The organism is Salinivibrio sp. ML323, from assembly GCF_001995745.1.
In the GTDB taxonomy this organism is placed as follows: domain Bacteria; phylum Pseudomonadota; class Gammaproteobacteria; order Enterobacterales; family Vibrionaceae; genus Salinivibrio; species Salinivibrio kushneri.
Genome location: NZ_MUES01000001.1, coordinates 230,686 through 288,356, shown reverse-complemented (window position 1 = coordinate 288,356; position 57,671 = coordinate 230,686). Strand labels below are relative to the sequence as shown.

At 51.6% G+C, this 57,671-nt stretch carries 51 protein-coding genes and 6 tRNA genes (1 of these 57 running past the window's edge); 8 read left to right on the top strand and 49 right to left on the bottom strand.

Translation table 11 applies throughout. The features are described 5' to 3' along the window. A protein-coding gene (locus BZG13_RS01345) for an HlyC/CorC family transporter (RefSeq protein WP_077484424.1) crosses the window boundary here: on the top strand, window positions 1-149 show its end. 1,138 nt of this gene lie to the left of the window's left edge; the window shows 149 of its 1,287 coding nt (coding positions 1,139-1,287); its start codon lies beyond the left edge, outside the window; its stop codon occupies window positions 147-149. A 144-nt stretch (window positions 150-293) separates the two neighbouring features. On the opposite strand, the gene BZG13_RS01340 is transcribed toward BZG13_RS01345, so the two are convergent. The 22 genes from BZG13_RS01340 to BZG13_RS01235 all read right to left on the bottom strand — a co-directional run bounded on the left by BZG13_RS01340 (window position 294) and on the right by BZG13_RS01235 (window position 21,578). Beyond that, a complete protein-coding gene (locus BZG13_RS01340; RefSeq protein WP_077484422.1) occupies window positions 294-2,849 on the bottom strand; it encodes a LuxQ periplasmic sensor domain-containing protein in 2,556 nt (851 codons plus the stop codon). 3 nt (window positions 2,850-2,852) lie between these two features. Then, entirely contained in the window at window positions 2,853-3,899 is a 1,047-nt protein-coding gene (locus BZG13_RS01335; protein WP_077484513.1) for a substrate-binding domain-containing protein, read from the bottom strand. Between the two features lie 302 nt (window positions 3,900-4,201). Then, window positions 4,202-4,720 carry an S-ribosylhomocysteine lyase gene (gene luxS / locus BZG13_RS01330; RefSeq protein ID WP_077484420.1) on the bottom strand — a complete coding sequence of 173 codons (519 nt, stop codon included), beginning with the start codon at window positions 4,718-4,720 and terminating at the stop codon, window positions 4,202-4,204. 29 nt (window positions 4,721-4,749) lie between these two features. After that, a complete protein-coding gene (locus tag BZG13_RS01325; RefSeq protein ID WP_077484418.1) occupies window positions 4,750-5,367 on the bottom strand; it encodes a transglycosylase SLT domain-containing protein in 618 nt (205 codons plus the stop codon). 14 nt (window positions 5,368-5,381) lie between these two features. Further along, window positions 5,382-6,959: a glutamate--cysteine ligase gene (gene gshA / locus BZG13_RS01320; protein WP_077484416.1), complete on the bottom strand. Its 1,578-nt coding sequence runs from the start codon at window positions 6,957-6,959 to the stop codon at window positions 5,382-5,384. Between the two features lie 97 nt (window positions 6,960-7,056). After that, entirely contained in the window at window positions 7,057-9,906 is a 2,850-nt protein-coding gene (locus BZG13_RS01315; protein WP_077484414.1) for a M16 family metallopeptidase, read from the bottom strand. A 10-nt stretch (window positions 9,907-9,916) separates the two neighbouring features. Further along, complete coding sequence (locus tag BZG13_RS01310; protein WP_069363477.1) at window positions 9,917-10,339, bottom strand: YqaA family protein; 423 nt, start codon at window positions 10,337-10,339, stop codon at window positions 9,917-9,919. 62 nt (window positions 10,340-10,401) lie between these two features. Beyond that, complete coding sequence (locus BZG13_RS01305) at window positions 10,402-11,358, bottom strand: NADP-dependent oxidoreductase (protein WP_077484412.1); 957 nt, start codon at window positions 11,356-11,358, stop codon at window positions 10,402-10,404. Between the two features lie 183 nt (window positions 11,359-11,541). Next, window positions 11,542-12,672 carry a sodium ion-translocating decarboxylase subunit beta gene (locus tag BZG13_RS01300; RefSeq protein WP_069363475.1) on the bottom strand — a complete coding sequence of 377 codons (1,131 nt, stop codon included), beginning with the start codon at window positions 12,670-12,672 and terminating at the stop codon, window positions 11,542-11,544. A 9-nt stretch (window positions 12,673-12,681) separates the two neighbouring features. Further along, window positions 12,682-14,472, bottom strand: coding sequence for a sodium-extruding oxaloacetate decarboxylase subunit alpha (oadA, locus tag BZG13_RS01295; RefSeq protein WP_077484410.1), 1,791 nt, complete (start codon window positions 14,470-14,472; stop codon window positions 12,682-12,684). 32 nt (window positions 14,473-14,504) lie between these two features. Then, the gene (locus BZG13_RS01290; RefSeq protein WP_069363473.1) at window positions 14,505-14,759 is read right to left on the bottom strand and encodes an OadG family transporter subunit; all 255 of its coding nucleotides are present in this window, start codon (window positions 14,757-14,759) and stop codon (window positions 14,505-14,507) included. A gap of 504 nt (window positions 14,760-15,263) precedes the next feature. Further along, window positions 15,264-15,340: transfer RNA gene (locus BZG13_RS01285), tRNA-Arg, on the bottom strand. A gap of 27 nt (window positions 15,341-15,367) precedes the next feature. Next, window positions 15,368-15,444: transfer RNA gene (locus tag BZG13_RS01280), tRNA-Arg, on the bottom strand. A gap of 55 nt (window positions 15,445-15,499) precedes the next feature. Continuing rightward, window positions 15,500-15,576 (bottom strand) — tRNA-Arg (locus BZG13_RS01275). Window positions 15,577-15,607: 31 nt separating this feature from the next. Then, window positions 15,608-15,700, bottom strand: a tRNA-Ser gene (locus BZG13_RS01270). Window positions 15,701-15,708: 8 nt separating this feature from the next. After that, window positions 15,709-15,785: transfer RNA gene (locus BZG13_RS01265), tRNA-Arg, on the bottom strand. Between the two features lie 23 nt (window positions 15,786-15,808). After that, window positions 15,809-15,901: transfer RNA gene (locus tag BZG13_RS01260), tRNA-Ser, on the bottom strand. 199 nt (window positions 15,902-16,100) lie between these two features. Beyond that, complete coding sequence (csrA, locus tag BZG13_RS01255) at window positions 16,101-16,298, bottom strand: carbon storage regulator CsrA (protein ID WP_077484408.1); 198 nt, start codon at window positions 16,296-16,298, stop codon at window positions 16,101-16,103. Between the two features lie 436 nt (window positions 16,299-16,734). Further along, complete coding sequence (alaS, locus tag BZG13_RS01250; RefSeq protein ID WP_077484406.1) at window positions 16,735-19,317, bottom strand: alanine--tRNA ligase; 2,583 nt, start codon at window positions 19,315-19,317, stop codon at window positions 16,735-16,737. Window positions 19,318-19,445: 128 nt separating this feature from the next. Next, a complete protein-coding gene (locus BZG13_RS01245; RefSeq protein WP_235614283.1) occupies window positions 19,446-19,913 on the bottom strand; it encodes a regulatory protein RecX in 468 nt (155 codons plus the stop codon). Further along, entirely contained in the window at window positions 19,913-20,962 is a 1,050-nt protein-coding gene (recA, locus tag BZG13_RS01240) for a recombinase RecA (protein WP_069363470.1), read from the bottom strand. Before recA ends, BZG13_RS01245 begins: the two co-directional genes overlap by 1 nt. 130 nt (window positions 20,963-21,092) lie before the next feature. Beyond that, a complete protein-coding gene (locus tag BZG13_RS01235; RefSeq protein ID WP_077484509.1) occupies window positions 21,093-21,578 on the bottom strand; it encodes a CinA family protein in 486 nt (161 codons plus the stop codon). A gap of 88 nt (window positions 21,579-21,666) precedes the next feature. Here BZG13_RS01235 and mutS point away from each other — a divergent pair, with 88 nt between their 5' ends. Then, complete coding sequence (gene mutS / locus BZG13_RS01230) at window positions 21,667-24,270, top strand: DNA mismatch repair protein MutS (protein ID WP_443216347.1); 2,604 nt, start codon at window positions 21,667-21,669, stop codon at window positions 24,268-24,270. Window positions 24,271-24,396: 126 nt separating this feature from the next. Here the strand turns inward: mutS and rpoS are convergent, their stop codons facing one another. The 13 genes from rpoS to rlmD all read right to left on the bottom strand — a co-directional run bounded on the left by rpoS (window position 24,397) and on the right by rlmD (window position 38,175). Further along, window positions 24,397-25,371, bottom strand: coding sequence for an RNA polymerase sigma factor RpoS (gene rpoS / locus BZG13_RS01225; protein WP_046074104.1), 975 nt, complete (start codon window positions 25,369-25,371; stop codon window positions 24,397-24,399). 101 nt (window positions 25,372-25,472) lie between these two features. Then, a complete protein-coding gene (locus BZG13_RS01220; RefSeq protein WP_077484404.1) occupies window positions 25,473-26,375 on the bottom strand; it encodes a peptidoglycan DD-metalloendopeptidase family protein in 903 nt (300 codons plus the stop codon). A gap of 34 nt (window positions 26,376-26,409) precedes the next feature. Next, complete coding sequence (locus BZG13_RS01215; RefSeq protein WP_069363468.1) at window positions 26,410-27,030, bottom strand: protein-L-isoaspartate(D-aspartate) O-methyltransferase; 621 nt, start codon at window positions 27,028-27,030, stop codon at window positions 26,410-26,412. Window positions 27,031-27,115: 85 nt separating this feature from the next. Next, complete coding sequence (gene surE, locus BZG13_RS01210) at window positions 27,116-27,853, bottom strand: 5'/3'-nucleotidase SurE (RefSeq protein WP_069363467.1); 738 nt, start codon at window positions 27,851-27,853, stop codon at window positions 27,116-27,118. After that, on the bottom strand, window positions 27,837-28,871 hold the full coding sequence (truD, locus tag BZG13_RS01205; protein ID WP_077458817.1) for a tRNA pseudouridine(13) synthase TruD: 1,035 nt from the start codon (window positions 28,869-28,871) through the stop codon (window positions 27,837-27,839). Before truD ends, surE begins: the two co-directional genes overlap by 17 nt. Next, window positions 28,868-29,350: a 2-C-methyl-D-erythritol 2,4-cyclodiphosphate synthase gene (gene ispF, locus BZG13_RS01200; RefSeq protein ID WP_069363465.1), complete on the bottom strand. Its 483-nt coding sequence runs from the start codon at window positions 29,348-29,350 to the stop codon at window positions 28,868-28,870. Before ispF ends, truD begins: the two co-directional genes overlap by 4 nt. After that, the gene (gene ispD / locus BZG13_RS01195; RefSeq protein WP_077484503.1) at window positions 29,347-30,015 is read right to left on the bottom strand and encodes a 2-C-methyl-D-erythritol 4-phosphate cytidylyltransferase; all 669 of its coding nucleotides are present in this window, start codon (window positions 30,013-30,015) and stop codon (window positions 29,347-29,349) included. Before ispD ends, ispF begins: the two co-directional genes overlap by 4 nt. Window positions 30,016-30,104: 89 nt before the next feature. Next, window positions 30,105-30,383: a cell division protein FtsB gene (gene ftsB / locus BZG13_RS01190; RefSeq protein ID WP_046074097.1), complete on the bottom strand. Its 279-nt coding sequence runs from the start codon at window positions 30,381-30,383 to the stop codon at window positions 30,105-30,107. A 158-nt stretch (window positions 30,384-30,541) separates the two neighbouring features. After that, the gene (eno, locus tag BZG13_RS01185) at window positions 30,542-31,840 is read right to left on the bottom strand and encodes a phosphopyruvate hydratase (RefSeq protein ID WP_069363463.1); all 1,299 of its coding nucleotides are present in this window, start codon (window positions 31,838-31,840) and stop codon (window positions 30,542-30,544) included. A gap of 76 nt (window positions 31,841-31,916) precedes the next feature. After that, window positions 31,917-33,551 carry a CTP synthase gene (locus BZG13_RS01180; RefSeq protein WP_077458818.1) on the bottom strand — a complete coding sequence of 545 codons (1,635 nt, stop codon included), beginning with the start codon at window positions 33,549-33,551 and terminating at the stop codon, window positions 31,917-31,919. 151 nt (window positions 33,552-33,702) lie between these two features. Further along, window positions 33,703-34,500, bottom strand: a complete 798-nt coding sequence (gene mazG, locus BZG13_RS01175) for a nucleoside triphosphate pyrophosphohydrolase (protein ID WP_077458819.1) — start codon at window positions 34,498-34,500, stop codon at window positions 33,703-33,705. 50 nt (window positions 34,501-34,550) lie between these two features. After that, window positions 34,551-36,767, bottom strand: a complete 2,217-nt coding sequence (gene relA, locus BZG13_RS01170; protein ID WP_077484402.1) for a GTP diphosphokinase — start codon at window positions 36,765-36,767, stop codon at window positions 34,551-34,553. 82 nt (window positions 36,768-36,849) lie between these two features. Next, window positions 36,850-38,175, bottom strand: coding sequence for a 23S rRNA (uracil(1939)-C(5))-methyltransferase RlmD (gene rlmD / locus BZG13_RS01165; protein ID WP_077484400.1), 1,326 nt, complete (start codon window positions 38,173-38,175; stop codon window positions 36,850-36,852). A 146-nt stretch (window positions 38,176-38,321) separates the two neighbouring features. Between rlmD and barA the strand changes: the two genes are divergently transcribed. Beyond that, window positions 38,322-41,087: a two-component sensor histidine kinase BarA gene (barA, locus tag BZG13_RS01160; protein WP_077484398.1), complete on the top strand. Its 2,766-nt coding sequence runs from the start codon at window positions 38,322-38,324 to the stop codon at window positions 41,085-41,087. Window positions 41,088-41,172: 85 nt separating this feature from the next. Here barA and acpS read toward each other — a convergent pair whose 3' ends face one another. The 11 genes from acpS to rpoE all read right to left on the bottom strand — a co-directional run bounded on the left by acpS (window position 41,173) and on the right by rpoE (window position 50,119). Beyond that, on the bottom strand, window positions 41,173-41,553 hold the full coding sequence (acpS, locus tag BZG13_RS01155) for a holo-ACP synthase (RefSeq protein ID WP_077484396.1): 381 nt from the start codon (window positions 41,551-41,553) through the stop codon (window positions 41,173-41,175). Next, on the bottom strand, window positions 41,554-42,285 hold the full coding sequence (pdxJ, locus tag BZG13_RS01150; RefSeq protein ID WP_069363456.1) for a pyridoxine 5'-phosphate synthase: 732 nt from the start codon (window positions 42,283-42,285) through the stop codon (window positions 41,554-41,556). A gap of 2 nt (window positions 42,286-42,287) precedes the next feature. Continuing rightward, window positions 42,288-42,983 carry a DNA repair protein RecO gene (gene recO / locus BZG13_RS01145; protein ID WP_077484394.1) on the bottom strand — a complete coding sequence of 232 codons (696 nt, stop codon included), beginning with the start codon at window positions 42,981-42,983 and terminating at the stop codon, window positions 42,288-42,290. Between the two features lie 40 nt (window positions 42,984-43,023). Further along, complete coding sequence (era, locus tag BZG13_RS01140) at window positions 43,024-43,929, bottom strand: GTPase Era (protein ID WP_069363454.1); 906 nt, start codon at window positions 43,927-43,929, stop codon at window positions 43,024-43,026. Continuing rightward, the gene (rnc, locus tag BZG13_RS01135; protein WP_077484501.1) at window positions 43,929-44,600 is read right to left on the bottom strand and encodes a ribonuclease III; all 672 of its coding nucleotides are present in this window, start codon (window positions 44,598-44,600) and stop codon (window positions 43,929-43,931) included. Before rnc ends, era begins: the two co-directional genes overlap by 1 nt. 12 nt (window positions 44,601-44,612) lie before the next feature. Continuing rightward, entirely contained in the window at window positions 44,613-45,509 is an 897-nt protein-coding gene (gene lepB / locus BZG13_RS01130; RefSeq protein WP_077484392.1) for a signal peptidase I, read from the bottom strand. Between the two features lie 14 nt (window positions 45,510-45,523). Further along, a complete protein-coding gene (gene lepA / locus BZG13_RS01125; protein ID WP_077484390.1) occupies window positions 45,524-47,320 on the bottom strand; it encodes a translation elongation factor 4 in 1,797 nt (598 codons plus the stop codon). Between the two features lie 78 nt (window positions 47,321-47,398). After that, complete coding sequence (locus BZG13_RS01120; RefSeq protein WP_077484388.1) at window positions 47,399-47,896, bottom strand: SoxR reducing system RseC family protein; 498 nt, start codon at window positions 47,894-47,896, stop codon at window positions 47,399-47,401. Continuing rightward, on the bottom strand, window positions 47,893-48,876 hold the full coding sequence (gene rseB / locus BZG13_RS01115) for a sigma-E factor regulatory protein RseB (RefSeq protein ID WP_077484386.1): 984 nt from the start codon (window positions 48,874-48,876) through the stop codon (window positions 47,893-47,895). The genes BZG13_RS01120 and rseB overlap by 4 nt, the downstream gene beginning before the upstream one ends. Continuing rightward, the gene (locus BZG13_RS01110) at window positions 48,873-49,505 is read right to left on the bottom strand and encodes an RseA family anti-sigma factor (RefSeq protein ID WP_077484384.1); all 633 of its coding nucleotides are present in this window, start codon (window positions 49,503-49,505) and stop codon (window positions 48,873-48,875) included. Before BZG13_RS01110 ends, rseB begins: the two co-directional genes overlap by 4 nt. A gap of 32 nt (window positions 49,506-49,537) precedes the next feature. Beyond that, window positions 49,538-50,119 carry an RNA polymerase sigma factor RpoE gene (gene rpoE / locus BZG13_RS01105; RefSeq protein WP_077484382.1) on the bottom strand — a complete coding sequence of 194 codons (582 nt, stop codon included), beginning with the start codon at window positions 50,117-50,119 and terminating at the stop codon, window positions 49,538-49,540. Window positions 50,120-50,451: 332 nt separating this feature from the next. Between rpoE and nadB the strand changes: the two genes are divergently transcribed. Then, window positions 50,452-52,068, top strand: a complete 1,617-nt coding sequence (nadB, locus tag BZG13_RS01100; RefSeq protein ID WP_069363448.1) for an L-aspartate oxidase — start codon at window positions 50,452-50,454, stop codon at window positions 52,066-52,068. 78 nt (window positions 52,069-52,146) lie between these two features. Here nadB and BZG13_RS01095 read toward each other — a convergent pair whose 3' ends face one another. The 3 genes from BZG13_RS01095 to BZG13_RS01085 form a co-directional block, all read right to left on the bottom strand. Then, entirely contained in the window at window positions 52,147-53,979 is a 1,833-nt protein-coding gene (locus BZG13_RS01095; RefSeq protein ID WP_077484380.1) for a methyl-accepting chemotaxis protein, read from the bottom strand. 107 nt (window positions 53,980-54,086) lie between these two features. Further along, window positions 54,087-54,413, bottom strand: coding sequence for a hypothetical protein (locus tag BZG13_RS01090; protein WP_077484378.1), 327 nt, complete (start codon window positions 54,411-54,413; stop codon window positions 54,087-54,089). 52 nt (window positions 54,414-54,465) lie between these two features. Continuing rightward, the gene (locus BZG13_RS01085; protein WP_069363445.1) at window positions 54,466-54,729 is read right to left on the bottom strand and encodes an FAD assembly factor SdhE; all 264 of its coding nucleotides are present in this window, start codon (window positions 54,727-54,729) and stop codon (window positions 54,466-54,468) included. Window positions 54,730-54,945: 216 nt separating this feature from the next. Here BZG13_RS01085 and ygfZ point away from each other — a divergent pair, with 216 nt between their 5' ends. The 4 genes from ygfZ to BZG13_RS01065 are packed head-to-tail and all read left to right on the top strand — an operon-like array spanning window position 54,946 to window position 57,610. Then, entirely contained in the window at window positions 54,946-55,923 is a 978-nt protein-coding gene (ygfZ, locus tag BZG13_RS01080) for a tRNA-modifying protein YgfZ (protein WP_077484376.1), read from the top strand. Window positions 55,924-55,926: 3 nt separating this feature from the next. Continuing rightward, window positions 55,927-56,418 (top strand): aminoacyl-tRNA deacylase, encoded by a 492-nt coding sequence (locus tag BZG13_RS01075; RefSeq protein WP_077484373.1) that lies wholly within the window; start codon window positions 55,927-55,929, stop codon window positions 56,416-56,418. A 20-nt stretch (window positions 56,419-56,438) separates the two neighbouring features. Next, a complete protein-coding gene (locus BZG13_RS01070; protein WP_077484371.1) occupies window positions 56,439-57,410 on the top strand; it encodes a LysR family transcriptional regulator in 972 nt (323 codons plus the stop codon). Further along, window positions 57,410-57,610: a hypothetical protein gene (locus tag BZG13_RS01065; RefSeq protein WP_077484368.1), complete on the top strand. Its 201-nt coding sequence runs from the start codon at window positions 57,410-57,412 to the stop codon at window positions 57,608-57,610. The genes BZG13_RS01070 and BZG13_RS01065 overlap by 1 nt, the downstream gene beginning before the upstream one ends. The last annotated feature ends 61 nt before the right edge of the window (window positions 57,611-57,671 follow it).

The following is a 57,671-nucleotide window of genomic DNA, read 5'->3' as shown; positions in this document are numbered from 1 at the left end:
TCCTCGAGCACCTAGAAGATATTCCTAACAACCGCTTAAGTGTAGAGATTGATGGCCATCATATTGAAATTGTTGACGTTGCAGACAATATGATTAAGCAAGTTAAGGTATTACCGGCCAAGCAACCACAAGCGAGTGTAAACAGCTAGTTGAGCACCTTCGCATCAGCTATATCACGGCACTAGCACCCTGAAAAAGCCATGAGATGAACGCACAAAAAAGTGGGGCCTTCCCCACCTTTTTTGTGCTTGCCTCTTTTTAGGTCATCACCTAATCGCCCGTTACCACTGCCATCATGAAGAGCTGTTTTCCGTAGAGGTGTAATGCCGTAATGCTTCAATAAAGCTAGCCTCTTTGATGGGTTTCACAATCACATAATCGGCACCCGCTTGATAAAAGGCCTCATGAACATGACCGTACGCATCTGCCGTGCACGCATAGATGGGGACGCGGAGCCCTAACGTATGACGAATCGCTTTGGTCGCATCAATGCCGCCAAGATTCGGCATATGGTTATCCATTAATACCAGATCATAGGGCGCTTGTTGGAGACGTTCGAGAGCCTGCTCCCCATCTTTCACCCAATCAACATCAATCTGGTATTTGTTGCAAAACGCTTGAGCCACCATGGCATTGATTTTATTGTCCTCGACCAGCAACACCCGCTCAATGCCCAAAGACGCCGGATCAAAGGGATCAGCCTCGACGGCTTGTGCAGGTTTAGCGTGTGTCACGGTCACAGGCACAGTGACCATAAAGCGACTCCCTTTTTCCGGCTCACTGGTCACATCAATCTCCCCCCCGAGCAAGTCGAGTAAGCTTTTCACGATAGATAAGCCCAAGCCACTGCCTCCGTATGTCCGCGTGACGCTGGAGTCAGCTTGTACAAAAGGGTCAAACAAGGATGCTAGCGCTTGCTGATTCATTCCCACGCCCGTGTCAATGACCTCTATATGTAAGCTTGTTTGCTCACCCGACTCGACTAATTTGATGGTCATCCCCACCTTGCCGACATGGGTAAACTTCACCGCATTACTCATCAAGTTGAATAGGATTTGAGTCAGGCGTGATTGATCAGAGTACACCATGGTGTCACCCGCGACGGGGGCATCAATGGTCAATGCAATCTGTTTACTCTCACAAATCGGGGTATAGATATTCTCAACGGTACGAACCATATCTTGCAGATAAAAGTCGTCGTGCTCGATGGTCATCTTTCCTTGTTCAATTTTGGAAAGGTCAAGTACATCATTTAGCACAGTTAGTAAGTGCTCACCACTTTGATAGAGACTCCCTAAAAGATCTTTTTGCTCTTTTTCTTTTGCCTTATCACTCAATATTTGGGTAATCCCTAAGATACCATTAAGCGGCGTTCGAATTTCATGACTCATCTTAGCCAAGAACTCCGACTTAGCACGGGCAGAGGCTTCAGCCGCCTCTTTGGCACGTTGACTTTGCTGCTCCGCTTCGATCAATGACGTGATCTCTTGACCCTGCCCAATCACCGCTTTCACTTGGTTGTCGACCATTAACGGCGCCAGATTCCAACGATACACCCGACGATCAATCTCTATATTCACCCCTTTTAAAATCGTCCCGTCTAATGCGCGTTGTAGGTGAGGGGTAATCGCACACATAAACTGGTCGTAGAGCCAACTCGAGGCATGGATTTGCTCGTCATAGTTAAGCTTTAGTTTGGCCGCGGGGTTAATCCGTGTAATATCAAAGTGGGTGTCCCAAACGATGATGGGTGACAAGGCATAATCAAACAGGTCTTGGAGTGAGCGCTCTTTTTCATACAAGGCATCAAACGTGGACTCCAAGGTTTTACCGATATGGTTAAACTCTTCAATATCCGATCCTGCAAAGGGCAAGGTGCGCTGTCGAGAGCGCGCGCCTTGGGTATAACGCATCAACTTTTCCAGTGAATCTGCGATGCGCGTTTGCACAAATCGATTAACCCAGATCGCTGCCACGATAATCACCATCGTGGTTAGCAGCAGGTTAATCCCCATTTGCCGCTGCAATGCCACCACATTGTCGTTTTGCTGTGCCGACAGCAGCGTAATTTTTGAAGGCTCACCAGCAATGCGTAACTTGGCTTGGCTCACTAAATAGTGGCGAAATGCTTGACTCTCGCCTGGCGCGGGAAGCGTGAGATCGCGGCCAATATCATCGTTGCTGCTCAGCGTCGAGGCGAGAGTGACGTTATCGGCAGACAACCACACCGCTTGCGTACCACTGGCGCGCTGCAAACTTTTGACAAACGAGAAGTTGCCATTAAGCATCACCACCACATATAAGTAGCCCCCCAACTTGCCGCTCGATTGAAACACAATCGGTGTGCGTCGCATTAACAGGTAGCTCTGCTCCATCTCTGTGGTGATGGTGGTTAACGCCCACCGATTAATCCCCCTTAACTGGAGGCGTAGCTGCTCTAACTGCTCACGATCAATACCATGAAAGAGGCTGCTACCGTCATGCCACAGCACACGGTCGTCTTTGGCGATAAAACGAAAATCGGGGGTGTTGGCCACGTCTTGCTGTTCTTGCTCGATAAAGTAATCATCTAAGGCAGCACTGTCCTCATTCGCCACCATTGATTGCAATGTCATACTCGCGGCATTGGTATTTTGATGAATTTGCAACGAGGTCAAGCGACTATCAAACACATTTTGCAGCAGACGAGACGTCTGCGTCAGGGTACGGGTGATTTCTTGATTAATCCCCGCCAACGTCAGCTGATAACTCTGTATATACACCCCGGCCGTCACAAAGAGGAAGAAGACCACGATCAAACGGGTCAGTAATTGAGACAGTGACAGCTTCGGCGATCCCGATATGGCCATTTTTTAGTCCGAGTATCTAAATGCTTGTTTTTTAAGCGCTTTTATTCGCTCAGGATCATCGTAGCGAGTAACCACTTCAAACCGCCCAGAATAGACCACAGGCACAGGTTGATGCTCAATATCACGCTTGATCGCCTCGGCCATGGCGACACCTGTGTCATCATTCATTCTCATCACAGTCACATCGAGTTGACCGGCGGCAATCGCGTCGAGTTCTGCCGAGCCACCGCCCCAGCCGTTGAGCCCAACCGTATCACGACCTAATTCATCTAAGGCCTGGACGGCACCAAACGCGACATCGGTTGCACACGCATAAATAAAGTCGAGCTTTGGATTATTATTTAGCATCGCTTTCGCCGCTTGGTAACCCGATTCTTGATCACCCTTGGTGTAATAAGCAGACAGCAAACTGCTATCACCGTGCGAGCTCATGGCCTCAATAAAGGTATCTCCCCGTGCATCACTGACATAACCTTGCGAAAAATAAAGCACCGAATAGTTCACGCCTTCAGGATATCGCTCTTGGTAATAGCTTGCCAATGCACGGCTACCACGTTGGTGATCAAACCCCACATATAAGAACGGCTGATTGTCTTGCCACGCTTTTACGGGCGTGGTGATATTTTGCAAAATAAGCTTGGTTTTGGTTTGTGATAACACATGGTTAATAAATTTACGGTGGCGCACACTGTTCAAGGTAAAAATGAGATAATCGGCACCATCACGTAACGCCGCATACAACGAGGCACTTTGCTCACGAATATCAGTATTAGGGCGCGTCGTCACTTCCTGAAGCTCATAGGGGATATTGAGCGCATTCAGCCGCCGCTCGAAGGCACGCACATTACGCTGCCAGTAATCGGATATTTGCTCGCCTGGCACCACCACTGAGATTTTTATCGGCTCCATGGCACCTAAAAAAGGCACGGGATCACGCTGTACGAGCGCATCCAATTCGGTGGTTAGCCTTTTTTGCTCCGGGTGCAGCGCAAGATACTCATCATAGGACCAAAAACCATTGAGTGATCCGTGGGCATTCGGCATCACCATCAGCAAGGTGAGCCCAGTTAACCAACGGCAAAAACGGATCGCGTCATTTAGATGTCTAGTGCGTAAACTCACTTTTATCCCACAGCCCTTTTGTTTCCGAATCAGTGCCAGCTTAGCGAAACCCGTGCACCGACGCAGCGAGAAAAGCGAGAAGCGTGCTTGATGAGGCAAAAAAGATGCAACAACGCCTACACTTCCCAAGCATTTATCTAGCAATCAAGACAAAAAGGGAGAAGCCATCAATACCAACAAAAACGGCAGCCCAATAGGGGCTGCCGTTAGCGTTCAAAAACAGAGACGCGCTAGTCGACACGCAACGTTTGTAACATGGACTCAGGTAAGGAAAGATCATCGTTTTTGTTCACGGTCACCCCGGCATCGATGATGGCACGCGCGATATCTTTCGCCTCGTTAAGTGAGTGCATCTCATACGTCCCGCATTGATACTCGTTAAGCTCAGGGATCTTGTCTTGCGACGGTACAACCAGCACATCTTCCATCGCCAATTCCCATGCTTTCGCCACCTCAGACTCTTGGGGCTCACCAATCAGGCTCATGTAGAAGCCTGTACGACACCCCATCGGCGAGATATCAATGATCTCCACCTTGTCGCTGTTGAGGTGGTTACGCATAAACCCAGCAAATAGGTGCTCGAGCGTGTGGATCCCTTTTTCCGTCAAGTGCTCTTCGTTAGGACGACAAAAACGAAGGTCAAACACGGTAATCGTATCACCGCTGGGGGTCTGCATCGTTTTTGCAACACGCACAGCCGGTGCATGCATGCGCGTATGGTCAACCGTAAAACTATCTAATAGTGGCATCTTACCTCCTTTGTTCCTCGCGGCGACCCTTAAAATGGCCACCAGCTCAGATTATCCTCGAGTCGTTGTCGGCAACCTTTTAGCTGCCAACCGTAGTCCTTTGCTTGTTGTTCGACTTTGCGCGCCACGCGTTTTAACCCAGGTTTCCCCTCAAACGAGCCGCGCTGAAATCCACCTCTACCTTCATGGTAAGCCAAATATTGGCGATACACATCCCACTTTGACACCCCAAGTTGGCGGTAGGTTGCATCGGTATACCAGCCAATAAACTGTAACGCATCGGCAAAGTCAGCACGGGCGCCACCATTATCTGTGGCTTTTTGATAATCGGACCAAGCCGGGTCTTGCGCCTGCGCATAGCCATAGGCACTGCTCACTCGCCCCCACGGCAAGATGCCTAACACATAATCACGCGGGGGCAAGGCATCATGCACAAATGCACTCTCTTGCTTTACGAACGCCATGGCCACTTGGATGGGCGTCCCCCATTCCTCTTCCATATCCACCGCCGCTTCAAACCAATCGGGGTGCTGGTCGAAGATCGCACAGAGGTTGTTGGGATTATCCGGCGGTGGTGCGGCACATCCTGATACCATCACCACGGTGAAAAGTGCACCAATATGACGGGAAAAGTGCTTCCTGCTCATCGTCGTCCGTCCAATTACCAGCTTTCRGCCATGGGCACRTCTTTAAAGTAAGCATTCAAAAACGCTTCAAAGCTTTGTGTATCACTGTCTTCTACCGCTTTTTGACGCGCAACGCTTTGTTTGGCTTCTTGTAAAAAGTCGGCATCACTGTGGATATTGTAAGGCACATCCGCTAGCGCCGCTTTGTGGTCACGCGCAAGGCTTAGCCCTAGGCCGCCAATTCCACCTTGCGCTATCACGTCAGCGAGAACACGGCCAGATAACGTGAGCTCTGGGTTATCAAAGCAGGTGATCATCTTGTCACAGACGGTCTCATAACGATGATCCCCAACGGCTTGATCCATCACTTTCGCCAACTGCTTAAGCTCACCCATTACTTGTAATCCCCACTCTGCTTGCGTGAGGGTCTCGCCTTCGCATCCTGTGGTCAGGGTTAACCCTGGTTTGCGGCCTTCGAGTACAATTTTGTTCCAATTGTCACGCCAGCAATTGAGTTCAGGATCAGTCATCGGCTCAGAGGGGGACAAGGCACACCAGGCGACGAACAGATCAAGGAAATGAATCTGATCCTCTTCAATCCCCACCGCGCTGTATGGGTTCACATCCAAAGAGCGGACCTCGATGTACTCGACACCGCCTCGCTCAAGCGCTTCGGTCGGCTTTTCACCGCTTTCGGCATTCCGCTTAGGGCGTATGGGGGCATATAGCTCGTTTTCAATTTGCAGCACATTGGTGTTGAGCTGACGATACGTCTCGCCATCACGAATACCTAGCTTGGCAAACGCGTGTGAGGGGGTACGAATCGCGTTTCTTAAACCTTCAAGATATTGCTCTAGGGTGTTAAAGCCAATTTTTAGTTCCGCTTGCGCATTGTTGGTATACCCCAAGTCACTCAAGCGCAGCGACGTTGCATAAGGTAAGTAACACGTCCCTGACGGCATATGCTCAAAGGGCAATTGGCTTTCCGCATGCTTGATAAACGAGCCACATAAAGCAGGTGACGCACCAAATAGATAAGGGATCATCCAACCATGGCGGTAATAATTACGAATAAGATCAAAGTACCCTTGGGTGACTGACGCTTGGCTTACCGTGTCTGAGTGGTACAAATGCTGCCAAAATGTCTCAGGCAAAGAGATGTTAAAGTGCACTCCTGAGATCACTTGCATGACACTGCCATAGCGATGCTTGAGCCCTTGGCGATACAAGGTCTTCATGCGGCCGATATTTGAGCTGCCGTATTGCGCCAAGGTGATATCGTCTTCCGATGCCACCACGCATGGCATTGACATGGGCCACAATTGTTCGTCGCCCATTTGCTGATAGGTAAAGCGATGGATGTCCTGCAACTCATCCAGCATCCCTTTCACCGAGGTGTTAACAGGGGTAATAAACTCCAACAGCGATTCCGCAAAATCCGTCGTGATCCAACGGTGTGTCAGCGCCGATCCAAGTGTCTCTGGATGCGCCGTCTGCGCTAAGTGGCCTGTTGGCGTAATGCGTAATGCCTCGCGCTCCAATCCGCGGCCAATCCCCTTTAAGGCATCTGGGTTCTGCGCTAAACGCGCTAACCGTTGGGTAAAGTCAGTCAAAATGTATCTCTTATTTTTTTAAGCTGCGTGGCGGTCAATATAAACAAGCTATTGCTCAAAAGCCATCACGCAGCGGAGTAAGTTTATCCAAATAGGCTTATCGATAATCAAGCGCTAACCTGCGCACTGGCAAGCCAAGTTGACGTAAGCTATCGCTAAGGCGAGACGCATCCCCGACCACAATAATTTGATAGTCGTTAGGATCAAACCAACGTGTCGCTTGGGCATTCAGCTGTTGCAATGTGATTGATTGCAATGAGGCTTTTTGTGCCTCACGGTAGTTGTCGTCTAAATCAAAGGCCTCAATATGCGCGATCAAGCCTGCTTTTTCCCATGGCGTTTCATAACGCAGCGCATCACGCTGACCACTCGATTGACGCAAATAGGCAAGCTCTTGCTCAGTAAACCCATTTTCTTGTGCATGAGCCATTTCTCTCCAAAGCTCTTTAATGGCATCGGCACTGGCATCCGCACGCACATCGGCACTCACTTCAATGGTCCCGGTTTGACGACCACCATACACTCCACTGTGGGCGCCGTAGGTATAGCCTTTGTCTTGACGCAAGTTTTGATTCAGGCGCGCATTAAAATTGCCCCCTAAATTAAAGTTGGCTAAGCGGGTTTTAAACATCGGGCCGGTGGCATCGTAGGGCATACCATGGCGCACCATACGAATACTGGTTTGGGAGGCTTGCGGTTTATCCACCAGCCAAATTTGTGCCTGGTCGTAGTCTTTCGGAACGGCACGCGCCATCTGAGCCGTCGGTGGCGTTTGCGCTTGCCACGGCGTGATCCGGTTGGCGAGATTGATCGCATGTTCACGCGAAAGATCACCCACCACAATCAATTGGCTGCCTTGCAATACGTAGTGCTGGCGATAGAAGTGTTTCACATCATCAAGTGTCATGGCTGCAATATCTTCCGCGACACCTCCCTCTGGGGCGCGGAAGGTGGCATCTTGATATAACAGCTGGTTTGTCGCTTGACTAGCTAACCAACCGGCATCATCAGCGCGAGAGGCCATGCCCTCCAATAACTGGGTTTTAACACGATCAAAATCTTTTTCTGCAAAGGTCGGCGCGCGCAAGGTTTTATTGACCAGTTTCAGGGTCTCACCCAGATGCTTTTTCAGTGATGTTACCGTGATTTGTGTATGGTAACTGTCTGCGTCGACATTGACTTGACTGCCCAGCTTGTCTAGCGCTCGAGTCAGCTCAGCGGCTGACATACCTGCCGCGCCCTCGGTCACCATGGTGGCCGTTAAGTGAGCGATGCCTCGCTGATCGTTAGGCTCCATCAAGGTGCCGGCGGGTAAACGAAGCTGCAAGGTGACCGTGGGTGTCTCGCGGCTCACTGTGCCTGCCAGGTGAATACCATTGTCTAAGTCCGCCCGATAAATGCGTGGCACATTCACCGTAACACTCCCATTCGGAGCCGGGATCTGGGTGCGATCGAAGTCTTCTGGCGTATCACGTCGCGCTAACGTGTCGTGCGGGTTTTGCGTCTGTACCTGACCATAATCTGGACGCTGATAGATAAAATTCGCTGGCGCCGCCACCAAATCCGTCCGTCCAACGGGGACCACACTGGTGTTCACTGCGGGCTGACCTTTTATCCATTGCCGATAGCTTTCCATCACCTTGTCAGGGGTCACCGCATTGAGGCGTGAAAGGCGCTGATTCATACGGTTTGCATCACCGTAGAGCGTATAATCTCTGGCCAGCTGTGAGACCTTGCCGTCGACACTTTGCAGCGCAAAGATGTTATCGGCTTCCACCATGGATTGGATTTGGTCGATATCCTCGTCACTGACTCCTTTCGCCTCAAACTGCGTCAGAGTTTGCGTTAACAAGGTACGGATCTCAGCCAGTGATTGGCCTTGGCGGCCGACACCGTAGATCTCAAACGTACAGGCCAGCTCACCGCACTGATGCGATGCGCCTGCACTTAACAGCTGCCCCGTTTGCACGAGGGATTGATAAAGCACACTGTCACGCCCTTGCCCCAATACATTGGCCAGCACGCCCAAGCGCGTCGTGGTATCCGTCTCAGGCACACTGGTAGGAAAGGTCATTACCAATACCGGTTGCGAAACCTTATCTTCCAATGTCACAAAGCGAGGGCCGTCCAGCGTGACCGGTTGAGGTTTCGCCTCTGGTATTGATGGGCCTTGAGGAATATCACCAAAGTATTTTTTCACCCAAGCAAGGGTTTGATGAATATCGATATCGCCACCAATGGTGAGGGTGGCGTTGTTAGGCCCATACCAGCGCAGAAAGAATTGCTTGAGATCACCGACATCGACACGGTTAAGATCCTCAACGTAACCAATCACCGGCCATGAGTATGGGTGACCCTCAGGGTAAAGTGCTTGATTAATCGTCTCGTTAACACGGCCATAAGGAACATTGTCTATCCGAAATGCGCGTTCGTTTTTCACCGTGTCACGCTGCACTTCAAATTTGCGTTGAGAGACCGCATCGAGCAAAAAGCCCATGCGATCAGATTCAAGCCAAAGGACACGCTCAAGCTCGTTAGCCGGCACGGTCTGGTAATACTGGGTGGTGTCACGGTTGGTTGAGCCATTGTTATAGCCCCCCACTTCTTTTATGCGCTTGCCGTGATCGTCCACATGCTCTGAGCCTTCGAACATCATATGCTCAAAAAAGTGTGCGAAGCCAGATTTCCCCGGCTCCTCCCGGGCAGAGCCCACGTGATAACGCACATCAACGTTGACAAGAGGGTCGGAGTGATCCTCATGCAACAGCACCGTCAGTCCATTATCTAATTCAAATTGTTGATAAGGAACTTGGGCACTGCCCGCTGGGGGCGAGACAGTTTTGATCCACGTAATGCCCTCAGGCGTTTGAGTGGGTGAAGAGCCAGTCAGTTGGCACCCTGACAAGACAGATAATAAGAAAAATGTGGCGAGCAATAAACGTGGCATAGAATCATTCCTAACCGGCTACCCAACGAAATGAAATCACAATCACTAGGTAGCGCGATGCTTTTGCAACAAAGATAATCAACCAGCACCAAGATTGGCGAAGGCGCAGCCAGCCGGCCACCACGCAAAGCGGATCACCCATAATCGGGACCCAACTTAATAGCAAGGCAGCATAACCATAGCGTTGCAGCCCAGCGAGCGCTCGGCGGTGCCATGATTGACGCGGTTGATAATCGGGCAGCCAACGCCCAATGGCGTAGTTGGTCATACCACCGAGCGTATTGCCGACCGTGGCAATCGCCACAACGATCCCATCCGCGAATGAGTGCTGGGTTAATAAATACACCAAATTGGCTTCAGAGCCACCAGGCAATAAGGTCGCACTTAAAAAGCTGGTGGCAAATAAGGTTGCCAGCAGCATCCAATCGTCCATTCGACCTCATGCAGTATCATTGGTTCAGCGCTTACGACAAAGCGCTCCCCCGGGGTGAATGGTTAAGCCGAGGGCATTTCCAACACACGCTTACCACGTGTATGACCTGTTTCTAACGCTTTGTGCGCCTGTGCGCCCTGTTCAAGCGGGTAGACGGCCGCGATATCTATTTTCAGATCGCCCTGATCAAGCATGTCGAGCAAGCGCTGAGTCTGCCAAGTATTTGGATCAACCAACATACCTGTCGCCTTCAGCCCTCGCTCGGCAGCCGCGGAGGTAATGGTATCGCGCGTATTAGTGGGGACGGTGACAATACGCCCACCGGTTTTCAGGCCTGCTAATGCATCAATGGCGGTGTCTCCTCCCACCAAATCAATCACCAGATCAAATTCACCATTGGCGGTAGCCCAATGCGGTTGATGGTAATCGATCGGTGTCGCATCCAGTTGACATAAAAAGGCATGATTGTTTTCAGAAGCCGTGGCAAAAACCTGGGCCCCGAGACGAACGGCTAACTGTACCGCAAGGTGCCCGACGCCGCCGGCGCCGGCTAAAATCAATACTTTTTCGTCACGCGCCAGTTTACCATGCTCAAGTGCTTGCCAAGCCGTCAGCCCTGCCAATGGCACTGCGGCGGCATCCACCATAGGCACACTCGGCGGCACGGTTGATAACAAGCCAGCATCGGCGACCACATATTGGCTGTATCCCCCGCCTTCGGTGGGAAAACCAATCATCCCAGCGACACGATCCCCCACATCAAACTTGCTTTCATTGGTGCCATTCGCCACCACGACCCCGGCAACGTCATAGCCAGGCACCCAAGGCAAATGATCGCGATTATGCTCAGCAGCCCAACCAAGCCCTGCTCGCGTTTTTGCATCAATGGGGTTAATCCCTGCCGCTTTTACTTGAATCAACACCTGCTCTTCAGAGGGCGACGGAATCGAACGGTTGACTGGGGTAAGTACCTCTGGTGCACCAAATTCAGTGATTGCAAGTGAGAGATTATTCGACATATTGACTCCTTTCGCATGCCATTGTGCTTATGCTGGCGTATCTATTAAAAGTATTCGCCTTGACGACGAGATAAAGCACAGAGCCATTGCAAAGCGTAAACCTCTAGTCTTAACAAAAAAAGCGGCAGACTCAATGCCTACCGCTATTTTCTTTTTATCGACTCGGTATCAAATCACTGAAGGCTAGCCGACCAAAGCCAGCAAAATCCCGGCCGCGACCGCTGAGCCCAATACACCAGCCACATTGGGCCCCATTGCATGCATTAACAAGAAGTTGTGTGGGTTAGCATCGAGTCCTACTTTGTTAACCACTCGGGCCGCCATCGGAACGGCTGATACACCGGCTGCCCCAATCAATGGGTTGATAGGATCGCGGCTAAAGCGGTTAAGGATTTTGGCCATTAATACCCCAGTTCCGGTGCCGATGCTAAATGCGACGGCGCCCAATACCAAGATCCCTAAGGTTTCAAACTGAAGAAACTTATCGGCTTCCAATTTGGAGCCTACCGCCAGACCAAGGAAAATGGTGACAATGTTGATCAGCTCATTTTGCGCCGTTCCCGATAAACGGTCCACCACGCCACACTCTCGCATCAAGTTGCCAAGACAGAACATACCAACCAGCGGGGTCGCCGAGGGCAAGAACAAGATGGTCATCATCAGAACCGCCAGCGGAAACAGGACCTTCTCTGTTTTCGACACATGACGGAGTTGCTTCATCTCAATCTTGCGTTCGCTGTCAGAGGTAAACAACTTCATGATGGGTGGCTGAATAATGGGCACCAGTGCCATATAGCTATAGGCTGCGACGGCAATGGCGCCGAGCAAATCCGGTGATAATCGACTGGCGAGGAAGATAGCCGTCGGCCCATCCGCGCCCCCAATGATGGCAATAGAAGCGGCATCTTGAAGGCTAAACGCCATGCCTGGCACCAAGTTAAGTAAAATGGCCCCAAACAAGGTAGCAAAAATACCAAACTGTGCCGCGGCACCGAGCAACAAGGTGCGCGGGTTAGCGATCAGCGCGCCAAAATCGGTCATCGCCCCCACCCCCATAAAGATCAGCAGGGGGAATACGCCAGTATCAATCCCGACATGGTAGACGTAGTAGAGCAGGCCGCCTGGCTCGTTAAAACCGGCATTGGGTATATTCGCCAATATGGCGCCAAAACCGATAGGTAGGAGCAACAGTGGTTCAAACCCACGTCGAATCGCCAAAAAGAGCAATAGACAGCCCACGGCAATCATTACCAACTGTGGCCACTGGAAGTTTGCCAGTCCAGTTTCCGACCACAGGATCATTAATCCTTCCATGCTGCCCTCTTATCCTAAGTGCAATAACGGCATGCCGACGGTCACGGCATCGCCTTCTTTCACTTGTACGTCTTGGACAGTGCCCGCATGGGCAGCTCGCACCTCGGTTTCCATCTTCATCGCTTCCAAGATGATCAGGACATCGCCTTCCTGGACATGCTCCCCTGGGGTGACCATCACCTTAAAAATGTTCCCTGCCAGAGGGGCCGTCACCGGCTCAAGGTTGCTTGGCGCAGCTTGAGGGGCTGGCGCACTCGTCGATACTGGCGCCTGACTCACTGGCTGAATATCACCCAGCGCCCCATCTGGCCCTACATCGACCTGATAGACCTGACCGTTAACACGCACGCTGTAGGTTTCCACGTCACCCCTGCCTGATTGCTCAGGTACGGCGGGTGCAGGTGTTGGCTCCCCGGTTGGTACTGGTTCAAACGCTTCAGGGTTACCTCGGTTTTGTAAGAACTTCCACCCCACCTGCGGGAACAGGGCATAGGTCAGCACATCATCAATGGTCTGATCCGCTAAAGTGACATTCTCGGCCGCGGCTTTGTCGGTCAGTGCTTGAGTCAGCGCGTCCATTTCCGGCTCCAGCTTATCAGCAGGGCGACAGGTGATTGCCTCTTCGCCATCTAACACGCGAGCCTGGAGGGTGGCATTAACCGGCGCGGGGGCTTTTCCATACTCCCCTTTGAGTAATGCAGCCGTCTCTTTGGTAATACTCTTGTAGCGCTCACCGGTCAGCACGTTAATCACCGATTGAGAGCCGACAATTTGCGAAGTCGGGGTGACTAAGGGGATATAGCCTAAATCTTCACGGACCCGGGGAATTTCCTCCAACACTTCGTCCATTTTGTCGGTCGCCCCCTGCTCTTTAAGCTGACTCTCCATATTGGTCAACATGCCGCCGGGCACTTGTGCAATCAAAATACGTGAGTCGACGCCTTTAAGCTGCCCTTCAAATTGCGCGTATTTTTTACGCACGGTGCGGAAATAAGCGGCAATGGACTCAAGCTTATTCAGATCGAGGTTCGTTTCACGCTCAGTGCCTTCGAGCATCGCGACCACGGTTTCAGTCGGCGTGTGCCCGTAGGTTTGGCTCATTGAAGAAATGGCGGTATCGAGCACATCTAGGCCCGCTTCAACCGCTTTGACGGCGGTGGCCGTCGATAATCCCGTGGTGGCGTGACAATGCAAGGATAGGGGGATATCACACGCCGCTTTGATACGGCTCACCAGCTCATGGGCTTCATAAGGCTTTAGCAAACCAGACATGTCTTTAATGCACAGCGAGTGACAGCCAAGATCTTCCAACTGTTTGGCCAAGTCTGTCCAGGTGTCCATGGTGTGCACGGGACTGGTGGTATAAGAGATAGTGCCTTGCGCATGCGCACCGACTTCCACCGCCGCGCCCACCGCTGCTTGGAAGTTGCGCACATCGTTCATCGCATCAAAGATCCGGAACACATCCATGCCATTTGCATGTGCGCGCTCGACAAACTTGTGTACCACATCATCGGCGTAGTGGCGATAACCCAACAGGTTCTGACCACGCAACAGCATCTGCATCGGCGTATTTGGCATCGCTTTTTTGAGCTCTCGCAAGCGCACCCAAGGATCTTCACCCAGGTAGCGAATACAAGCATCAAAGGTCGCCCCACCCCAGGTTTCCAGTGACCAAAAACCAATTTGATCCAGCTCGGCGGCAATCGGCAACATATCGTCCAAACGCAGACGTGTGGCAAACAACGACTGATGGGCATCACGCAATACCACATCGGTAATAGCTAACGGCGTAGACATAACAAACTCCTTTTTTATATGTGCCTGGCCACTCAACGGTGACGTTGGCGGTACTGCTGAACAGCGACAGTGATCGCGGCAATCACATCCGGTGAAGGCTGCGATACGTCAGGTGCTGCTTGGGCTTTGGGCTGAGCGGCTGCTTTCGCCGCGGCAGGGGGGATAGGGTCACCAAAACGTTCCAGTTGGCGGACCAAAAAAATTAATATCGAAAGAAATACAAATACCACAACCATGCCGGTTAACATCAGCATCGTTGCCTGTTCTAAAAGCGGGCCTAAATCCATGGTTTCTTCCTTGTCACACTCACTATTGCTTACTTCTAAGCAGTGATTGCCCCCATTATTATCCATTTATTTTGGTGGCAAACTCATCAACGGCGTTCAAAATACTAACAATTCGTATCAATGACAATCTGGCGATTGCGTTTTTGTTACCTCATAACGCCCATCAATGGGCATTTTTAGCCACTTCGCAATCAAACCAAACAAACTAAGTGTTTATACACAATTACCGTCAATACAGGGCCGAGAGCCACTGACGCGAGCACCGAATAAAATGGGGAACGATACCAATTTTCAGACTATCGCACTTTTGGAAAAAACCTTTTTCCTATCGTGATTATTTGTATCAACTGTCAAAACGACGTACTGAACGTGACAGACAAGCAATCAAAACGTAAAGGGAGATATAAAGGAAACGCAGAGAGACATGAAGAGGTCAACGATAACTATCGAAGCGATAGAAGTAAACGAAGGATGGTATGCGATAAGGCAGAGAAGCGAGCAAAATGGCGCGTCCGGGAGGATTCGAACCTCCGACCGCCTGGTTCGTAGCCAGGTACTCTATCCAGCTGAGCTACGGACGCGCTGACGGATTTGCTTAGGATTGAAGATGGCGCGCTCGGGAGGATTCGAACCTCCGACCGCCTGGTTCGTAGCCAGGTACTCTATCCAGCTGAGCTACGAGCGCGTGTCGTCAATCTTACGTTCATCATGAACCGTGTTGCGGGTCTTCCGTGAAGAGATGGCGCGTCCGGGAGGATTCGAACCTCCGACCGCCTGGTTCGTAGCCAGGTACTCTATCCAGCTGAGCTACGGACGCACATCTTAATACAAGGCAGGCTTGTAAATCATGGCGGTGAGGGAGGGATTCGAACCCTCGATACGGCTACAAACCGTATACTCCCTTAGCAGGGGAGCGCCTTCAGCCACTCGGCCACCTCACCGCAAGTTATGGCGCGTCCGGGAGGATTCGAACCTCCGACCGCCTGGTTCGTAGCCAGGTACTCTATCCAGCTGAGCTACGGACGCGCATCTATCTTGCTGCAGCAACATGGCGGTGAGGGAGGGATTCGAACCCTCGATACGGCTACAAACCGTATACTCCCTTAGCAGGGGAGCGCCTTCAGCCACTCGGCCACCTCACCGTCGCTGCGGGTGCACATATTACTTTGAGCCACATATATGTCAAACACTTTTCTGGCAAAAATCGTCTTGCCACCAACAAATGGACAATTATCACCCACAACCCAATTCTATTGTTGGATTTATCGCCGTTTCATTCTGATTTTACGGGAAAAGCAGGGATAAAAAAGGCCGACCTTTGGTCGACCTCTTTTTGCCTTGTTAGTAGTCGTTTTGACCACTTGCAGGCGTGCCTTTCTCGGCTTGAATACGCATGTAGATCTCTTCGCGATGTACCGAAACATCTTTCGGTGCGTTCACACCAATACGAACTTGGTTACCTTTCACACCCAGTACGGTGACAGTCACTTCATCACCAATCATCAAGGTTTCGCCCACACGGCGAGTTAAAATCAGCATGCTTCTACTCCTTGAGTATCAATCTTTTACTTATTCAATTAGTGTCTGAGCCAGATAACCCGCCAGCGTATCGGCTCGTTACCTGTGATCGTTGGGTTCTTTCCCTGCTCATGATGCCAATACGGACGCCAAAACGTCCGTATTCACACTATGGCTGAATTATCACACCATATCCAGAAAGGGGCAGAGAAATTTACTGTTTTATCATCATGCCGTTAGCCGAGAAGGCGATTGACCTGAGATAACAGTGTAAGAGAAATCTGTACTGCATTGGCTGGCGTGGCGATAAAATCTAACCAGTATCACGTCTTACGCCAGTGCATCGCTTAAGGCGTTGCACTATACAGAATCRGAAAAAAAGTGCAATTATTAATCTAGATCACAAAAAAGGGTCGCGATACGCGACCCTCTTGACTTTTAAAAAAACAAAAGCGGCTTATAGTTGCTCAGCGAGCCAGGTCTCCGCGGAGGCTAACGCACTCGGCAGTGCACTCACATCACTACCGCCGGCTTGTGCCATATCAGGGCGGCCACCGCCCTTGCCACCCACTTGTTGGGCAACAAGGTTAACCAACTCACCGGCTTTCACGGTGCCGGTCAGATCTTTAGTCACCCCCGCAATCAGGCCGACTTTGTCATTGGCCACATTGCCGAGCAGCACAATGCCACTGCCCATTTGGTTTTTCAGATCATCCACCATGCTACGCAGTGCTTTGTTATCCGCACCATCAAGCTGGCTGATCAGCACTTTTACCCCGTTTAGCTCACGGACCTGATTGATCAGCCCAGCACTTTCTTGTGCGGCCAGTTTCTGTTTAAGCTGCTGAATTTGTTTCTCTAACGCTTTCGCTTTGCTCTGGGCTTCGTCAAGTTTGGCTTCATAGTCAGCCTGTTGCTGATAAACGCTATCAATGGCCGCTTGCCCGGTAATGGCTTCGATGCGGCGTACACCGGCCGCGATACCCGCTTCAGAGACGATTTTAAACATGCCAATGTCGCCCGTACGCGTCGCGTGTGTCCCGCCACACAGCTCGATAGAAAAGTCACCCATGCTTAATACACGCACTTGGTCATCGTATTTCTCACCAAACAGTGCCATCGCGCCTTTTTGCTTGGCGGCTTCGATATCCATCACTTCTGTCTGCACGGGGCTATTTTCACGGATTTGTTGATTCACGATCCGCTCAACCGCTTTGAGCTCATCGGCGGTGACCGGCTCAAGGTGTGAGAAGTCAAAACGCAAGCCGTCAGGGCGAACCAAAGACCCCTTCTGAGCAATATGCTCACCCAGTACCTCACGTAGCGCAGCATGAAGCAAGTGGGTCGCAGAATGGTTCATCGCTACCGCGTGGCGACGCTCAGAATCCACGCGAGCGGTTGCTTGTGTCCCGACACTCAGTTGCCCTTCCGACAAGCTGCCGTAATGCGCAATGGCTTGCCCCGCTTTCTGGGTATCCGTCACGGTAAATCGCCCTTGGTCAGTGTCAATCACCCCTGTATCACCACATTGGCCACCGGCCTCGGCATAGAAAGGCGTGTGATCAAGGATCACCACCGCTTTATCCCCCGATACCAAGCTATCAACGGTGTCACCGTCGACAAAAATCTCAGTGATCTGGCCTGTGCCTTCTGTCCCTGTGTAACCACAAAAATCAGAGCCATGCTCCACTTTTATGGCTTGGTTGTAGTCAGTGCCAAACTGACCGGCTTCGCGCGCGCGCTGACGCTGGGCTTCCATCGCCGCTTCAAAGCCGGCTTCATCAATGCGATAACCGCGCTCACGCGCAACATCATTGGTTAAGTCTGCCGGGAAGCCGTAAGTGTCATAGAGTTTGAATACAGTTTTACCATCTAACTCGTCACCCTTAACCTTGTCCAAGGCCTCTTCCAACATCAACATGCCACGCTCAAGCGTGCGACCAAAGTTGTCTTCTTCAATCTTAAGGACTTTTTCCACCATGGTTTGCTGCGCACGCAGATCTTCACCTGCCGTCCCCATGATGGTAGCGAGAGGGCCAACCAGCTTATAGAAAAACGCCTCTTTGCTGCCAAGCTTGTTACCATGGCGAACCGCACGACGAATGATTCGGCGCAACACATAGCCTCGCCCTTCGTTCGATGGCATCACACCATCAACAATCAAATATGCACACGAGCGGATGTGGTCAGCGACTACGCGCAAAGACTGGTTAGTGAGATCTTCAACCCCAATGATGTCAGCGACTTGCTTAATCAATTGCTGGAAAACATCGATTTCATAGTTAGAATGCACGCCCTGCTTGATTGCCGCTATGCGTTCAATCCCCATCCCGGTATCCACTGACGGCTTAGGCAGATTTTCCATCGTACCGTCTGCTTGGCGGTTAAACTGCATAAAGACGATATTCCAGATCTCGATGAAGCGATCCCCGTCTTCTTCTGGCGTCCCTGGCGGGCCACCCCAAATATGCTCACCATGGTCATAGAAAATTTCGCTACATGGTCCGCATGGCCCAGTATCGCCCATTTGCCAGAAATTATCAGACTCGTAAGGCTTACCGCCTTCTTTATCGCCGATACGCACAATGCGATCCGCTGGGACACCGATTTGCTGATGCCAAATATCAAATGCTTCGTCATCGGTTTCGTATACGGTTACCAACAGCTTTTCTTTTGGCAAACCAATGGTTTCGGTCAAAAATGCCCATGCGTATTGAATCGCATCTTGCTTGAAGTAATCACCGAAGCTGAAATTGCCGAGCATTTCAAAAAAGGTATGGTGGCGCGCGGTAAAACCGACGTTTTCAAGGTCGTTGTGTTTGCCGCCCGCCCGCACACAACGCTGTGCTGACGTTGCACGCGTGTAGTCACGCTTTTCAACCCCTAAAAAAGTATCTTTAAACTGGTTCATCCCTGCGTTGGTGAACAAAAGCGTTGGGTCATCGGCAGGCACGAGCGACGAGCTAGGCACAATCTGGTGCCCTTTGCTTTCAAAGAACTTGAGAAACGCTGTACGGATCTCATCAGTGCTCATATACATTGGCTAATCCTGATAATCGAATATTGCGTTAGCAACCAGATATGGTCGTGACGCGATGGAAGCATGGTTTTATTTACGCCATTGTAAACAACCGATCGCGTGCGGAAAAGAGACAGAGTGGGATTGGTTTAGAAATGCGTGTTCGAATCGTCGTGACTGAGTGCGTATTGGATTTGATCAAAGTTAAAGCCACGTGACTGTAAAAAGCGCATGCGTTTGGCTTTTTCCTTTTGCTCGGCTGGCGGAAGGCGGCCATCGAGATCGGCATATTTACGCTGTGCGGTCTCTCTGGCTAGCGCATACCAGTCAACCTCTTGCTCTTGTTCGGCACGTGATAACAACTCAGTGTCGATACCCTTTCGCTTGGCATCTTGGCAAATACGTAGCCAGCCATGATGTTTGCTCACACCTTGGCGCAACAAGCTGGCCGCAAAACGGGCATCATCTAACCAACCACGGGCGAGACACTCATCAAGGGTCAGCGCAATGGTGTCTTGATCAAACCCGCGTTGAGTCAGTTTTTGTTGCAGCTCGTGAACAGAATGGTCACGGCGGGCTAACAAGCCCACCGCAACGTCTTGGCACGATACGGCCATTACAGCTGATCGTCCTCGGCTTCTGCCTCCGCGTTCGCGTCGACCGCTTCGTTGTTGAGGCCAGGCTGCAGCAACATCTCGCGCAAGGTGGTGTCAATTTCTTCCGCAATGTGTGGGTTTTCTTTCAGGTATTTGCAGGCATTGGCTTTACCTTGGCCAATTTTATCGCCTTTGTAGCTGTACCAAGCACCGGCTTTTTCTACCAGCTTGTGTTTCACGCCCAAGTCTACTAATTCGCCCTGCAAGTTAATGCCTTGGCCATAAAGGATTTGGAATTCGGCTTGTTTAAAGGGCGCAGCCACTTTGTTTTTTACCACTTTGACGCGGGTTTCGTTGCCCACCACTTCGTCACCTTCTTTAATCGCACCAATGCGGCGAATATCCAGGCGAACCGAGGCGTAGAATTTTAACGCGTTACCCCCAGTCGTGGTTTCTGGGTTACCAAACATCACACCAATTTTCATGCGAATTTGGTTGATGAAGACCATCATGGTATTGCTGTTTTTGATGTTGGCTGTGAGCTTACGCATCGCTTGTGACAACATCCGCGCTTGCAGACCCATGTGTGAGTCGCCCATCTCGCCTTCAATCTCAGCTTTAGGTGTCAATGCCGCCACTGAGTCAATCACGATCATGTCGACAGCGCCCGAGCGTGTCAGGGCATCGGCAATTTCCAACGCTTGCTCACCGGTATCTGGCTGAGAGACCAAAAGGTTATCGATGTCGACACCCAGCTTGCGCGCATAAATAGGGTCAAGAGCATGCTCAGCGTCGATAAAGGCACAGGTCTTTCCCATTTTTTGTGCTTCGGCAATCGCTTCTAGTGTCAGCGTCGTTTTACCTGATGACTCTGGGCCATAGATTTCGATAATACGACCAAAAGGCAACCCGCCGGCACCTAGGGCAATATCGAGAGACAAAGAGCCGGTCGATACGGTTTCGATGTCCATGGTGCGGTCATCACCCAGACGCATGATTGAGCCTTTGCCAAATTGCTTTTCGATTTGCCCGAGTGCGGCTGCGAGCGCCTTTTCTTTGTTATCGTCCATTTCAGTCTCCAGGAAATAAACCGCTATCTATGCGATGAAAGCTATCAGTCATTGGGGCTAAGTATACTGTCCATACATACAGTGTCTAGCCCTGTATAGAAAAAATCTGTGTGGTGCGACACGTCTCCAGTTACGGAGACAAGCGCCTTAAAGCATGGGACAACACATGCGCGACCGTTTGTTCACGAACCGCGCGCCTGTCCCCCTCAAAATGACAGACTTCTGTGTCAGTTTCGCCACCATGCCAAGCCCATGCGCACCACACGGTACCCACAGGTTTATCAGCACTCCCTCCCGATGGGCCAGCCACACCACTCACGGCAATCGCCAAGTCTGCTTCTGATTCTTGGCGCGCACCTTCCGCCATCGCCATCACCACAGGTTCACTCACCGCACCATATTGTGCTAATAGGTCATCTGGCACGTGCACTTGTTGGTGTTTGGCTGGGTTGCTGTAGGTCACCCATGCTTGCTGAAACCATTGCGAGCTTCCTGGCACGTCCGTCAAGCAGTAAGCGATACCGCCCCCGGTGCAAGACTCTGCGGTGGTCACTGTCAGCCCTGCATCCAATAAGGCATCGCCGAGTTGCTTTGCTAGCGAGAATAACTGTTCCACCATGCGCTCCTTTTGTTGAGGGGGGAAGAAACCGGTACCGCAACTTTACCCTTTGCCGTACGATCACGTATTCTACCTACCCTTTTCAATGTTCCATTTTGCAGGTCTAGTCGTGACAGTACAAGCGCTCGAAAAGCACACCCCGATGATGCAACAGTACCTCAAACTCAAAGCGCAGCACCCTGAAGAGCTGCTGTTCTATCGCATGGGGGATTTTTACGAACTCTTTTACGACGATGCCAAACGCGCCTCTCAGCTTTTGGATATATCGCTGACTAAGCGCGGCAGCTCAGGCGGTGAGCCGATCCCCATGGCGGGTGTGCCCTTTCATGCCGTGGAGGGGTATTTAGCGAAGTTAGTGCAATTGGGCGAGCCGGTGGCGATTTGTGAGCAAATTGGCGATCCGGCTACCAGTAAAGGCCCGGTTGAGCGCCAGGTGGTGCGAATCGTCACCCCCGGCACAGTATCCGATGAAGCGCTGCTTAGCGAGCGGGTTGATAACTTGGTGGCCGCACTGACTTGTGATAACGAGCAGTTTGGCTTCGCCACCTTAGATATTACCTCGGGGCGATTTGTGCTGACCGAGCCTGCTACCTACGAGCAAATGCAAGCCGAGCTGCAACGCACGCAACCGGCTGAGCTGCTTTATCCAGAAGACTTTCCCTACCCTGATTTACTCACAGCGAGCCGCGGCGCAAGGCGCCGACCGATTTGGGAATTCGATCTCGACACCGCTCGCAGTCAACTGACCAGCCAATTTGGCACCCGCGATTTAGTCGGCTTTGGCGTGGAAGACTGCGTGCTGGGGCTCAGTGCCGCCGGCTGTGTTTTACAATACGCCAAAGAAACCCAGCGCACTGCGCTTCCCCATATTCGTGCCATCATCAAAGATCAGCAAGACACCTCTGTGGTGTTGGACGCCGCGACACGACGTAATTTAGAGATCACCCAAAACCTCGCGGGCGGCACCGACAACACCCTGGCTGACGTTTTGGATCGCACGACAACGCCAATGGGCAGTCGCTTACTGAAACGCTGGCTCCATCAACCCCTGCGCGACCCTCAAGTGCTCAACCAACGTTTGGATGCGATCGGCGCGCTGCTTGATAGTGGCTTATACTCCGAGTTAAGCGCCGCACTCAAACCGGTTGGCGACATTGAGCGCGTACTGGCTCGCTTGGCGATGCGCTCTGCTCGCCCCCGCGATATGGCAAGGCTGCGCACCGCATTGGCGCAGCTGCCTGAGATACAGACGCTGCTCACCGAGCTAGATCATCATGCCTTTTTCGATTACCAAACGGCCACCACACCGATGCCAGAGCTGCAAGATTTGCTCACCCGCGCGGTGGTCGAGAACCCGCCGGTAGTGATCCGTGATGGCGGCGTGATTGCGCCAGGGTACAATGCGGAACTGGATGAATGGCGCGACTTATCGGAAGGCGCATCACGCTACTTAGAAGAACTCGAAACCCGCGAGCGCGAGCAATATGGCATCGATACCCTGAAGGTGGGTTATAACCAGGTGCACGGCTTTTACATTCAAATCAGCCGCGCGCAAAGTGACCGAGTACCTGCACATTATATCCGCCGGCAAACGCTTAAAAATGCAGAGCGTTACATTATCCCCGAATTAAAAGAGCACGAAGATAAGGTCTTAAGCTCTCGGTCCAACGCATTAGCGTTAGAGAAACGGTTGTGGGAAGAGTTATTTGATTTATTACTGCCACATTTGGCTCAACTGCAACGTGCCTCTGAGGCATTGTCTGGGCTGGATGTGCTGTGTAATCTTGCTGAACGCGCTGAGACGCTCAATTACCATCGCCCAGAGCTTACCGACAAACCGGGCATCGATATCGAAGCGGGCCGCCATCCAGTGGTAGAGCAAGTAATGAGTGACCCCTTTATCCCTAACCCCATCGCCTTAAGCCCTGCGCGGCGGATGTTGATCATTACCGGGCCGAATATGGGGGGTAAATCCACGTATATGCGCCAGACGGCATTGATCACCTTGATGAGCCATATTGGTGCGTATGTGCCCGCAGATCGCGCGACTATTGGGCCTGTTGATCGGATTTTTACCCGTATCGGCGCCTCTGACGATCTCGCTTCCGGCCGCTCAACCTTTATGGTGGAAATGACGGAAACCGCCAATATTCTCCATAACGCGACGGCAAACAGCTTGGTGTTAATGGACGAAATTGGCCGCGGCACCAGTACCTACGATGGTTTGTCTTTAGCATGGGCCAGTGCAGAATGGCTGGCAGAGAAAATTCATGCAATGACCTTGTTTGCCACCCATTATTTCGAACTCACCGAACTGCCAGGGCAAATGGAAGGCTTGGTGAATGTGCACCTTGATGCCATGGAGCATGGCGATGACATTGCGTTTATGCACGCGGTGCAAGAAGGCGCAGCCAGTAAGTCTTATGGCCTAGCCGTCGCGAGCCTCGCGGGGGTTCCCAAGCCGGTAATACGGCGTGCTAAGCATAAACTGGCACAACTCGAGCAAAGCGGCCAACATACCATTCATGCTGAACAAACGGTCGGTGATCCAGCGCCCGCTCAGCTCGCCTTACTGCCTGAGCCTAGCGAACTGGATAACGCGGTCGATGCCTTAAACCCCGATGAGATGACCCCACGGCAAGCCTTAGACGCCCTCTATGCGCTCAAGGCGTTACAGCAATCTCGCTAATCGACCACGCCATCATCCTGTGAGCCGTCATGCCAGCCAATAAAAAGGGACAGCCATCGCTGTCCCTTCATTAATATCTATGACTGTGATGCTCGCTCTATGACTGATGCGACATTAACAGGCTGATTATTGCTCTACGTTAAAGAGCGATTCGATGCTCAGCCCTTGATGCGTCAGCATGTCGCGCAGGCGGCGTAACCCTTCCACCTGGATTTGACGTACCCGCTCTCGGGTTAGGCCAATCTCACGTCCCACATCTTCCAGCGTTGATGCTTCATGACCGAGAAGCCCGAAACGCCGTGACAATACTTCACGTTGCTTTGGGTTAAGCTCTTGTAGCCACTGGACAATCGACTTTTTCATGTCATCGTCTTGTGTGGTGTACTCTGGGCCGTCTTGCTTCTCATCTGGGATGATATCTAGCAAGGCTTTTTCCGAATCACCGCCAATGGGATTATCCACGGAGCCAATACGCTCGTTGAGACGAAGCATCCGATTCACATCTTCTACCGGCTTATCGAGCTGCGCCGCGATGTCTTCAGCGGTCGGTTCATGGTCAAGCTTTTGTGCCAGCTCGCGCGCGGTTCGCAGGTACACGTTCAGCTCTTTGACGACGTGAATCGGCAGACGAATGGTGCGCGTTTGGTTCATGATGGCACGTTCAATGGTTTGACGAATCCACCAGGTTGCGTAGGTTGAAAAGCGGAAGCCACGTTCAGGGTCAAACTTCTCCACCGCGCGAATCAAGCCAAGATTTCCTTCTTCGACCAAATCGAGCAGCGCTAAACCACGGTTAGAATAGCGACGTGAAATTTTCACCACCAAGCGAAGGTTACTCTCAATCATACGCTTGCGAGCAACCTCGTCACCGCGCAACGCTCGGCGCGCATAGAGCACTTCTTCTTCAGCGGTAAGCAGCGGTGAAAAGCCAATTTCGCTGAGGTAGAGTTGGGTGGCATCAGAGGCCTTTGAAGTGGCCGCTTGTTGCTGCACTGCCTCTTCGACTTCTTCGAGCACCTCGTCAGCTTGTGCTTCCACGGTGTCGAATTCAACGTCTTGGTTCAAGCCGTCCAGTTTCTTTGCGGTATTTGTTTGGCTCATAGCGCCTCCCTAATGACGTAGCAGCTAAGCAGAACTCATTTCTGCTTATACCGGCCCCGTCACATTGGTGGCTGCGGCGATATCACCTTGGTTACCCTGTGCTACCGCTTTGGCAGATAATGTAACGGATTGACCGATTTTCCTTTGTAGCGAATTTCAAAATGCAACCGAACACTGTTTGCACCAGAACTGCCCATGGAAGCTATTTTCTGCCCCTTTTTGACAGCTTGGCCTTCTGAAACATAAAACGAATCGTTGTGCGCGTACGCACTTAGATAATCATCATTGTGTTTCACTATTATTAATTTACCGTAACCCCGAAGCGCACTGCCGGCGTACACGACTTTTCCATCTGCCGCTGCCTGAATGCCCTGTCCTCGTTGTCCAGCAATATCTATGCCCTTATTGCCTCGCTCTGTGCTAGAAAATCGGGACACCATTCGGCCTCTGGATGGCCATTGCCAGCTGATCTGTTGGTTAGATGCGCTAGCGGTCCGCTTGTTAACAGCTTGTTTACTTTTGTCTTTAGGTTGACTGTACCTCGACGATGACCCCGATTCAACGCTTTTTGTGCGTTCACTCGCGGTTTTTGACTTCTTTTTTTTCTCGAATTTGCTAGATTTAGCGCTTTTTCTAGAAGAAGATGCTGCCACGCTCGCACTTGCAGCTGACGCCGTGGCAGAGGCCACATTTGTCGCGCCTGATGTGGATTGAGCCACGTCAGGACGTTGATAGGCGGGCTTCCACAGCGCCAGTGTCTGCCCGGGATAAATGGTATAGGGGGACTGTAGATTATTGTGTTCGATGATGTCGTCGATATCACGATCCGTGATATAAGCGATATAGTAGAGGGTATCGCCCTTCTTAACTTCGTAATAGCTGCCGCGATAGCTGCCTCTATCGACGCTGGTATAGTCGGGTGTCACGCTGGATACCGGCGCCGGCCCTCGCCAAGAGCAACCAGATATAACCACTAGCAGTGAAAGAAAAAGCGCGATTTTCATCTATTTTTAAACACAGCTCCATCTCTGAGACAGGTTATGCCAGCTCACCTGCCACCAGGGGAACAAACTTAACCGATTCAACCGTCTCGGTGTGAAAAGTGGTGCCTTGGCGAGTGACGCGCATCAATGTTTGCTCATCATCACCAATCGGAATCAAGATCACGCCGCCGTCATTAAGCTGATCGCACAACGCATCGGGCACGTGCGCCGCGGCTGCCGTTACCATGATCGCATCATAGGGGCCCTTCGACGGCCACCCTTGCCAACCATCTCCATGTTTTGTCGAGACATTATAAATATCTAGCTGCTTTAAGCGCCGTTTGGCTAGCATTTGTAGTGGCTTGATCCGCTCGACAGAATAAACATGATCCACCAAGTTAGCGAGGACCGCCGTTTGATAACCGGATCCGGTGCCAATTTCCAAAATGCGACTATCGCGTCGCAAATTGAGCAATGATGTCATCTTAGCCACGATATAAGGTTGTGAAATAGTTTGTCCCCACCCAATGGGTAACGCATTGTTTCCATAAGCTTGGTGGGTCATGGCTTCAGAGACAAATAAATGCCGAGGCACAGCCTGCATGGCGTTTAGCACATGGGTGTCAGTCACACCTTGTTGCTGCAAAAATTGAATAAGTGATTGCGCTTGACTCAACGTCTGCTTCCTTTATCACTGAGTATAAGTCTATTGAAACGGCCGCCGCCTCAATGCGGCTCACCAACGATGGCGTATCTGCCGCCTACTCGCTTAACCATTGTGAAAACACGCCCAGGGTATCATGCGCGGTTAAGTCTACCTGCAGTGGTGTTATAGAAACATATTGCGCCGCAATGGCGTGAAAATCGGTTCCTGGTCCTGCATCTTGGGTTTGACCGGGCGCCCCCACCCAGTATATCGGTTTACCCCGTGGATCGCTTTGCTTTATCACATCTTCGGCGTGATGACGGGCGCCAAGGCGTGTCACCTTCCACCCCTCTAGGCTATCGATTGGCACATCGGGCACATTAATATTAATGAGGCGATGACTGGGCGCGGCATGGCGCTGGTTCTTGGCTAAGAATTGTTTCACGACGTGCGCAGCTGTCTCAAAGTGTTGGTGACCACATAGTGAGACTGCAATAGCTGGTGCGCCCAGGAAAAAGCCCTCTGTCGCCGCGGCCACTGTCCCCGAGTAAAGCACATCATCACCGAGGTTAGCACCATGGTTAATCCCAGTGATCACAAAATCAGGCTCCCAGGGCACCAATTGCCTTAGCGCCAAATGCACCGAGTCGGTGGGGGTCCCCTGAACCGCATAACGCTGCGGTGCGAGTTCGCGCACGCGCAAGGGGTTTTCTAATGTGAGTGAATTTGACGCGCCTGAGCAGTTGCGATCAGGCGCGGCCACCACCACATCTGCAATGGTCGATAACGCCTCGGTCAAGGTTTGGATCCCTTGGGCGTGATAACCGTCGTCGTTACTAATCAATATTCGCATTGTGCTCTCCTTGTGGGGTCGCGACGACTAACTCTCGCATCACCGCGGTGGCAAATGCGCCCGCGGGTAAAAAGAAACGCACGGTTAAGGTGTCAGCATCGTGTGTCCAGGTCATCGCTTGCGGCAGTAAACACAGCACACGACGGTCATGACGCATGCGATTATCACGGATCACGCCTAATAGCTCAGGCTCTTTGTCGACCACCGCTTGCTCAAAGTGCTGTGCTTGCCCCTCGGTGGGTAACGCATTGTCGCCCGTTAAAGGGCCGGTAATGCCAGGCTGATGACGGCCTTCTTGCTCAACCAAGTGGGTTTGCTGTTGTTCATCGAGACATAGGTCGCCGCTCAGGGTAGAGGCAAAGACGCCCGCTTCTATCCGTGCAGACACCACCTGATTAAACAGCAACGACCGGGCTGCTGAGAGATAAAAGCTGCGCTTGCTCTTGTCACGGACTTTTATTTCTCCACGCCCCCAGGCGCGCGCCATCTCGACATTATTGCCATCACGACCAAAGCGCTGCGCACCAAAGTAATTGGGCACGCCCTGCTTTGCGATAGCCTCTAGCCGCGGCACTAAAGCCTGTGGCGACGCCAGATCGCGAATACAGAGCGTGAACTGATTGCCGGTCAGATCGCCAGGACGCAATTTATGCTGATGGCGGGCTATCCCTTCAATGCTCACAACGCCTGGGTGGTTTTCGACGAACGCCGCTAAGTCCGGATCCCCTTTGCCTGGCAGATGAACACTGAACCATTGCTCAGTCACGGCGTGACGATCTTTAAGGCCCGCCCAGCTCACTTGTCGCGAGCTCACCCTACAGGCTTTTGCCAGCTCATTGGCCACGTATTTGGTATTTTCACCACGCTTTTTAATCCGCACTAAAAAGTGTTCGCCTTGACCTGATGGGGTGAAACCTAGGGACTCCGAGACAATAAAATCGTCCGGTGACGCTTTTAAAGTGCCTGGCTGTGTTGGTTGGCCATGTAAGTAAGCCAAGGGCGCGAGTAAGTCTGTCATACGGCCTCTTTGTTTAATAGCACCACCGCCTCACAGGCAATGCCCTCTTTGCGTCCGGTAAAGCCCAAACGCTCAGAGGTGGTGGCTTTGACGTTAACCGCATCTACTGTCACACACAAATCACTGGCGATGGCTTCACGCATGGCGTCGATATGTGGGCCCATTTTCGGCGCTTGGGCGATAATAGTGATATCAGCGTTACCTAATTGATACCCTTTTCGGCGTACTTTGCTGTATACATCGCGAAGAAGCACACGGCTGTCGGCACCTTTCCATTCGTCACTGGTGTCGGGAAAATGTTGACCGATATCGCCCGCCGCTATCGCGCCCAGCAGGGCATCACACAGTGCATGAAGCGCCACATCACCGTCTGAGTGCGCGACCAGACCTTGCGCATAAGGGACACTGACCCCGCCGATAATGACAGGGCCGTCTCCGCCAAATTTGTGTACATCGAACCCATGTCCAATTCGAATCATGATTTGCCTTCTTGTCGTGAAAGGTAAAATTCGGCCAGCCACTTATCCTCGGGATGAGTGACTTTAATGTTACTGGCACTGGCAGGGACCAATACCGGCTTCCCTCCGAGGGCTTCAACGGCAGACGCCTCATCCGTCACTTGTTCACCGGCTTTCGCGAGGGCGTCTATAAGCAAGTGAGTTAAAAACATTTGCGGGGTCAATGCATGCCAAAGCGCCGCTCGCTCAACCGTATGCGCCACCTGTCCTTGCGCGTCTGCACGCTTCATGGTGTCTCTAACCGGCGCGGCGAGCAAAGCGCCATCGGGGTGAGATTGCGCCTGTTTAATCAAGGCATCGATATCGGCATGCGACACGCAAGGGCGTGCGGCATCATGCACCATCACCCATTGCGTATTGACCACGTCGAGTCCAGCTTGCACCGACGCGGCACGCGTTGCTCCACCCAAGACAACACGCACATTGGGACGCTCACTCAAGCGAGTGTCCGCAAAGTAGCGATCGTCCGCACCAATGGCGATGATCACGTCGGCCACGGCAGGGTGAGAGAGTAAACGCTCAACCGTATGCTCAATCAGCATTTTGCCGGCGAGAGGGAGGTATTGTTTCGGGYAGCTAGCTTGCATCCTGCTGCCGACACCTGCGGCAGGGACCACGGCGCTTATTCCGGGTTGTAAAGCGGTGTTGTGCTGCAAAGGGGGTTGTTCGACCACAAGTTATCTTCTTTGGTTGTACCGCCAGCAACGGCTGTCAGTTACTGGGATTTATCGACTAATCGGAAAAATGTCTCGTCCGGCTTTATCATGCCCAGCTCATTGCGGGCGCGCTCTTCAATCGCTTCTTGCCCACGCTTCAAATCGGCAATTTCTGCGTACATTTGCTGGTTACGCTTAACGAGTTTTTGGTTGGCTTGTTGCTGCACGGCGACATTGGCTTCAATTTGCCAATAGTCTGTCACGCCATTTTTACCCAGCCACAGTTCATACTGCAGCCACACCAGCGTGAGAAACAGTGCAACCGATAGCAGCCTCATACCTGTACTCCTTCCAATATCGGCTCAGGGTATTCACACCCTGATTGACTAACCGCATAGGCTAGCGGATCCGCTGGCTGGTGTCATGGTTTTCCTAAATGAAAAAAGCCGCCCCGTTAAACGGGACGGCTTTTTGGTAAAAAGTGCTTACGTGCCGATTATTGGCCTTTCACTTCTTTTAGACCATTAAATGGTGCTTTTTCACCCAGCGCGTCTTCAATGCGGATGAGCTGGTTGTACTTAGCCACACGATCAGAACGGCTCATCGAACCGGTTTTGATTTGGCCTGCAGCCGTACCAACCGCCAAGTCAGCGATGGTGGCGTCTTCAGTTTCACCTGAACGGTGAGAGATCACGGCTGTGTAGCCTGCGTCTTTCGCCATCTTGATCGCCGCCAGCGTTTCGGTCAGAGAACCGATTTGGTTGAATTTGATCAAGATAGAGTTCGCGACACCTTTGTCGATACCTTCTTTAAGGATCTTGGTGTTGGTTACAAACAGATCATCACCGACGAGCTGGAGTTTGTCACCCAGCAGTTCAGTTTGGTGCTTAAAGCCGTCCCAGTCAGACTCGTCGAGGCCATCTTCGATAGACACGATTGGGTATTCTTCAGCCAGTTTCGCCAAGTAGTGGTTAAACTCTTCTGAAGAGAAGGTTTTACCTTCACCCTTCATGTTGTAGATGCCTTGCTCTTTGTCATAGAACTCAGACGCCGCACAGTCCATCGCGAGGGTAATGTCTTTACCTAGCTCGTAGCCTGCTTGCTCGACCGCCTCTTTAATCGCGGCCAGTGCAGCGGCGTTTGAATCTAGGTTCGGTGCAAAACCACCTTCGTCACCTACGGCTGTGCTTAGGCCTTTGGCTTTCAGTACTTTTGCGAGGTTATGGAATACTTCCGCACCGATGCGCAGTGCTTCTTTCAGGGTTTTCGCACCCACAGGCTGGATCATGAACTCTTGGATATCAACGTTGTTATCCGCGTGCTCACCACCGTTAAGGATGTTCATCATTGGCAGAGGCATTGAGAACTGACCGGCTGTGCCGTTGAGTTCAGCAATGTGCTCAAACAAAGGCATGCCTTTCGCCGCCGCGGCTGCTTTCGCGTTAGCCAGAGACACCGCCAAGATAGCGTTGGCACCGAATTTAGACTTGTTATCGGTACCGTCGAGATCGATCATCACTTGGTCGATATCGGCTTGGGCTTTCGCATCTTTGCCTTGTAGGGCTTCGGCGATTGGACCGTTAACCGCTTCAATCGCTTTTAGAACGCCTTTACCCATGAAACGTGACTTGTCACCATCACGCAGTTCTAGCGCTTCGCGAGAACCCGTTGATGCACCTGAAGGTGCTGCCGCCATACCGACGAAGCCACCTTCTAGATGGACTTCTGCTTCAACGGTTGGGTTACCGCGTGAATCAATGATTTCACGGCCTAGAACTTTAACGATCTTAGACATTGTGATTCCTCTCGTCTGTCATTGTTTTTAAAAATAAAAGCGGCTGCCCATTTTCAGGCGACCGCTCGAATCTCGTTTATAGCTCACCGCGCTGTTTTTTGCCTGCCGCCGCAACGAATCCGGCAAACAGTGGGTGGCCATCACGTGGTGTCGACGTGAACTCTGGGTGGAACTGGCACGCAACAAACCAAGGGTGCTCAGGGTTTTCAATGATTTCCACCAGCTTTTTATCCGCAGACAGGCCTGAGATTGACAGCCCCGCTTTTTCTAGCTGCGGACGCAATAAGTTGTTAACTTCATAACGGTGGCGATGACGCTCGTGGATTTGCGTGTTGCCATAAAGCTGATGGGCTTTAGAGCCTTCGGCAAGGTGGCAAAGTTGAGCACCAAGGCGCATGGTACCGCCAAGATCAGAGGTTTCACTGCGCTCTTCCACTTTCCCTTCTTCATCGACCCACTCAGTGATCAGTCCCACCACCGGGTATTTGCTCTCTTTGTTAAACTCGGTCGAGTTTGCCCCTTCCATCCCCGCGACATTACGCGCGTATTCAATCAGAGCGACTTGCATACCGAGGCAGATACCCAAGTAAGGCAGTTTGTTTTCACGGGCATATTGTGCTGCCAGGATTTTACCTTCCACACCTCGGTCACCAAATCCACCGGGTACCAAGATAGCATCCAAATCTTGCAGCATTTCTGAGCCGCGTGTTTCAAGATCTTGCGAGTCTACATACTTGATGTTGACGGTGAGACGGTTTTTCAACCCACCGTGTTTCAAGGCTTCGTTGACGGACTTATACGCATCCGGCAGCTCGATGTATTTGCCCACCATACCAATGGTCACTTCGCCCATAGGATTGGCTTCTTCGTAGCTAACTTGCTCCCACTCTGACAGGTCAGCTTCCGCCGCTTCAATGCCAAAACGATTACAAACCAGATCATCCAGGCCTTGAGAGCGAATAAGTGATGGGATTTTGTAGATAGAATCTACGTCTTTCATGGTGATCACGGCTTTTTCTGCCACATTACAGAACAGCGCAATTTTTGCGCGCTCATTAGCCGGGATCGGACGCTCACTACGACATACCAGCACATCAGGCTGGATACCAATTGAGAGTAGTTCTTTTACCGAATGCTGAGTCGGCTTGGTTTTCACTTCACCTGCTGCCGCCAGATAAGGCACCAGAGTCAGGTGCATAAACATCGCACGCTCGCGGCCAACCTCAACCGTCAGCTGGCGAATCGCTTCCAAAAATGGCAGCGACTCTATATCACCGACGGTACCGCCGATTTCCACAATCGCAATATCGTGACCTTCACCACCGGCGATGATGCGGTCTTTGATTGAATTGGTGATGTGCGGAATCACCTGAATGGTAGCTCCCAGGTAATCTCCACGGCGCTCTTTGCGCAGTACATCCGCATACACACGACCAGAGGTAAAGTTATTACGCTTGGTCATTTTGGTGCGAATAAAGCGCTCATAGTGACCGAGGTCAAGGTCGGTCTCTGCGCCGTCTTCCGTGACGAATACTTCCCCGTGCTGGGTAGGGCTCATTGTCCCTGGATCCACGTTAATATAAGGGTCGAGTTTCATGATGGTGACGTTGAGGCCACGCGCTTCAAGAATGGCTGCTAATGAGGCTGCAGCAATACCCTTACCGAGGGAGGATACAACACCGCCCGTAACAAAAATGTAGTTCGTCGTCATGCTAAACCTGAGAGTTGGATTTAGAGGAAATTAATGAAGTTCTGGACGGGATATTATGATACCAGACCCCACTGACTCCCACAATGTGAAAGCTACCACACACCCTAGTGTTTTTAATTGTCACAAATCAATTATGCCAATTACAGGATATTTACTTATTCGCCTTTTTGACGGCCTGCCATGCCGATTCTAGTTCATCTAGCTGACATTGTTGAATATTTTTTTCATTATCACGTAAGTGCTTTTCAACACCACGAAAGCGAGCTTCAAACTTTTGGTTGGCACGGCGTAGGGCTTGCTCGGCATCTGTCCCTAGGTGGCGAGCCAAATTCACCACCGCGAATAACAAATCCCCGACTTCTTCATCCACACGCGCCTGATCAACAGAGGCTTGCGCCAGTTCTTGCTCAACCTCTTCAATCTCTTCCTGCACTTTATCTATCACAGGGGCCACCGTCGGCCAATCAAAGCCCACTCGTGCACAACGCTTTTGCAATTTGTACGCTCTTGTTAGAGCGGGTAGTCCTTGAGTCACCCCATCCAGCACACTTTGCGGTTGCATAGAGGCTGCGCTCTCGGCGCGCTCTTGCGCTTTGATGCCTTCCCAGTCTGCAGCCATTAAGGGCTGTCCCTGCGCATCTTTGGGACCAAAAACATGAGGATGACGACGGATGAGTTTGTCGCAAATGCCGCGCACCACATCCTCAAAGTCAAATTGGTTTTCTTCCCGCCCCAATTGACTGTAGAACACAATTTGAAAAAGTAAGTCACCGAGCTCATCTTTTAGGTCTGACCAGTTTTCACGCTCAATCGCATCCGCCACTTCATAGGCTTCTTCTAGCGTATGCGGCACGATGGAGGCGAAGTGTTGCGCGTTGTCCCAATCACAACCTTTGTCGGGATCACGTAAGGTAGCCATAATGGTCAGTAATTGCTCGATAGGAGCCATAAAAGCATTCCTTCTAAAAAAACGCCCTGTCGAGACAGGGCGAGAAATAATTAGCGAAGACGTTTAGCCTCAACCACATCTTTCACTTGTTCAAGCCGGTTAACCACGCGGCTCAGGGTGTCGAGATCGGAGATTTCCAAATCAAAATCCATGATAGACATTTGCTTTTTGTAATCCACGCGACTTTGCATGCCCGCTACGCGTGCTTTTTCATTGCTGAGCACGGTATTAATATCTTTCACCAACCCGGTGCGCTCATTGGCAGATAAGCGGATCCGCACATGGTATTGGCCAATGTGCCCTTTGCCCCAAACCGTGGCAATAATGCGCTCGGGCGCGTGGTGACTCAGTTCGTTGAGTTGCTCACAGTCAGCGCGGTGCACAGAAATGCCTCGCCCTTGAGTAACAAAACCTTTGATCTCATCACCCGGTAGTGGCTGACAACAACGCGCCAAGTGAGTCATGAGGTTATCGACCCCCTCCACAACCACTGCATCACGGTGCGCCTTGCCCGTATTCGGCTTTTGCTCGCTTTGTTGTAGTTTTTCTAATAGCTGCTGCTCTTCTTCTTCCAAGCTTGGCTTGTTAATCAGGCCATTGATATGGTTAACCACCTGATTAATGCGCAAATCGCCACTACCTATCCCAGCGTACAATTCATCTAAGGTATTCACGTTAAAGCGTTTTAGCGCCAAGTTTGCATCTTTACTGGTACCGCCAATCTTTTGCAGCTCGGTATCCAAGATCTCTTTACCCGCGGCAATGTTCTTGTCTTTATCTTGTTTACGGAACCAGGCATTAATTTTGGCACGTGCCCGGCTGGAATTCACAAAGCCATGGCTGGGATTTAGCCAATCTCGCGAGGGGTTGGGCTCTTTTTGGGTAATGATCTCTACCTGATCGCCCATTTGAAGGTGATAAGTGAACGGGACAATACGCCCTTCCACTTTCGCTCCGATACACCGATGCCCGACCTCGGAGTGAATATGGTAAGCAAAATCCAACGGCGTGGCGCCGCTGGGTAAGTCCACGACATCGCCGCGCGGGGTAAAGGCATAAACCCGGTCGTCAAATACTTGGCTGCGCAGCTCATCGAGCATTTCACCCGAGTCTGACATTTCTTCTTGCCATACCAACAGTTTACGCAGCCAGGTAATTTTCTCGTCGTACCCACTGCGCCCACTGGCCGCCCCTTCTTTGTACTTCCAGTGTGCCGCAACCCCAAGCTCTGCATCATCGTGCATTTGCTTGGTGCGGATTTGAATTTCTACCGGTTTACCTTCCGGCCCTAACACCACGGTATGGATGGATTGATAACCATTCGGTTTCGGATTAGCGACGTAGTCATCAAACTCTTTGGGTAGATGGCGGAATTTGGTGTGCACCGCCCCCAATGCGGCGTAACAGTCTTGTAGCTCTTCAGCGATGATGCGTACCGCACGCACGTCAAACAACTCGTCAAATTGCAGGTTCTTTTTCTGCATTTTGCGCCAAATACTGTAAATGTGTTTAGGGCGGCCATAGACTTGCGCATTAATGTTGGACGCTTCCATCGCCTGCTGCAGATCGTCGACAAAATCAGTGATGTAGTGTTCACGATCAATCCGCCTTTCCGCGAGTTGCTTGGCGATTTGTTTGTAGGTTTGCGCATGCTGGTAACGGAACGCGTAGTCTTCCAACTCCCACTTTAATTGGCCAATCCCTAACCGGTTGGCTAGCGGGGCGTAGATGTTCGCACTTTCTTTTGCCGCTTGTTGGCGAACCGATTCCGAGGCATCTTTCACCTCACGCAAGTAACAGATACGCTCCGCCAGTTTTATTACCACGCAGCGAAAATCTTCCACCATCGACAACAGCATACGCCTAACATTGTCGACCTGAGACGAGGTTGCTTCTGTCTCGGTTTGGGTGTTTAAGTGACGGATAGCGGCCGTCTGTTGCACCCCTTCAATCAGGGAAACGATCGACGTCGAATAGGTGTCAGCAAGGGTCTCTAGGCTGACGAGCTTGGCTTCCACCACGGGAAAGAACAGGGCAGCCAACAAGGTATCGGCATCCATGCTTAAGGTGACGAGAATTTCGATCATCTCTCGGCCACGCCACAATGGTTGGCTAAGATCTGACTCCTCCTCGCTCAATGCTCGGCAGTATTGGTAAGCATCCACCAGCGCTTGGGTGGTCGATGCGTCTTGCCCTAACCGCTTTACCCAAGTGCTGAGTTCAAACGCTTCGTTTTCATGTAGGTGGGCTTCTCGTACCGCAACCATAACCGTTCCTATCCTTATCTCTCAAACTGACCAGAGAGGCGTATCCGTATCGATCGGCCACAAGGGCCACGCTTATTGGTGCCTATTTTTTCTTTACCGGCATAAACAAGGCCATCGACTCCATGTGTCCTGTTTGTGGAAACATATCCAACATACCCAGCTTCACTAACTGATAGCCGTTATCGAGCAGTACACGTGCATCACGTGCCAACGTGGCTGGATTACAAGACACATAAACAATATGTGAAGCCTTAGATTGTGCCACAAAGTCTATGACACCAGCAGCCCCTGCGCGTGCCGGATCGAGTAAGATTTTGGTAAAATCCTGTTGCACCCACTCACCCATCAGCTGGTCGCTGTTTAAATCGGCTTGATAAAAAGAGGCGTTATCACATTGGTTGGCCGCTGCGTTATCCGCTGCTTGATTAACCATCGCCTGTACGCCTTCAACGCCAACCACTTGGTTAACATGCTGAGCCATCGGCACACTAAAGTTACCCAAGCCACAAAAAAGATCCAACACGCGATCGTCTTGCTCCAGTGCTAACCACTCGCGTGCCTGCGCCACCATTTGTTGATTGACCCTAGCGTTCACCTGAATAAAGTCACTGGGAGCAAACGCCAATTGGCTACCAGCCACTTGATAGTAGGGGGCAGGCCCCGTCAAACGCTCGGCATCCCTATCACCTTGGTGCAAATACAGTGTGCAATCTTGTGCCTGCGCCCATTCCATTAAGGTATGGTGGTCATCACTGTGTAAAACCTTGGTGGTGCGTAGCGACACCACACGCGTATTATCGGCTTCGATAAGATCCAAATGGCCTAAAATTCGGCGACCACGCAAGCTATCTAAACAGGCGCGTAATCCAGCCAAGATGTGATTTAATGGCTCGCTCAACACCGGGCAATGACTGACATCGATAATGGCGCTGCGCTGACGCGCACGAAAGCCCATCGCCAATGCGCCTTTTTTATCAACTTGTAAGCTGATACGCGCACGGCGGCGATAATGCCACGGCGCATTCTCTATCGGCGTTGACAGCGTGATCTCATCACCGGCAAATTTTTGCATTAATTCATTCAGCGCTTGCTGCTTGTGCGCCACCTGCCCTTGATGACTCAAATGCTGCAGGCTGCAACCGCCACATTGCTGATAGAGCGGGCAACCAGGCTCTACGCGCTGCGCCGCATGGCTATCCAACTTAATAAGCTGACCGCGCGCATATTGGCGCTTTTGCTCGGTCAATTGCACTAGGGCTTGTTCGCCGGGCAAGGTGCCTGGGACAAAGACAGGCTTTTTCTGCCAAAAACCGACACCGTCACCATGATGATCCAGGCGTTTTATCGTCAGTAGTTGATGCTTTTGCTCAACCTTTTTCTTTTTCTCGGGCTTAAAAAAGCGCGCCATGATTTATTCCAGTGTTAAAAGCTTGTCATCAAGCCAGTCAAGAGATCCTGCCAGTGGGAGTTGTGATAGTTCGCTGACTATTTTGTGATTGAATCATGTACACTGGCGGCTAAATGTCGTGATTATTTTCCCATAGTTTATCTAGCATGACCAAATATGGCCTCCGCACCCGTGTCTCCGTTCTGACCATCGCTCCGACCCTCATTGTCGGCTTACTGCTGAGTGCGTTTTTTACCAGCACCCGCTACCAAGACCTGGAACAGCAGCTGACCGTCACCGGCTCTGCGATCATTGAGCCGCTGGCGATTGCCAGTGAAGTGGGGTTAAAAAATGATAGTCGTGAAAATGTGCGTCGGTTGATTGGCTTTGCTCACCGCCAACACTCGCAATTTGTGCGCAGTATTGCGGTATTCGATCGTCGCAATGAGCTGTTTGTCACCTCGAACTATCACCGCGACCTGGCCATGCTTTCGGTTGACAGTGGCCAACCCATCCCCACACAACTGCAGATAAGCCAACAGCAGGATACCTTGATTCTGCGCGCCCCCATTTTGGAGATTGGTCGGTTTACCCCCGGGCTCAATGTTGAGCGCCCGCTGGGCTATATAGCCATGGAGCTGGATTTAAGTTCGGTGCGGTTAAAGCAATACCAAGAGATGATCACTGCACTGGTGATGGTTGCTTTAGGCGGGATATTGTCGTGCTTTTTTGCCTATCGCTTAATTGCGGATGTCACCCACCCGATTGGTAACATGGTGACCTTGGTCGATAGAATTCGGCGCGGCCATCTTGATGTCCGGATTGAAGGAGAGCTGCTCGGTGAGTTGGATACCTTGAAAAACGGCATTAATGCGATGGCGATTTCGTTGTCAGAGTACCACTTAGAAATGCAGCAAAGCATTGACCAAGCAACCTGTGATCTGCGCGAAACCCTCGAACAGCTAGAAATTCAAAACGTTGAACTCGATATCGCCAAGAAAAATGCGCAAGAAGCGGCGCGGGTAAAATCAGAATTTTTGGCCAACATGTCTCACGAGCTGCGTACCCCTCTAAACGGGGTGATTGGCTTTACCCGTCAAATGCTCAAAACTGAGCTCAGCAGCAGCCAGCGTGACTACTTGCTCACCATTGAAAAGTCGGCCAACAACCTACTCACCATCATCAATGACATCCTTGATTTCTCTAAGTTAGAAGCAGGTAAATTGCTGCTGGAAAATATTCCCTTTGATGTTCAGGACATGCTTGATGAAGTGATGCGCCTGCTTGCGCCAATGGCACACGAGAAAGGATTAGAGCTTACCCTACGCACCGATGCACGCATTCCCACCGGGGCTGTGGGCGATCCACTCCGTATTCAACAAGTACTGATAAACCTGATTGGGAATGCCGCCAAGTTTACTGAACGCGGCAATATTGATGTCAGTGTCGAWCTCAAGCAGCTTCACGATGAAACCGTTGAGCTACAGTTAATGGTTAAAGACACTGGCATTGGCATTTCCGAACGCCAGCAAGCACAGCTTTTCCAAGCCTTTAGGCAGGCGGACGCCAGTATCTCACGCCGCTATGGGGGAACCGGCCTTGGCCTGGTGATCACACAGAAGCTGGTCCAGCAAATGGGCGGCGATATTGGCTTTACCAGCCGTCTACACCAAGGCTCAAGTTTCTGGTTTACCTTGCAGCTCACCCAAACCGATTTGCCAGTGTCACAGCCGCTTGACATTGAACCCTTGGTGGGGCGCGACATTGTGATCGTTGAGCCGAATGCGCGTACCCGCGAGATTTTGCGCAAGCGACTGACGCAAGTGGGGCTGAATGTGGACACCGCATCTGGCACCAATGTGCTGACAGACCGTCATTATCACTTTGCCCTGCTCTGTTTCGATGCGGGAAGCATGCCGGATCTGGATGCGATGCAACAAGCGGTACAGGTCTGCGAGCAGCAAGCACAATCGGTGGTGGTGTGTTTGCCTACCACGGAACTAGAAGCCTCTGAGCATCTCTTAAAAGCCGGGGTAAGCGCTTGTATTGCCAAACCTATTCCACAACGTAAGCTGTTGGAGGCATTAATCGGCTCGCCTGACGCCACGCCGCTTCCTCTGCCCAAACCCAGTGCATCACAAAAAGCGCCTTATACGGTGATGACCGTCGATGATAATCCAGCCAACTTAAAGCTGATCACTGCCTTGCTCGCCGAACGGGTCGAGAAGGTGATCACCGCAGAAGACGGAGTCAAAGCGGTCGCGCTTGCCCACCAGCAAGCGTTTGACATTATTTTGATGGACATCCAGATGCCAGAAATGGACGGTGTCACCGCCAGCCAAGAAATTCGTAAAGCGGGATTCAATCAACAAACACCGATTATTGCCGTCACCGCCCACGCGATGCCCGGAGAGCGTGAGCGACTGCTCGAGGCGGGAATGGATGATTATCTTACCAAGCCGATTGAAGAAGCCATGCTGGAGAGTACCCTCGCACGCTGGCTGCACCTTGATGACGCGGCCTCTCAAGCGCAGAGCGTGCCATCTCCAAGTCCTTCAGCGAGCCAAGACCAAAGTGCACGACACCTAGATTGGCAACGGGCACTGCATCAAGCAGCAGGGAAAACCGACTTGGCCAAAGAAATGCTCGCCATGCTGCTTGCCTCGTTTGAGTCGGTAAACGAGGCGGTTGAGCAAGCATTGGCGGGAGAGTTAGAGACGGATCCGTTATGGCACGCTATTCACAAGCTCCATGGGAGTTGCGCGTATAGCGGCGTCCCGCAGCTAAAAAGCTTATGTCATGAGCTAGAGACTCAATTAAAAGCCGGGGCGGATATTGCCACCATTGAGCCAGAGCTGTTAGAGCTGCAAGATGAAATTGCGCACATTGAGCAGTTGGCACCACAATACTTGGATGCTTCACAAAACGACTAAAAAAGGATGGCAGTGGGCCCGGAGAGGCCCACCTCAACACACCCAAAGTCACACCGCGTGAAGTGTCACCTTACAGGCAGTAAGATTATGCGCGCTCTAACACCACATGCGCGATAGCATACGCTTTTTCATCGGATAGCGTCAGCCAGTAATGTGCGATACCACGCGCCTGCGCCAGTTCCGCCGCGCGGCCCGAAAAGTGCAATGCCGGCTGGCCCGAAGCCTGATTGGTAATGGTAAAATCGTGAAATGTCACGCCGTTAGCAATACCGGTGCCCAGCGCCTTGGCAGCGGCTTCTTTGGCGGCAAAGCGCTTAGCCAGGAAACGGCCGGGCGCGTGATGGCACGCCAGATTGGCTTGCTCAGACTCGGTCAAGATCCTGGCGGCAAAACGTGGTTGACGCGCGAGCACTCTCTCAACACGCGCAATCTCAACGATGTCTGTGCCAATCCCAGCTATCGCCATTTATCGACGCGCCGCTTCCATGATCGCTTTCATGTCCGCGACGGCTTTTTGCAAACCATCAAACATGGCACGGCCAATGATGGCGTGACCGATATTCAGTTCATGCATTTCTGGCATCGCCGCAATCGGGGTGACATTATGGTAGGTTAAGCCATGACCGGCATTCACTTTGATCCCCAAATCGACCGCATAACTGGCGGCCGCGGAAATTTTCTTCAGCTCGGCTTGGCGATCATTGTCGGTCGCAGCATCGGCATAATGCCCCGTGTGTAGTTCAATAAACGGCGCTCCACACTGGTGAGCGGCTTCAATTTGCTTACGGTCAGCATCGATAAATAAAGACACTTTAATCCCTGCGTCCGTCAATGTTTGGGTCGCCGCTTTGACTTTATCCAGCTGGCCCGCGACATCGAGGCCACCTTCGGTGGTCAGCTCTTCACGCTTTTCTGGCACCAAACATACAAACTCAGGCTGGGTCTCCAACGCTATCTCGACCATTTCATCGGTGACCGCCATTTCCAAGTTCATCCGGGTTTGCAAGGTTTCTTTGAGCAAACGAACATCACGATCAGTGATGTGGCGGCGATCTTCACGCAAGTGAACCGTGATCCCGGCCGCGCCTGCACGCTCTGCCAACTCAGCAGCATGAACCGGATCCGGATACGCGGTGCCACGCGCATTGCGCACGGTCGCGATGTGGTCAATGTTCACACCCAAGTAGATTTTATCCATGATTATTTCCTTCTAAACAATTCTCTGCTTTTGAGCGGCTTGGGGCCAAGATAGGGCTTAAGCGCCATACGCGTAAAACGCTTGGCAGCACGTAGCTGTTCGACTGTCTCAAAGTGACGCATCGCTAATGCACGTAGATCGGCCCCCGTAAATTGTCRGTGTTGGCTTTTCATGATCGATGCCACAAAGCCTTGCTGCTCGCGATATAAGTACGTCATGTTATCGTTAATCGGGTCACCGCTGCCAGCACAATGAAGAAAATCAACCCCATAGCCCAAAGCTTCTAACACCGCGAGCTCAAAACAACGCAGGGCTGGCTCGGGATTATTGTAGCGAGCCAGCTGGGTCAGTGCGGTCACATAGTCATGAAATAGCGCGGGATAAGGCGTGTGAGGCTCCAATACACGCATTACCAGCTCGTTGAGGTAGAAGCCGGAATACAGGGCATTACCTGACAACGGCAGGGCGAGGCCTGTGGCTTCGGCACTGCGTAAGGTGCGCAGTTCACCACGTCCGCCCCATTTGAGCAGCAAAGGGGTAAAAGGCTGCAAGGCCCCTCTTATCGCCGAGCGTGGCCGACGTGCCCCTTTGGCAAGCAGAGTAACGCGCCCCTCGTGCTCAGAAAAGATATCCAAAAGCAGACTGGATTCACTGTAAGGGCGTGTATGCAATACGAAGCCGCGTTGAAACCCGTCCACTCAATCCCTCCTCGCATCGCGACTGGAATCCGTCGATCGCTTAGAGATCGTCAATATAGCCGAGGCTACGCAGGGCACGTTCATCGTCGGCCCAGCCTGACTTCACTTTAACCCAAAGCTCAAGATACACCTTGCGCTCATACAGCTCTTCCATATCTAAACGCGCTTCACGGCCAATGCGCTTGATCTTCTCACCGCCTTTACCAATGACCATTTTCTTTTGGCCATTGCGCTCAACCAAGATCAAGCCATTGATATGAAAGCCGTCCGTTTCTGGATTGTAGTCAAAGCGCTCAATTTCGACGGTGACCGAGTAAGGCAGCTCTTCACCGGTAAAGCGCATCAGCTTTTCGCGGATAATTTCGGAGGCCATAAAACGCTGAGAGCGGTCAGTGATATATTCTTCAGGAAAATAAAACTCACTTTCCGGTAAGGCATCACGTACCTTCTGCTCAACCACATCGATATTGGTGCCGTGTTTCGCCGAAACTGGGATCACGTCAACAAACGCCATCTTCTCCGACAAGGTTTGTAGGTGTGGAAAGAGCTCGGTTTTCTCTTTCACATTATCGACTTTATTAACCAATAAGACCGTTGGCAGACCAGAGCGTGCTAACTTGTTGAGCACCATCTCATCGTCTTTGGTCCAATGGGTGCCATCGACCAAAAATAACACCAGTTCAACATCGGTTAACGAGCTATTCGCCGCGCGGTTCATCAAGCGGTTGATCGCGCGCTTTTCTTCGATATGCAGCCCTGGGGTATCCACGTAGACCGCTTGATAATTATCACGGGTATCGACCCCCATGATGCGGTGACGTGTCGTTTGCGGTTTACGCGAAGTGATCGACAGCTTTTGCCCCACTAAGCGGTTCAGTAATGTTGATTTGCCGACGTTCGGCCGGCCTACAATGGCAATAAAGCCACAGCGCTGTGTATCAGTCATTATGTTAACTTCTGTAACGCGAGTTCTGCAGCCGCTTGCTCTGCCTTGCGACGACTGCTGCCTTTTCCAATCACAGAACACTCCAGTCCTGATACCTGGCACTCTACCGTAAATTCTTGGTTATGTGCCTCGCCGCGCACCTTCATCACCGTGTAGGACGGCAAGGGTTTGCGTTTACCCTGCAGGTGCTCTTGCAATCGGGTTTTCGGATCCTTTTGACTCGCGCCAGGTTGAATGGTCTCGAGACGGTGTTGATACCAATTTAAGATAATGGCTTGTACCCGGTTGATATCACTGTCTAAAAAGATCGCGCCAATCAAGGCTTCTACGGCGTCAGCGAGAATCGAGTCACGACGAAATCCGCCACTTTTAAGTTCTCCTGGGCCAAGTCGCATCACTTCGCCCAGAGAAAACTCGCGCCCAATCTCTGCCAAGGTGTTCCCCCTGACCAAGGTGGCCCGCATGCGGCTCATGTCGCCTTCGTCCACTTTCGGAAAACGGTGGTAAAGATCCTCGGCAATTACAAAGCTCAAAATCGAGTCGCCTAAAAATTCAAGACGCTCATTATGGGTGCCGTTGGCACTGCGGTGCGTTAACGCCAATTCGAGTAACGCAGCGTTGCTAAATTGGTAGCCGATATCACGCTGCAACTTATCTGTTAGTTTTGTCATCATAGTCCAGAATTAATCAATTCCACCAATACGGTTAAAGCGAATGCCTGTCGGTACCCACGATGGTAGCCAGCTATCACTGGAGCGCTCAAATTCAAAGCTGACCCAAATAGCGACGGCTTTGCCCACGAGATTGCGCTCAGGGACAAAGCCCCAGAAGCGACTATCGGCGCTATTATCGCGGTTATCTCCCATCATAAAGTAGTGTCCTTCTGGCACGATCCAGCGGTTGACGCCAGGGCGTGGCTCGTACGCACTCACGCGGTCACGTTTTTTCGGATGGACAAGGATCTGGTGAGACTGTTCACCCAGTTGCTCCTGTGCTTGTACCAAGTTAATGCCCGCTTGCACAAACGCGCTTGGCTGAATGTCGTCAATCGGCACCGGCTGGCACTGGGATTCGCCCTTGGGCTGAATACATAGGCGCTTGTCTTCATACACCACGGTATCGCYGGGCAGCCCCACCGCACGCTTAATATAATCAATATTGGGCTGAGGTGGGTATTTGAACACCACGATATCACCACGCTCTGGTTTGCCGGTTTCGACAATTTCAGTGTGGAAGGCAGGATCGCGTAAGCCATAGGCAAACTTTTCCACCAAGATGAAGTCCCCGACCAATAAGGTAGGCATCATCGAACCGGATGGAATTTGGAACGGCTCATAAATAAACGAGCGCAGCACCAGTACCACCGCGATCACTGGAAAAATAGACGCCATATTTTCAACCCAGCTCGGTTGAGGCGACACTTTAGCGACTTGTTCAGCATCCAGTTCACGCGCTGACACCTTGAGGGTTTCCCCTGCTGTCTGACGACGACGCGGTGCCCAGCGGTATTTATCTAACGCCCAAACAATGCCGGTGACCAAGGTCACCAGCACTAAAATCAAAGAAAACGTATTGGCCATAATGGAGTCCGTCGTTATTTATCTTTGCCCACGTGCAAAATGGCCAAAAAGGCTTCTTGCGGCAGCTCGACATTACCGACCTGCTTCATTCGCTTTTTACCTTCTTTTTGCTTTTGCAGAAGCTTCTTCTTACGACTCACGTCACCACCGTAACACTTCGCGGTCACGTTTTTGCGTAACTGTTTCACCGTCGAACGGGCAATAATATGGTTGCCAATCGTGGCTTGGATAGCAATATCAAACTGTTGGCGAGGAATAAACTCTTTCATTTTTTCCACCAACTCGCGACCACGCGGCTGTGCGTGTGCACGGTGAGTGATAATCGCCAGCGCATCGACACGTTCACCGTTAAGGAGGATATCCACCCGCACCATGTCAGAGACTTCATAGCGCTCGAAGTTATAATCTAACGATGCGTAACCGCGCGACGTCGACTTTATCCGGTCAAAGAAATCGAGGACCACTTCAGCCATCGGAATATCATAGGTCAGTGCCACTTGGTTACCGTGATAAACCATATCAACCTGCACACCACGCTTTTCTACGCACAGTGAAATGACGTTACCGACAAACTCACTCGGCACCAATATATTACAACGCGAGATCGGCTCACCAATCGCCTCAATATCATTGATTGGTGGCAGTTTGGATGGGCTGTCAACGTAAATGATCTCGCCATCATTTTTGCTCACCTCGTACACTACAGTCGGGGCGGTGGTGATAAGATCGAGGTTATACTCGCGCTCCAACCGCTCTTGGATGATTTCCATGTGCAGCATGCCAAGGAAGCCACAACGGAAACCAAAGCCCAGTGCCGCCGAGCTTTCCGGCTCAAAGAACAAAGAAGCATCATTCAGGCTCAGCTTATCCAAAGCATCACGGAAGCTTTCGTAATCATCCGATGAAATCGGGAAAAGTCCGGCATACACTTGCGGCTTCACTTGCTGGAAACCTTCGATGCGTTTTTCACAGCCGTTTTTAGCATGGGTGATAGTATCGCCCACTGGTGCACCGAGGATATCTTTGATCCCGCAGATCACCCAGCCAACTTCACCAGTTTGCAGGCCATTAAGCTCTTTACGCTTAGGCGTGAAAATACCAATGCTGTCCACGTTCCATTCTTGGCCCGTGCTCATGATTTTCACTTTGTCGCCTTTTTTCAGCGAGCCTTCACGAATACGCACCAAAGACACCACGCCCAGGTATTTATCAAACCAGGAGTCAATAATCAGCGCTTGCGTTGGCGCATCAGGATCCCCTTCTGGAGGCGGGATCTGGCGTACAATGTCTTCAAGAACATCATCAACACCCATGCCGGTTTTCGCCGAGCAGCGAGTCGCTTCAATCGCTTCAATACCGACAATGTCCTCAATTTCTTGCGCCACGCGATCAGGATCAGCGGCTGGCAAGTCAATCTTATTCAGAACAGGTACCACTTCCAGGTCCATATCAATGGCGGTGTAGCAGTTGGCGAGCGTCTGTGCCTCAACCCCTTGTCCTGCATCGACCACCAGCAAAGCACCTTCACACGCCTTGAGCGAGCGTGACACCTCATAAGAGAAGTCAACGTGTCCTGGCGTATCGATGAAGTTGAGCTGATACACATTGCCGTCTTTGGCTTTGTAGTTCAGTGTCACACTTTGTGCTTTGATGGTGATACCGCGTTCACGTTCCAGATCCATTGAATCAAGAACTTGATCTGCCATTTCCCGGTCAGTTAGGCCGCCACATACTTGAATCAGTCGGTCAGAAAGCGTCGACTTACCGTGGTCAATATGGGCGATGATCGAAAAGTTACGAATATGCTTCATGTGTTGGAGTGACTTACTCGTTATCAATAAGAATGGGATCCTAAGATCAAGTGAGCGCGATTCTACCGAAAATAGTGGCTAGTCGCTATCCTGCTGTGTGGTATTTATGACGGACAAGTYTGAGACCGGCTCCCCCATCACGCGTAAAAGCAGAGGTTGTTGCTCATCTTGGGTACCGATACGCGGTGCGAGGTAACGGGCGAGCGCCACACCAACCGCGCCCAGCCCTAGACTTAATGCGATCACCCCGCCTTCCCCGCTGCCGGCAAGTGTGGCGAAGAAGAATTGCCCGAGCAATGCCCCTATTAGCATCATCGCCAGAGGGACCATGTAGACCAATAACGCGGAGCGTAACAAGGTCGCCTCACCCAAGCCGATTTCAACTAAGGTGCCGGCTGGCAAGGGTTTTGGCGCGCGCACCTTGAGGTGTTTAACCTTACCCGGAAGGGMTTTGKACACAATACCAGTGCCACATTGGCTTTGTGACTGGCAGCTACCGCAACTGGTTTGCTGCTGGCAGGCCAATGACAACCAACCATCTTGGTAACTGGTGACTTCTGCCAATGCTTTGATCATGGTTCGACCCCCTGCTCTGACTGACTCGCGGGCATATCAATAATACGGACAGACTCCGCCACCCGTTTAGCGGTTTCAGGCGGTATATCGCCGACCACCGTAATTTCTGCATTGCCACTGGTCACGCTATGCAGTGTGCGCCGACCTTGGCGAACAATTTGCTTACGCACCGAGACATCATCGGCTTTGGCAAGATACACAGAAAAGCTAAATAGGCCATCACTAAACATCTGACTCTCCACCGCGCGCTTGGTCATCATTAAACGGTGGCGATTGCTGTACACAGGCTCAAATCCCTCGGGTAACGCAGTGACCTGCCAATCCAAGTCGGAGCGCTGCGTGGTTTGCGGCAAGGTTAGTACCGGTGGCAGAGCCAGCTCAGCCAGCTTTTGCATCGAGGTACTGATTTGTGACGAGACGACCAACGACAACGCACGATATTGCTCAAGCGGATCGCCATCACGGTCGAGCAAATCCGCTCTAACAGGGAGTTTGCTGTTCTCATCTAACCATAATACGTACGAATAGCGCTCCCCGTCTTTCGGTGTAATTCGAACTACTTGGCAATCCATCCCCGCTTCACGCGCGTGCCCCATAGAAACAAAATCATAATGGTTAGCCAGCACATCGATATCGGCTTGGATAAGCGTTGGCAAAGGCGCAACCATATGATCACTGGCAATGGTGAAAGGGTCGTAGCCGGGTTCAAAATAACTGATTTCACCGCCTCGACGGATCACTTCTCGCGGTGGGCCACTGAGATACATAAGGTGGCCATAAGCATCATCCCCAACTTGAGCATGACGAAAGCGAAGGGGTTCGAGGCTATTTTTACCTACCAAGATGTAGGACACTTCATAATCTAGGGTGTCGCTTGCGGTATCCATTTGATGTAACAAAGCCTCGGCAGAGGGTTCGGCCGAGGCTTGCGCAGACATCAAACTGAYCAGCGCAAGCGCACCGATCAGAGTTTTTTTCATTGATTATTACTGCTTGTCGACGGTGCCATTGTCTGATGGTTAGACAGCCTATCCTTATTCAAGCGAAGCTGCAATTCATAGTCTTTGAGCATGGCATTGACGCGGCGACGCTGCTCCATCAACTCTGCCTCAGAGGGCGTGGCACGTAGATCGTCACGACTCAAACTCACGGGTTCAGCAGCCCCTGCAAAAGGAATGGTTTCGAGTACGGGCGGCTGGGTTTGCGTACTGGCCACCGGCGAACTCGCATCAGACTGATTATAGTGCTGCACGCCCACGATCACGGCCAACGAGACACACGCGGCAACGCTTACCTGCGTCAGTTGCTGCAGCCACCCTGGTAAGTGGCGACGCGCCTTTTCCGGACGCGGCTGTGACTCGTGCATCGGGTGCACATTATTATCAAGATGATCGCCTTGATAAGCAGGTTCTGCTTCCAGCGCGGACGCTACAGAATCGGCAATGTTCCATTGCAAAGAGCTGGGTGCCTCACCACGCATCACATCGCGAATGGTGCTAAAACGCCCCCAAGCCTGTTGCGCATTATCATCTCGCTCAATCTCGTGGATCACTGACGTATCCACTAATTCGCCATCCAATAACGCTGAAATTTTTTCTCTATCCGTCATTCAAGTCACCGTCATGCAGCCAGTAAAACTCGTTACCGTTTCATCAGTGGCCGGATGCGTTTTTCAACCGCTTCACGCGCTCGGAAAATACGCGACCGCACCGTACCGACTGGACAATCCATTACCTGTGCAATTTCCTCATAACTGAGCCCATCGAGCTCCCGTAAGGTAATTGCGGTTCTTAAGTCGTCAGGCAGTGTTTCTATGGTCGAAAATACCACCTGTCTTAACTCATCTGACAACATCAAGTTTTCAGGGTTCGATATTTCTTTTAAAGACCCCCCACTTTCGTAATTTTCTGCTTCCTCGGCATCAATATCGCTGCCTGGCGGACGTCGTCCTTGCGCCACCAAATGGTTTTTTGCGGTGTTCACAGCAATGCGATACAGCCAAGTATAAAACGCACTCTCGCCCCGAAATCCCGGCAATGCACGATACGCTTTGATAAACGCCTCTTGCGCAATATCTGGAATATCGCCACTGTGTGTACCGACATAGCGGGCGATAAGGTTACATACCTTATTCTGATATTTGACGACTAACAGATTGAAAGCTTGCTTGTCACCATTCTGTACACGTTCTATTAGAACCTGGTCGGTTAGCTGCTCGCCCATTCGAGCGTTTACTCCTTGGTTGATCTTTCCGCCCGATTATCGAAATTCTAGGCCCGACGTTGTCAGAGCGCGGTTAAACCCGCTTGCGAGCTTTCGCACACGATTCGATAATCCAGCCGGCGAAAAGTTCCTCACCATGTTGGTTTTATTATGCGTTGAATCACATTACTGTGACGGAATGGTCAAAGACGGTCTCTTTGACTGAGGGCATTGTCGCCCGAACCATGCCATGGTTGCAAACTTTCACCCAAGCGGTACGGGATTTGATCTTACCGCGCGCAGCTACGTCAAATTGGTGTAACATTGGGTGCGCAGAAAGAGGATTAGGGATCATGACGACCACAACCCAGGAACATCAATGTGACGTGCTAGTTATCGGCAGTGGTGCCGCTGGCTTGTCACTGGCGCTCCGCTTAGCGCCAACCCACAAGGTGATTGTATTGAGCAAAGGCCCGCTCAGCGAAGGGGCCACGCTTTACGCACAGGGCGGTATTGCCGCGGTGTTTGACGAGCAAGACTCGGTCGAGTCTCATGTCGAAGATACCCAAATCGCGGGTGCAGGTATCTGCGATACCCAGGTCGTGGACTTTATTGCTCGCAATGCTAAAGATTGCGTACAGTGGTTAATTGATGGCGGTGTTCCGTTCGATCAAGAAGATAGCGACGACGACACCCCTCGATATCATTTAACCCGTGAAGGCGGCCATAGCCATCGCCGTATCTTGCATACCGCCGATGCCACCGGGATGGCCGTGCAAAACTCTCTGCAAGACAATGTCCGTCAGCACCCAAATATCACTCTGCTCGAACGGCACAATGCGCTGGATATCATCACCCGTAAAAAAGTCGGATTGGGTGGCGCTAACCACGTGCTCGGGGCCTACATCTGGAACCGAAACCAAGAAGTGGTTGAGACCGTGCGCACTAACTATGTGGTGCTCGCCACTGGCGGTGCTTCCAAGGTGTATCAATACACCTCTAACCCCGATGTGTCATCCGGTGATGGCATCGCCATGGCATGGCGGGCAGGTTGTCGCGTCGCCAACTTAGAATTCAACCAGTTTCATCCTACGTGCCTGTACCATCCAGACGCGCGCAACTTTTTGCTCACGGAAGCGTTACGCGGTGAAGGCGCACACTTAAAACGCCCAGATGGCTCACGCTTTATGTCAGACTTCGACGCACGCGGCGAGCTTGCCCCGCGTGATGTGGTGGCCCGAGCGATTGACTACGAGATGAAGCGCCTTGGCGCCGACTGCATGTATCTCGACATCAGCCACAAAGACCCTGACTTTGTGATCAAACACTTCCCCACCATTTACGAAAAGCTCAAACAATACGGCATCGATCTGACCAAAGAGCCGATCCCTATTGTCCCTGCCGCCCACTACACCTGTGGTGGCGTGATGGTGGATAAAAACGGCACCACAGACTTGCCCGGCTTATACGCGATTGGGGAAGTAAGCTACACCGGCTTGCATGGGGCCAACCGTATGGCCTCTAACTCGCTGCTAGAGTGTGTGGTGTATGCGTGGTCAGCGGCTGAACATATTAAAGCGCACTCAGACCATATCGAGCCCCATACCGCACTCCCCCCTTGGGATGAGAGTCAGGTCATTTGTTCTGACGAAGAAGTGGTGATCCAGCACAACTGGCATGAGTTACGTCTTTTTATGTGGGATTACATGGGCATTGTCCGCTCAACCAAACGGTTAGAACGAGCACTACGCCGTATCGAGCTGCTCAAGCAAGAAACACATGAGTACTATGCGAATTTCCGGGTCTCAAACAACCTGTTGGAATTACGTAACCTTTTACAGGTGGCAGAACTCATGGTTCGCTGTGCCATGCAACGCAAAGAAAGCCGAGGCCTTCACTACACCATTGATTACCCTGAGCCTAACGAGCAATCCGGTCCCACCGTGTTAACCCCGGACCAGCCCTGCTAGTGGGTTTCGCGCCGTCTGCTGCTTTAACGATAAAGGCCAGCCTCACGAGGCTGGCCTTTTTACTGGATATCATCGTGGTTATTCGCTTTTAAACTCGCTCACTGCACGCTCAAGGTGCGCCGCTTCTTCGGCCACCTTGTGTGCCGCTTCGCGGTTCTGGTTGGCGCGTTCGGTACTGTTTTGCGCGATATCTTGAATGTTGTGCACGTTTTGGTTGACTTCTTTCGCCACCGAACTTTGTTGCTCAATCGCCGTGGCAATGTGGGTGCTCATATCCATAATGTTTTGCATATCTGCCATGATTTGCGATAGCTCTTGCGAGGCCGCTTCCACTTTACCCACAGATGTTTCCCCATCTTCTCGGCTTTGCTCCATACGCTCAGACACCGACTGGGTTTGCTCTTGTAACGAGGTGATAATGCCAGAAATTTCATCGGTCGACTCACGAGTACGGGTCGCTAGCTGACGCACCTCATCAGCGACCACCGCGAAGCCACGCCCTTGCTCACCGGCGCGCGCCGCTTCAATCGCCGCGTTAAGCGCCAGCAAGTTAGTTTGCTCAGAAATATCTTTAATCACATCTAATACTGAACCGATGGTTTCAGACAGCTTACTTAGTTCAAGCACCTCGTTGCTGGTATTACTGAGGGTTTCTGCCAGTGTCATGATCATTGCCTTGGTGTCGTCGACCACTTTTTGTCCATTTTCGGCCCGACTTAAACTGGTACGCGCATTCTCCGCAGCCTGATCCGTGTTGCCCGCGATATCGCGAATCGTACTTTCCATCTCATTCATCGCGGTCGCCGCATGGGTAGTTTCATCTAACTGGGTAGACAATGCGGACCCGGTAGCTTCAGTGCGCGACTCAACTTGCTCTGCACTGTGGTTAAGCGCTTGTATGGCGCGACTCACGTCGACCACCATAGCCTGGACACTGGCGAGCATCTGATTGACATCTTTAGCCATCAATGAGATCTCATCACGCCCGTTTTCATCCGCTCTCAGGGTCAGATCCCGCTGCTTGGTGATGGCAGCCATTTGCTCACTGAACCGGTAAATACGCTGTTGAATGCCACGGTTCATCCATAAAGAAATCACTGTCATGATCAGTGCCAGTATTAATACCGCCGAGCCGGTAAACGTCACGGTTTGGCGCAATGCTTGCTCGATGGCCTGCTCATATTCTTGGCTTAGCACATCAAACATTTCTTCCACTTGGTGGGTTTTGCCACGAATTTGTCCGAGCAAACCTTTGTCCGCCGCTAACCCCAGTGTCTTTTTCTGGGCAACAATTTGGTCCACTTGCGTCTGATGCGCTTGAAACAACGCCAGTAGGTCACCACGAAGGTAATCTTCAAGCTCTTGCATTTGGCTTTGATATTCATCGATGTAGTCAAGGTTACTGCTTTGTACAAACAGTTTGGCATCTGCGGCTAACAGGCGAGCGCTACTCTCCAGTACAATGTCATTTTGGGTCGCTGCCACCATTTTCTTGCTCGCGTTTTGCATTTGTCCGCGGATCCCCTGTTCAGGGGTTAACCCCAATGTTTGGTAGCCCTTACCCAGATCACGAAACCCACTAGCATATCCTTTCATCGCGCTTTTCACTTTATCAATGGTCGCGGTCTCTAACCCCAGAGAGGCACTGCGGGCGCGGAAATCACTCAGCAGCTGATTAAACGCATCAACATTATTATCAAAACGGGAGAGGTATTTAGGATCCATGCGCGCGAGAAAGTCTTTCTCATTGCGGCGTAAGTTGAGCAATATCACCTCAAGATCAGAGACTGTGGTTAGCTGATTGTGCATTTTTTGCAGTCGTGTTTCCGCCTTCCACGCAATCGCCGCCACCGCGAGGAGTGCCAACACCGACATCAAGGTGAGTGACAAAAGTTTTTGTTTAATATTCATAGCGACCCTACAGCATTATCTGAGCAGATTGGATTTTATCCGTGCCCCTTGAATATCGGTGACAAAGTGAAAAAGTAAAGCCACGCAATCAGTTTGTCACAAATATGTCACATCATATCCCGACCTTGCTGACAGCAGTGCCGATAAATCAGACGAAAATGATAATCTGGAAGGCCATGACGCCAAATATACACGTATTGCGCATCCACACGAGAGGTCAGCACCAGCAGCCATGGGGTCGCATAAACACAGGATAATTTTCGATACTGTCCATTGGGCATCACAGCCCAAGCGTCAGAGGAAAAGCGAAAAGGCCCCTCGCTACCGATGAGGTGAGCATGGAAAAAGCGCAAGTCTCGCACCGCCCAAAGGGTTAGCACAGCACGAGCACTTAAAGGAAGGGAAACATGCGCCATGGCCAGCCAAGTCACCATCGTTCCCAGCAAAACCAGGCAGACAGTGACATAACGCGGGCACTGTAGGTGACTATGTACGTAACTTGCTGCGGTTATAAGCGACGACCTTATCGACAACAGACTTCATCTTGGGGTCGTCAGGTTTACCATGCCCCATCAACCACGCAAACAAATCCGGATCTGCGCTTTCCAAAAATGCGACAAAATCCTGCTTTTCTTGTTCATTTAGCGTGTCGTAGCAGGCTTCAAAATAAGGCATAACCAACACATCCAGCTCTAACATGCCACGACGACATGCCCAACGAATCCGCGCTTTATCCTCGGTGTTAACCATTGCTTACCTCTATCAATGATGTCAGTGCTTGCATACTATCAATGCCGCCATCAGGCGACTACTTTTGCCGGAAAACAAACGGTGAATCTGAGAGCTCTCTAGCGTTAATCAGCAAGACACCGTAATAGCCCTACAATACAAAGGCTGACAAGCTTTATCCTCCCTATTAGTATACGGGACAGAGTCTATATTTTCTCAACAGAGAGCGTGAGTGTTATGAGCGAATGGTATCAAACCGTGGCCTTTGAGCCTGCGGATACACACCCCAGTGACCCACAGCCTGAACTGGCGATAGTTGCTCTTGATAACTGGGCAATCACTAAAGTGAGCGGCGACGATACAAAAAGCTACTTACAAGGTCAGCTCACTTGCGACATTGCCAGCCTTGCAGAGGATAAATCGACCCTTGCCGCTCATTGCGATCCAAAAGGTAAAATCTGGTCTGTGCTGCGTTTTTTCCATTACCAAGACGGGCTCGCCATGGTGCAACCGGCCTCGATTGAAGCCACCCAAGTTCAAGAGGTAAAAAAATACGCCATCTTTTCAAAGATTGCGTTTGAAAAAGTCGATGCCGTGTTGCTCGGTGTGATTGGCACGCAGGCAGACAAGTGGGTGGCCGATCACTTTGGCCCGCAAGGTGACGTTCGCCAAGGGCAAGCGGGCACCGCCGTATACATTGAACCACACCGCTGGTTACTGGTGGTTGACGCGGCCAACGCCACAGCGCTTATCAATCAAGCCTCTGCGACCTTGCTCACCCATGAGTATTGGGATAAGTGGGATATTGATGCCGCATTACCCCGTATTGAGCAGGCCACCAGCGGCGAATTTATCCCGCAATCGTTAAACCTTCAGGCGCTGGATGCGATCAGCTTCACCAAAGGCTGTTACACCGGCCAAGAAACTGTGGCGCGAGCCAAGTATCGAGGCATGAACAAGCGTGCCATGTACAAACTCAGCGGCCAAGCCGAGCACACACCTGTTGCAGGCGATAAAATCGAACGCGCGGTGGGCGACAATTGGCGTTCAGGCGGGACAGTTATTGCTGGCTATCGCGATGTGAATGGTAATGCGAGCGTGTTAGCCGTACTACCAAATAACCTGGACGACGACACCGCTTTCCGCCTGGCTGAGTCTCCCTCACATGCATGGCACCGTGAGCCACTCCCCTATTCACTCGAAGACGACGATTGAGCCGTGCACACGGATCCTCATTGGCAAACACCCGTGACTGCCGCACTCGATAGCGCCGATATTCGCTACCAAATACTGTGGCAGTCACGCGCGACCCAATCGATTGAAGACACCGCTTCACAACGGGGGATTGATCCTGCTCAGATGCTTAAAACCATGGTGTTGCGCGATATGGGCGGGCGTTATGCGGTGGCCTGCGTACCAGGCGACCAACAAGTGAGCCCGCCCAAAGTCCGCCAGCTGCTGGGATGCCGACGAATGACGCTTGCCAGTGCACAACAAGTGCAAAGCACAACCGGCTACGCGCGCGGTACTGTCGCGCCATTGGGACTGTCACCGGATCTGGCGTTGGTGTTTGATGAGCAGATCTGGCGCTATGAAACGGTCACCATTAGCAGCGGTGATCCTCACGCCGGATTATGGGTGAGAGTGAAAGATCTTCTCGTACTTTGCCAGCCTCTGCGCGGCGACATATGCCGCGTTCAAGACGGTTAGATGTAGGAGTCACGCAACGGATGGCGCAAAAATACTGGCGGAAATACGATCTCAACTTGTTGGTGACCTTTGCCACTTTAATGGAAACCCGCAGTGTGACTGGGGCTGCAGAGCGCCTATCTCTGGGTCAATCAGCCATGAGCCACAGCTTGGCGCGTCTGCGTACCATGCTCGACGATCCCCTTTTTGAGCGGCGCGGACACCAAATGGTGCCCACCGCCCGCGCGCTCGATATCGCCCCTAAAATTGAGGCGCTACTCGACACACTCGCCACGGACGTGCTGACTCCGCCCGCTTTTGAACCTGCCCTTTTTGATGGTCAGATCCGCCTTGGACTCACCGACTACGCGGAGCTTATCTTCGCGCCGGCGTTGTTCGATACCCTCAACCAACAACTTCCTTTAGCACAACTTAGCTTACGGCCAGTCGATCGTCGCCACTGTCTGGATGCGATTAAAAATGATGATGTCGACGCGGTGATCGGCGTGATCCCGGAAAACAGCGATATTCTCGACAGCCAGGTATTATATCGCGAACAACACGTGTGTCTGTTTGACCCTCAAAGTACAGGACTGGATGCCCCCATCAGCGTGGCCGATTTTGTCGCCACGCCGCACGCCTTGGTGAGCACTTACGGCCAGCTTTCTAGCCCGATAGATACGCGTTTAGAAGCGCTAGGCTATCATCGACAAGTGGTGATGGGATCGCAGCGCTTTTTAACCGTAAGGCAGTTGCTAAAAGGGCGACAACTGCTGTGTACCGTGCCAGAGCTTATGGCGCGACTTGATACCTTTAACGATGCTAACCATCTGGCATTTAGCCCACCCCCTATTGATGTCCCAGGGTTTGATATTGGCTTGGCATGGCGACATCAAGCCAGCGGTCACCCCAAAATGCAGTGGCTCATTGACCAGATAACCACCATTGTCGATAAGCGCGTCGCTTCCCTGAAAGCGTTATCTACCCAGCCTCACACGCAAGAGGAAACCTAATGAACATCGTCTCTCTGTCGAGCCTTAACCCTGCTTACGTTGCTCAACGGGTCAGTGAAACATTCACGCACAGTGAGGGGGCCGACACCGGCGAAGTCATTCATCACTTGATCGATAAGCTGCTCGGTGAAACGCCTCGTGAAGACTGCCATGGTTGGGGGATGCTGGACAGTCCCTTCAACCAAGCGGATTTATGGTAAGGATAAAGTGATTATTTCTTTAGGCAGTGTCATCACGGCGACATAAACCCACTTCACAATC

Bases quoted from the DNA above. Each gene is read 5' to 3' on its own strand.
- BZG13_RS01340 (WP_077484422.1), bottom strand. From the start codon at position 2,849: ATGGCCATATCGGGATCGCCGAAGCTGTCACTGTCTCAATTACTGACC.
- BZG13_RS01335 (WP_077484513.1), bottom strand. From the start codon at position 3,899: ATGGTGATGCCGAATGCCCACGGATCACTCAATGGTTTTTGGTCCTAT.
- luxS (WP_077484420.1), bottom strand. From the start codon at position 4,720: ATGCCACTATTAGATAGTTTTACGGTTGACCATACGCGCATGCATGCA.
- BZG13_RS01325 (WP_077484418.1), bottom strand. From the start codon at position 5,367: ATGAGCAGGAAGCACTTTTCCCGTCATATTGGTGCACTTTTCACCGTG.
- BZG13_RS01315 (WP_077484414.1), bottom strand. From the start codon at position 9,906: ATGCCACGTTTATTGCTCGCCACATTTTTCTTATTATCTGTCTTGTCA.
- BZG13_RS01310 (WP_069363477.1), bottom strand. From the start codon at position 10,339: ATGGACGATTGGATGCTGCTGGCAACCTTATTTGCCACCAGCTTTTTA.
- BZG13_RS01305 (WP_077484412.1), bottom strand. From the start codon at position 11,358: ATGTCGAATAATCTCTCACTTGCAATCACTGAATTTGGTGCACCAGAG.
- BZG13_RS01300 (WP_069363475.1), bottom strand. From the start codon at position 12,672: ATGGAAGGATTAATGATCCTGTGGTCGGAAACTGGACTGGCAAACTTC.
- oadA (WP_077484410.1), bottom strand. From the start codon at position 14,472: ATGTCTACGCCGTTAGCTATTACCGATGTGGTATTGCGTGATGCCCAT.
- BZG13_RS01290 (WP_069363473.1), bottom strand. From the start codon at position 14,759: ATGGATTTAGGCCCGCTTTTAGAACAGGCAACGATGCTGATGTTAACC.
- csrA (WP_077484408.1), bottom strand. From the start codon at position 16,298: ATGCTGATTTTAACTCGCCGTGTGGGCGAAACCTTGATGATTGGTGAT.
- alaS (WP_077484406.1), bottom strand. From the start codon at position 19,317: ATGTATATGAGCACTGATGAGATCCGTACAGCGTTTCTCAAGTTCTTT.
- BZG13_RS01245 (WP_235614283.1), bottom strand. From the start codon at position 19,913: ATGGCCGTATCGTGCCAAGACGTTGCGGTGGGCTTGTTAGCCCGCCGT.
- recA (WP_069363470.1), bottom strand. From the start codon at position 20,962: ATGGACGATAACAAAGAAAAGGCGCTCGCAGCCGCACTCGGGCAAATC.
- mutS (WP_443216347.1), top strand. From the start codon at position 21,667: ATGTTCCATTTTGCAGGTCTAGTCGTGACAGTACAAGCGCTCGAAAAG.
- rpoS (WP_046074104.1), bottom strand. From the start codon at position 25,371: ATGAGCCAAACAAATACCGCAAAGAAACTGGACGGCTTGAACCAAGAC.
- BZG13_RS01220 (WP_077484404.1), bottom strand. From the start codon at position 26,375: ATGAAAATCGCGCTTTTTCTTTCACTGCTAGTGGTTATATCTGGTTGC.
- surE (WP_069363467.1), bottom strand. From the start codon at position 27,853: ATGCGAATATTGATTAGTAACGACGACGGTTATCACGCCCAAGGGATC.
- truD (WP_077458817.1), bottom strand. From the start codon at position 28,871: ATGACAGACTTACTCGCGCCCTTGGCTTACTTACATGGCCAACCAACA.
- ispF (WP_069363465.1), bottom strand. From the start codon at position 29,350: ATGATTCGAATTGGACATGGGTTCGATGTACACAAATTTGGCGGAGAC.
- ftsB (WP_046074097.1), bottom strand. From the start codon at position 30,383: ATGAGGCTGCTATCGGTTGCACTGTTTCTCACGCTGGTGTGGCTGCAG.
- eno (WP_069363463.1), bottom strand. From the start codon at position 31,840: ATGTCTAAGATCGTTAAAGTTCTAGGCCGTGAAATCATTGATTCACGC.
- BZG13_RS01180 (WP_077458818.1), bottom strand. From the start codon at position 33,551: ATGACGACGAACTACATTTTTGTTACGGGCGGTGTTGTATCCTCCCTC.
- mazG (WP_077458819.1), bottom strand. From the start codon at position 34,500: ATGGCTCCTATCGAGCAATTACTGACCATTATGGCTACCTTACGTGAT.
- relA (WP_077484402.1), bottom strand. From the start codon at position 36,767: ATGGTTGCGGTACGAGAAGCCCACCTACATGAAAACGAAGCGTTTGAA.
- rlmD (WP_077484400.1), bottom strand. From the start codon at position 38,175: ATGGCGCGCTTTTTTAAGCCCGAGAAAAAGAAAAAGGTTGAGCAAAAG.
- acpS (WP_077484396.1), bottom strand. From the start codon at position 41,553: ATGGCGATAGCTGGGATTGGCACAGACATCGTTGAGATTGCGCGTGTT.
- pdxJ (WP_069363456.1), bottom strand. From the start codon at position 42,285: ATGGATAAAATCTACTTGGGTGTGAACATTGACCACATCGCGACCGTG.
- era (WP_069363454.1), bottom strand. From the start codon at position 43,929: ATGACTGATACACAGCGCTGTGGCTTTATTGCCATTGTAGGCCGGCCG.
- rnc (WP_077484501.1), bottom strand. From the start codon at position 44,600: ATGACAAAACTAACAGATAAGTTGCAGCGTGATATCGGCTACCAATTT.
- lepA (WP_077484390.1), bottom strand. From the start codon at position 47,320: ATGAAGCATATTCGTAACTTTTCGATCATCGCCCATATTGACCACGGT.
- BZG13_RS01110 (WP_077484384.1), bottom strand. From the start codon at position 49,505: ATGACGGATAGAGAAAAAATTTCAGCGTTATTGGATGGCGAATTAGTG.
- rpoE (WP_077484382.1), bottom strand. From the start codon at position 50,119: ATGGGCGAGCAGCTAACCGACCAGGTTCTAATAGAACGTGTACAGAAT.
- nadB (WP_069363448.1), top strand. From the start codon at position 50,452: ATGACGACCACAACCCAGGAACATCAATGTGACGTGCTAGTTATCGGC.
- BZG13_RS01095 (WP_077484380.1), bottom strand. From the start codon at position 53,979: ATGAATATTAAACAAAAACTTTTGTCACTCACCTTGATGTCGGTGTTG.
- BZG13_RS01090 (WP_077484378.1), bottom strand. From the start codon at position 54,413: ATGGTGACTTGGCTGGCCATGGCGCATGTTTCCCTTCCTTTAAGTGCT.
- BZG13_RS01085 (WP_069363445.1), bottom strand. From the start codon at position 54,729: ATGGTTAACACCGAGGATAAAGCGCGGATTCGTTGGGCATGTCGTCGT.
- ygfZ (WP_077484376.1), top strand. From the start codon at position 54,946: ATGAGCGAATGGTATCAAACCGTGGCCTTTGAGCCTGCGGATACACAC.
- BZG13_RS01070 (WP_077484371.1), top strand. From the start codon at position 56,439: ATGGCGCAAAAATACTGGCGGAAATACGATCTCAACTTGTTGGTGACC.
- BZG13_RS01065 (WP_077484368.1), top strand. From the start codon at position 57,410: ATGAACATCGTCTCTCTGTCGAGCCTTAACCCTGCTTACGTTGCTCAA.